This window comes from Ruegeria sp. YTSC003, assembly GCF_059609785.1.
The window spans coordinates 1-55334 of the sequence record NZ_JBXWMK010000002.1; the positions used below are offsets into that span (position 1 = coordinate 1).

The window sequence follows — 55334 nt, forward strand, 5'->3', positions numbered from 1 at the left end:
TGGCTCCGGCGGTAGGGATCGAACCTACGACCAATTGATTAACAGTCAACTGCTCTACCGCTGAGCTACGCCGGAACTGAGGGGCGTATAACAACCCGTTTTTTGCCCGTCCAGAGGAGAACTGCATCAATCGGAAAAAAATTTGGACAAGTCACGCGGTTCTGAAATAATTGGCATTTCCCGATAGCGCATCAGGTGTGGAGACTTTTGATTTGCCATATAGATCAATTAGATGCGCAAACACGTTACGCTCGGCGGCTGGCAGCAGCGCGATAGGTGTATCGGTGTAAATGCGCTCGGCAAGTTGGCGGGCGGTTCCGGGCTGATCCGCAAGCGCCGCCAGTATCTGAGCTTCGCGCGTGAGGCGGTGTTTGATCAGCCAGTCCAAACGTTCGCCAGGATCGGTGATCGGTGCACCATGGCCGGCGTGAAACACGGTCCAGTCCCGGGCGCGCAACCTTTGGCAGGCTTGCATGAAATCCGTCAGATCCCCGTCCGGAGGGGAGACCAGCGAACTTGCCCAGCCCATGACGTGATCGGCTGTAAAGCAGACATTGCCCCATCCCAGGGCGATATGGTTTCCCAGATGACCGGGTGTATGGATGATCTCAAGCTGCCAGTCTTCACCCTCGATCATCTCACCATCCGCCACTTCGATGTCCGGCCGGAACGCGGTATCTATCCCTTCACCGCCGCCGACCAGACCTTGTTGCGCCAATTCGGTCATGACTGCGCTGCGTCCGGCTTGTGGCCCGCCAAAGGCCAAAATCGGCGCTCCGGTCCGTTCTGCCAAAGGTGCCGCAAGCGGCGAGTGGTCGAGATGGCTGTGGGTGACGATGATGTGGCTTATCCGTTGACCCGGCTGCATGGCGTTCAGAATCGCCTCAAGATGCGCGTCGCTCAGGGGGCCGGGGTCGATGACCGCCAGATCGAGCTCTCCCAATAGATACGTATTCGTACCGCGATAAGTCATCGGAGACGGGTTTGGTGCCAGAATCCGCCGCAGGCCAGTTTGTATTTCGGTTGCTTGACCTGGTGGCGGGTTGAAATCGTCGGGCACCTGCATTCTGAGCTCTTTCTCTTGGAGGATCAGCCCGTTAGGTTTAGCGCATGTCCAGTCGATGGCTCAAACACTATATGCCGCGCAGCCTTTATGCCCGAGCAGCACTGATTCTGGTTCTTCCGGTTATCGTTCTGCTGTTGGTGGTTGGGATTGCCTTTTTGCAAAAACATCTTGAGGACGTCACCGCACAGATGACTCGATCCGCGGCGCGCGAAGTGACTCTGGTGCTTGAAACAATGCAGGGGGCCGAGACCCGGCAGCAGGCATTGGCAGCCATTCGCCCGGATTTGGTTGCGCTTGAGATGAAGGCCCGCTTTGTCGACCCCGATCAGGATCCTTTGACCGACAAGCGGCGGTGGTACGACTTCATCGCACCTCAGGTCGAGGCAAATTTGCAGATGCGACTGCCCGATCTGGTTTCTGTGGCCTTGCCTTCGGGTGACGAGGCACGGTTGTATCTGGAAACCGATCTGGGGCTTCTGCAGTTGACGATAGATCGCCGCCGCTTGTCACCCACGGCGCCGCATCAGTTGATTGTGACTATGGTGTTTTTTGCCGTGGTCATGACCACGATCTCATTCCTCTATATGCGCAATCAACTGCGGCCCATCACCCGGCTTGCTGACGCCGCGCAGGCCTTTGGCCGGGGCAGGGTGGTACCCTATTCGCCGGGCGGTGCAATAGAAGTGCGTGCAGCCGGTAGTGCGTTTCTGGAAATGCGGGCAAGAATCGAGCGCCAGATGGAACAGCGCACGATGATGCTGTCGGGGGTCAGTCACGACCTGAGAACACCGCTGACGCGCCTGAAACTGGGCCTGTCCATGTTGCCTGAGGATGAGGCAGCACCGATGCAGCAGGACGTAGACGAGATGCAATTGCTGTTGGATGCGTTCCTCGATTTCTCTCGCGGCGCCGCTGAGGGCCCTGCCGAGGCAATCGAGCCCGCGGCGTTGTTGCGCCAGATTGTCGAAGACGCGCGACGGGCAGGTCATCAGGCCGAATTGGTCTCAGTCGAAGGTGACGGCACGGCGATGCTGCGCCCGATGGCCATGCGCCGCGCGGTCGAGAACCTGATTGGCAATGCGGTGCGATATGGCAACCAGGCCGAAGTCAGCCTGTCCCTGACGCCCAAAACCACGCGCATCCGGGTCGAAGATGACGGACCGGGCATTCCGGTAGAGCAGCGCACTGAGGCTGTAAAACCGTTCTCGCGTCTTGATCCCGCACGCAACCAGAATCAGGGTAGTGGCGTTGGTCTTGGGTTGGCGATTGTTGCGGATATTGCCCGCGCACATGGCGGTGTCCTGCGGCTTGGCAAAAGTGAAAGGCTGGGTGGCCTTTGCGCAGATATCATTGTTGGGAGGTGATTTTGGTGGGATCGGAATTTACGTTTTGTGTCGCTGCCATAAGCGGCGCGCAATATTTTTCTTTGGTCTAAAGCACCGATCACCCCGTACAACCTTTAGAATGGGAGGAAGTCATGACCAATAGTTTCGACGTGAAATCATCGTGGGTATCGGTAATGGATGAAACAAAAAACCCACTAAAAAAATACTCTCTATCCACAGCACACATGCTGATGCAGATGTTGGCATGGATGTGGAGCGCAATCTTCTCGCTGATGGTTGGCAGCTATTTTGTTTTCGGTGTAACCGCATTGGGCCATTTGCTGCTGATCGGCGGGTTGTTTGTCACCTTGGCAGTTTTCCAAAAGGCTGAAGCGACAGATCCTGAAGCGTAAAGTTGCTGCCTCGTATTAGACCGAACGGCTTTACCCGGGGTTTTTTGGTCCAATTCTTGACCCGCTCCGTATCGCCTTCACTACCCCAACTGCCTCCCGCGTTGTTTGTAACGGTTTCCCTCCGAACAACGCGGGTTTTTTTGGAGCGGGAACGAGTGGCTACCCTGGTGTTTAACGGGGTGTATCTCCCCCATTAGACTTGAGGCGCATTTCTATCGTAACGTTGCAGAACGTCTTTTGAGGCATAGGTTTAGGTATGGACAACACTGTATTGTATTTCTTGGTTGGTATATTTGTCGTCGGGCTTTTGACGCTTGGATATTACTCAAAAAGCAGTGGTGCATTAATCTCGATTGTCATCGTAGTTGGCGTATTGGGTGCGATGGTTGGATACTTTGGTGGATACTTCGGTGAACCTCCAAGGTAGGCCTGAACTTCAATTGGAGGTTTGCCGGTGCGCTTTGTATTTGGAAGCTTTTTTTCAAACTAAAAAGGGCACAAAAAAAACCAGCTTCGCGGTCCGAGTGAGCGGAGGGGTCGCGAAGCCGGTCAATTTCCTCCTACTGGGTGCTAGTCGGAGGCTGGGATGCACATGTATGGGACGTGCAAGATCATGAAAACATGAATTTACAAGTTTCGCTAAATGGAAATGGGATAGCCAAAAACCCATTCGAATAGGTGATGTATCCAAAAGTATAGTATGCGTATGTGTCATATTGTCTTGAATGTACCAAATGGCACTTCCGCTTGAGCGGGACTCCGAACTCTAGGGGCTTGAATAAGGCTCAGAGTTACTGGGCAACCCTGCAGATTTAGAAGAATGAATCTTATGTTTGAACTGGACAGCAGAAACACCGTGCATTGCTGGTCTGGCAAGCATCTGTAACTGATAACAATGAACAAGTAGACGGTGGTAGGCCCGGCAGGACTTGAACCCGCAACCAAAGCGTTATGAGCGCTCTGCTCTAACCAATTGAGCTACAGGCCCGCCTGAGCGCTTTGAGTACCACGGTGAACAGCCGCGTCAAGCCTGACCGTTGCAACAAGTCGCACAATCGAATAACCCGCGCGGGAACCATTCATAAGGGGCTGGCCATGACCACGGGCAAGAACGGAATCACCTATGCCGATGCAGGCGTTGATATTGATGCGGGGAATGCCCTAGTCGACCGGATCAAGCCGGCCGCAAAACGCACCAACCGCTCTGGTGTGATGAGCGGGCTGGGCGGATTTGGCGCTCTGTTCGATCTAAAGGATGCCGGATATCAGGACCCGATTCTGGTTGGGGCCACCGATGGGGTGGGCACCAAGCTGCGCATCGCCATTGATACCGGCGTTGTCGACGGCGTGGGCATCGATCTTGTGGCCATGTGCGTCAATGACCTGATCTGCCAGGGCGCTGAGCCGCTGTTTTTCCTGGATTATTTTGCGACCGGCAAGCTGGATACGGATACGGCGGCGCGGATCATCGAAGGCATTGCCGAAGGCTGTGTCCAATCCGGATGCGCCTTGATCGGCGGTGAAACCGCGGAAATGCCCGGCATGTACCCGGATGGCGATTTCGATCTGGCCGGGTTCTCGGTTGGCGCGATGGAACGTGGGGCTCATCTGCCGGCCGGCGTTCAGGCGGGCGACGTGCTGTTGGGGTTGGCCTCGAACGGTGTGCATTCCAACGGGTACTCCCTTGTGCGCAAACTGGTAGAGATTTCGGGTCTGGGCTGGGATGCCGCCTCACCGTTCAGTGAAGGATCGCTGGGCGAAGCTCTGCTGACACCCACACGTCTGTATGTGAAGCCAGCTCTGCAGGCGATCCGAGCAGGGGGCGTGCATGCGCTGGCCCATATCACCGGCGGCGGCCTTACAGAAAACCTGCCCCGTGTGCTGCCCGAGGGGTTGGGTGCCGAGATTGACCTGAATGCATGGGATTTGCCGCCTGTATTCCGCTGGATGGCGGAAACCGGTGGGATTGTTGAGGCTGAGATGTTGAAGACCTTCAACTGCGGCATTGGCATGATCGTCGCGTGTGAAGCGGATCGCGCGGATGATTTGGCGGCGTTGCTGGCCGATGCGGGCGAAACGGTTGCGCGGATTGGCACTGTGACCGGGACAGCGGGCATGGCCTATTCGGGCACCCTGTTGTGAGCCATAAGCGCGTCGCAATTCTGATCTCGGGGGGTGGCTCGAACATGGTGTCGCTGGTCGACAGCATGACCGACGATCACCCTGCGCGGCCTTGTCTGGTTCTGTCCAATGATGCGAATGCGGGTGGCCTGACAAAGGCGGCAGAGCGGAGCATTCCGACGGCTTCGGTGGATCACCGCCCGTTCAAGGGCGACCGTGCCGCGTTTGAGGCCGAGTTGCTGAAACCGCTGGAAGAAGCGCAACCCGATATCGTTTGTCTGGCTGGCTTCATGCGTGTTCTGACAGGCGATTTCGTGTCACGCTTTCAGGGACGGATGCTGAATATCCACCCTTCGCTTCTGCCGAAATACAAGGGTCTCAACACCCATGCGCGCGCTATTGAAGCCGGGGATGCTGAACATGGATGTTCGGTTCACGAAGTCACCGCAGCCTTGGATGACGGTCCGATCCTTGGGCAAGCGCGAGTAGATATTGAACCGGGTGATACGTCCGAGGCATTGGCCGCCCGGGTGCTGGTGTGGGAACACAAACTCTACCCCGCAGTGTTGCGCCGTTACGCCAGTGGGGATCGGACTCCGGTGTTGCTGCCCTGAACGTCTCGGGATGATTTACACGCGCGTCAAATTCATCCTATGGTCCGCAATACGGCTGGGTACGGAATGAAACAGACAATCAGCCGCACAGAACAAGAGCAAGAACAGCACCGCGCATGAAAACCCTGACGACGACGCAAGAGCTGGCCGAATTCTGCAAGGCCGCGGCGGAATATGACTATGTCACCGTAGATACCGAGTTTCTGCGCGAACGGACTTACTATTCGAAACTCTGTTTGGTGCAGCTTGCAGTTCCATCCGACAATGAGGACAGCGCCGTTCTCGTCGACCCATTAGCCGACGGCTTGTCGCTGGACCCGCTTTACGACCTGTTTCGCGACGAAAGCGTGGTCAAAGTGTTTCACGCCGCGCGACAGGATCTTGAGATTTTCTGGGTCGAGGCGTCCGTATTCCCGCAACCTCTGTTCGACACTCAGGTCGCCGCGATGGTCTGTGGCTTTGGAGAGCAGGTGGGATACGAGACTTTGGTGCGCAAAATCTGCAAGGAAGGGGTCGACAAAACCTCGCGTTTTACCGATTGGTCACGTCGGCCACTGACAGATTCGCAAAAGACCTATGCCTTGGCGGATGTCACGCATTTGCGGCAGATCTACGAATATCTGGCGGCCCAGTTGAACAAGTCGCAGCGCAGCCATTGGGTGTCCGAAGAGTTGCGCACCCTGACCCAGCCCGGAACCTACGATATCCGTCCGGAAGATGCATGGAAGCGGGTGAAGACCCGCACAAATTCGGCCAAGTTCCTGGCTGTCGTGCGCGAGTTGGCGCAGTTTCGCGAAGCTTATGCGCAAGAGAACAACGTTCCGCGCAGCCGGGTGTTCAAGGATGACGCCCTGATCGAGCTTGCCTCGACCAAGCCCAAATCTCCGTCGGACCTTGGTGGTTCTCGCCTGCTGCTGCGCGAGGCGCGCAAAGGCGTGATTGCCGATGGTATTCTGGCGGCGGTGAAACAGGGGGTGAATTGCCCTGCCGATCAAATGCCGCGCGTTGATAACAGCCGTGATAAGCTAAAGATCAACCCGGCGCTCGCCGATTTGCTGCGCGTTTTGCTCAAATCCAAAACCGAAAGCTCGGGCGTGGCGGCCAAGCTGATCGCCACCAGTTCCGAACTGGACCAGTTGGCTGCGGGCGAGCGTAAGCTGCCTTCGATGTCAGGCTGGCGATTTGAGGTGTTTGGCGAGGATGCCCTGAAACTGTGTGACGGCAAGATCGCTCTGGCCGCCAAGGGGCAATCCGTACAAGTCGTGTCGCTTTAGCGGCGGTTAACGCCGCCGGGACTCTAGTGCATTCTGTTCGCCACGAACGCGAACCAGACGGGTGTTTCGCAGCTCGGCCCGGCCTAGCGTCGTAGCACCATTGACCTCACGCGATTTTTCAGAGCCTTGATTGGTCGCGTAGCTTGGGTAGCTGACTTCGAACGTGTATTCCAGAATGCCGTTCTTTTCGTTTTCTTCGCTTTCCACGGGGACAAGGCGCGCATTATAGGCGCCCTGTCTTGCGGCCGTACCTTTGACATAGACGATTGCCCCGGTAGACGTGGGATCGATGCGCAGCTCATCTACCTTGGTTATGGCAAAGCCGATCACTTCCTTTTCGGGTCGCGAAAACAGGCCCGGGCCGTCGCGCCCTTCGGGCACCAGAGCATCAGCTTCGTTTACGGATACTTCAGTAGGGGCGGGTGTACTGGACCCGAACCAATTGGTCGGGTTCACGCGCGACTCGCTCCAGCCGCTGCAGGCGGCCAGTGTAAGCGTGCCGACCAATAAAAGAGGTGTTGATTTTTTCATGGTCCCAAAGCCCAGAGAAGTATTTTCAGCAATGGGTTATCGTAAATTCCAAAGATTGAAAACCCACACCGGGGCTGGACAGGTGCCCAACAGAGGCATAGGTCACAAATGTGATCGCAACAAAAAGGACCGCTGCGAAATGGCAACGCCCGCCTTTGAGGAAATCGTCGAGGATTTTGAGTTTCTGGATGACTGGGAAGACCGGTATCGCCATGTCATAGATCAGGGCAAAGCGATGGAGCCTCTGGACGATGCGTTCAAAGTGCCCGCCACAAAGGTGCACGGTTGTGCCAGTCAGGTGTGGCTGCAGCCCACGATCGAGGGTGGCGTTTTCCGGTTCGACGGCGATAGCGACGCGTTGATTGTGCGCGGGCTGATCGCGGTGTTGCGGTCTTTGTATAATGGCTTGCCTGTTGGCGAAGTCCCAAAGGTCGACGCGGGCGGCGAGTTGGCACGCCTTGGGTTGAATGATCATCTGTCCGCACAGCGGTCAAATGGCTTGCGGTCGATGATCGAGCGTATCCGCGAAGTCGCGCACGAGAACGCCTGACGATCAGGCGGTCGGCTTGCGGGCGGCCCACTCGGTCAGGGTGGTTTCCAGATCGCCATAGCCGGTGAACCGGCGTTCAAACGTCAAACCCATGCGTTCGGCGCATTCCTGAGCGCGGGCCGTGAGGTCCGGATCGTCTGTCTGCGCTTGATAGACAAGCTTGGTATAGTTCCCGAAATACATGTCCCGCAGTTGGGGGTGACGGTCCAGGCCAAGCGGTTTCCACACAAAGGCATCGAACTGGCGGGCCAGAAAATCCGTCAGGTAGAAGGCTGTTGTTTCATCATCGCCATGGTCTTCAAAGGCTTGATTTCCTTCGAAAAAGGAATAGCAGTGCGGGCCTTTGATCATCTCAATGCCCATCTCCTTGCAGGCTTTCTGCAATAGGCCGCCGGTGCCACAGTCGGCATAGACGACGAAGATCTGGTCAAAGTTACCGCGGTGCTTGGCAACAGCTTCTTCGACAGCCTGTGTAATCCGTTCGGGGTGAACGTGCAGTATGGCGGGCAGGCAGGTCAGGGTCATATGATCCCAGCCGTTGCGCTTTTTCAGATGCAGGATTTCGCGCGCCAGCGCACCGCATGCCAATAGCAGTATGCCGCCTTGCCGAGTGTCTTCGGTATAGCCTTTTGTCGTCAGGCTTGCGTCATCCGGTGTGGTGTTCTGCTGCATCGTCAATTCCCTGAAGGATTGCAGCATCAAAGAATGAATGCCGGATCAAGGCAAGTCCGCTTCCGACATCCCGTGTCAGGCCACCGACGCACGCGTTTCAAAAGATTGAAGCGATGGGCGGGCAGGGGGACCATAGGCGGTGATCCCGTGGCTGGCCAGTTCCGGAAACAGCGACAGGATCTCTTGCTGTGTGTCATCCTCAAAACTGTTCCACGCCTGGATTCCAGGGTGAAAGCTCTCGCTTAGGCACCCTTCGGCCCAGATCAGTTCGTGCTGATCGAACATCAGGTGATAATAGGTCACAAGACCGCCGGGCTTCATCACGATATCGCGGCCATTCACCAAATGCTTGGCAGGCGCCAGCGCCTCAGCGTGGCCCGTATGCAGTTCAACACGCCAGTCGCTGATCAGCATCCTGTGCTGCTGCGAGAGCAAGAGATCGCGATCATTGCCAAGCGCACCCGCCTTGATCAGCACAGGCGTGAACACGCCTGCGGCACGCGCGGTCTGAGAGCCAATCCAACGCAGCGTTTGCAACCCATGATCCAGCGTCGTAATTTTGTCACCCACGCGCAAATTCTCGACCTCGACCAGGCCACGTTCCGTTTCGATCAGAGTGCCGGTTGCGAAACATCTGGCGATGTCCCAGGATTCACGGTCAGCGTTCAAACCCGTAGTTGTGGCGGTGTTTATACTGTTGAGCGTTAGTGACCTGATGCCCGCAAATTCCAATGCGGCCTGATCGCTGTTGGCTGAGAATTCTGGAACCAGAAAAGTGTTCCCGAGCGTGTCTTGCGCGATGACTGCCGTTATGTCTGCCGTTGTGCCGTCGACATACGTAATTGTCGCATTGTAGGCGACAGCTGCATCGAAAATGGTCGCAGCGCCATCAATTGCAAAAAAATCCACGTCAGAGTTGGCGTTGTTTTCGTAGGTTCCACCAGGGTTTCCTACCGGTGTCCAAACGACAGCGTCGTCAAGTAATGGATCACCCGGACCACCAAAAGTTTGTCCAACCAAAGCGCCCGCGTTTTCAGCAGTGTTGTTACCCTCAGTCGGGTCGATGATTGCAAGATTACCAAGAAAAATAGCATTAAACGTCGTAGGCATAACCCACCCTATATGTACTCGTTAACAACACGTGCGTCACAACAGATTCGCACTATCACAATTGACAGGTAATAAAACCTGTACTGCTTATCAAGCAGTTGAAGACAAAAAAGCCGCCCCGGAAAGGGCGGCCTTGATCATTTTCGTGTCACCTGAATTAGCTGGCCAGTTGGTTATGCTTGCGGGACACAAAGTCTTTGGCAGTTTCCACCGCAACCGCCGCGTCACGGCAATAAGCGTCTGCGCCGATGGCCTTGCCGAATTCCTCGTTCAGAGGGGCGCCGCCAACGAGTACGATGTAATCTTCACGCCGTCCCTGTTCGATCAGCGTGTCGATGACCACTTTCATGTAGGGCATCGTAGTGGTCAGCAAGGCAGACATGCCCAGAATGTCAGGCTGTTCGGAATCCAGGGCTTCCAGGTAGTTTTCGACCGGGTTGTTGATGCCGATATCGACAACTTCGAAACCAGCGCCTTCCATCATCATCGACACCAGGTTCTTGCCGATGTCGTGGATGTCGCCTTTAACGGTCCCGATCACCATCTTGCCAACGCGCGGCGCGCCGGTTTCGGCCAGCAGTGGTTTAAGGATCGTCATGCCACCTTTCATCGCGTTAGCGGCCAGCAAAACTTCGGGAACGAACAGGATGCCGTCCCGGAAATCGTGGCCCACGATGGTCATGCCACCGACCAGAGCTTTGGTCAGGATGTCATATGGTGTCCATCCGCGTTCAAGCAGGATGTTCACACCTTCTTCGATCTCTTCTTTCAGGCCGTCATAAAGATCGTCGAACATCTGTTCGACAAGTTCGTCGTCGTTGAGTTCGGACAGGACGATGTCTTCTTCATCGGACATGGGGCATTTCCCTGTGCTGGGCGGGCCATCGGCCCGTGGTGGCATTTTTTCCGTTTTGGCCATTTCGTCGCAGTTAGACTGTTACGATTGCGACCTTGGCGGTTCCGGGACCGACCTATACGTCAAATTGTTTGCGATCACGATGGAATTATCTGCAACAACATCCTGCATTCTGTTCACAAACGGGGAAAACCTAGGCGCCCAAGATCGGGGGCTAAAAGGGCGGTTCGCGCAGTTTTCCTTGTCGCATGGCGATACAGGGTTTATTGATTCCCGAAAGAGAACATAACAGGAACAAATATGCCTGCACTCAACATAAAGGCCCGCGGCGTGGCCAGCAATGAATCAGGCAGATTCGAACGCTTTGCGACCGAAGCCTGCGATGACGGCTGGGAGATGGAAGAGGAGCTTCCGACGCTCAGAACTGAAGTCCGAGAAGAGGTAGCGCGCAGTGTGGTCACCTACAACCGATCGCCCGATCTGCCGTTCGACCGCTCGATTAATCCGTATCGCGGGTGCGAGCATGGGTGCGTGTACTGTTTTGCCCGTCCGACCCATGCCTATCTAGGGTTGTCGCCGGGATTGGATTTTGAAACCCGGTTGATCGCCCGGCCAAACGCGGCCGAGGTTCTGAGGAAAGAACTGTCCTCGGCCCGGTACAAAGTAGCGACCATTGCGATGGGAACGAATACCGACCCGTATCAACCGATCGAGAAACAGCACAAGATAACGCGGGCTTGCCTTCAGGTCTTGCGAGAGTTCCAGCATCCTGTCGCGATCGTGACCAAAGGCGCGATGATCGAACGGGATTTGGATATTCTTGCCCCCATGGCGGAACTTGGGCTGGTTCGGGTCGGTGTTTCGTTGACTACTTTGGACCCTGGCCTATCTCGGCGGATTGAACCGCGCGCGCCATCCCCTGTAAGACGGCTGGCGACGATCCGACGACTGGCCGATGCAGGTGTGCCTGTGCGCGTCATGACATCGCCTTTGATACCGGGTCTGACGGATCATGAATTGGAATCCATGCTGGACGCCGGGGCCGATGCCGGGGCAGATGCAGCAAGCTGGATTATGCTGCGCCTTCCGCGCGAAGTATCTGAGCTGTGGCAATCCTGGTTGCAGCAGCATGAGCCGGCGCGGGCCGAAAAGGTCATGTCCAAGCTACGCGAGATGCACGGTGGTCGTGACTATGATCCGCGCTGGGGGCACCGCATGCGGGGTGAAGGTGAGTATGCTGGTATAGTTGCCAAGCGGTTTGCATTGGCAGTCAAACGATTGGGGTTGGCCACAAAAACAGCACCGTTACGGTGTGACCTGTTTTCCAGGCCAGCGCAGGCAGGGGACCAATTGGCCCTTTTCTGAAACAAAAAAAGCCCCGGACAGAGGTCCGAGGCGTTTCGAATTTGTAACCGGCAATCAGCGGTTTTCGATATCCACGTAATCGCGGGTCGTTTCGCCGAGATACAGCTGACGTGGACGACCGATCTTGTTCTGAGGATCTGCGATCATCTCTTTCCACTGGCTGACCCAGCCAACAGTGCGCGACAGTGCGAAGATCGGTGTGAACATTGAAGTGGGGAAACCCATCGCCTCGAGGATGATGCCCGAGTAGAAGTCCACGTTCGGGAACAGTTTTTTCTCGGCGAAATACGGATCTTCCAGCGCCTGCTTTTCCAGTGCTTTGGCAACCTGCAGCTTCGGATTGTTCTCGACGCCAAGCAGTTCCAGCACTTCGTCGGCTGATTGCTTCATTACAGTCGCGCGCGGGTCGAAGTTCTTGTAGACGCGGTGGCCAAAGCCCATCAGGCGGAACGGGTCGTTCTTGTCCTTGGCACGGTCGATGTATTCCGGAATACGATCGACGGAACCGATCTCTTCCAACATCTCCAAACAGGCCTGGTTTGCGCCACCATGGGCAGGACCCCAAAGGCAAGCCACACCCGCCGCGATACACGCAAACGGGTTGGCGCCTGACGAAGACGCCAGACGCACGGTCGAGGTTGACGCGTTTTGTTCGTGATCCGCGTGCAAAGTCAGGATCCGGTCCATCGCACGGCTGAGGATCGGGTTCACCTCATATTCTTCGGCGGGAACGGCAAAGCACATGCGTAGGAAGTTGGACGCGTAGTCCAGATCGTTGCGCGGATAAACGAAGGGCTGGCCGATGTGATACTTATAGGCCCATGCGGCGATCGTCGGCATCTTGGCGATCAGACGGTGCGAGGCGACCTCGCGCTGATGCGGATCAGATACGTCGGTTGAGTCGTGATAGAACGCCGACATTGCGCCAACGACACCCACCATGATCGCCATCGGATGCGCATCCCGACGGAAGCCGCGATAGAAATACTGCATCTGTTCGTGCAGCATGGTGTGGCGCGTGATGGTGGTTTCGAACTTCTCAAGATCCTTGGCGACCGGCAGCTCTCCGTACAGCAGCAGGTAGCACACTTCTAGGAAATGCGATTTGCCGGCCAGTTGATCGATTGGGTAACCACGGTGCAGCAGCTCACCTTTTTCGCCGTCGATATAAGTAATGGTGCTGTCACAGCTTGCGGTCGACGTAAAACCGGGGTCGTAGGTGAACACTCCGGCATCGCTGTACAGCTTACGGATGTCGATGACGTCAGGTCCAGCGGTCGGAGAATGAACCGGCAACTCGTACGTTTCACCATGGACTGTCAGAGTGGCTGTTTTATTGCTGTCGGTCATAGTGTCCCTTCCTCATTCTTACGCATGTCGAATCGCTGTCCGACCTTGCGGGCAACGGCTGCGCGCGGGCGCGCAGTCCGGGTGTTAGCGGAGCAGCGTTACCCAAATATGAAGATTGGGTTTACGTCGCTGCGTCAGAAAGCCGGGCCAGGGTTTCTTCCTTCCCCAGCACAAGCATCATGTCAAAAACTGAAGGCGTCACTGCCCGACCTGCCAACACCGCCCGCAACGGGCCCGCCAGTTTGCCGAACTTAACCTCTTTCGCTTCTGCAAACGAATTTAGGGTTTGCTCCAGTTCGTTTCGCGTCCAGCTAGCATTTTGCACGTGCGGCGTCAATTCACTCAGTATACCATCGGATACTGAGGCCAGCGCTTTCGCAGCCTTTTCATCGGGGTCAATTGGCCGAGATGTCAACACAAAGTGAGCTTTTTCAAGAAGTTCCGGGAACATCCGTGCGCGATCCTTGAGGCAATACATCGCACGTTCCAGATCACCGGATTGTGTTTCCGTGAGGTTAGGTAAATTTGCCGCTGCCAGATAGGCTTCGATCTCTTGCCGCAATGCAGCATCATCCGCAATGGCGATATGCTGTCCACACAGATTTTCCAGCTTTTTCAGGTCGAAACGGGCAGGGCTTTTGCCGATTCCATCCAGATCGAACCATTCCTTGGCCTGTTCGTCAGTAAAGAATTCATCATCGCCGTGGCTCCAGCCCAAACGTGCCAGATAGTTGCGCATACCTGCGGCGGGATAGCCCATCGCCTGATATTCTTGAGCGCCCAAAGCGCCGTGGCGTTTGGACAGCTTTTTTCCATCCGGCCCATGGATCAACGGAATATGCGCCCAGACCGGGACGTTCCAACCCATCGCCTCGTAGATCATCATCTGTCGTGCAGCGTTGTTCAGGTGGTCGTCGCCTCGGATCACGTGGGTCACGCCCATGTCGTGATCGTCGACCACGACCGCCAGCATATAGACCGGAGTTCCGTCGGAACGCAGCAGGATCATGTCATCCAGTTGATCATTGCGAATGGTGACGTCGCCCTGAACCTGATCGCGGATCACGGTTGTACCATCCTGAGGCGCTTTGATGCGGATCGCGAATGGGGCGTCTGGATGAGAGGACTCGTCAGCATCCCGCCAAGGGCTTCGGAACAGAGTCGACTTCCCTTCGGCCCGGGCTTGTTCGCGGAAGGCCGTTATCTCGTCCTGAGTTGAAAAGCACTTGTACGCCTTGCCCTCAGCCAGCAACTGATGTGCTACCTCGGCGTGACGTGCGGCACCGTCGAACTGGCTGATCACATCGCCGTCGTGATCCAGCCCCAGCCATTCCATGCCTTGCAGGATCGCAGCCGTTGCTTCTGGGGTAGAACGCTCGCGGTCGGTGTCTTCGATCCGCAACAGGAACTTGCCGCCACGGCCGCGGGCATAGAGCCAATTGAACAGTGCGGTGCGTGCCCCGCCGATATGCAAAAAGCCGGTTGGGGACGGAGCGAAACGAGTGACGACCTGATCGGACATTGTGTGGATTAACCTTTTGGTAACCGTGTCGGGCATAGATTGGCGCCTGTCTAACGAGCCGGAAGGACGGGGGCAACCATGCGTGTTCTGGCACGGGTCGAGGCCGCATTGCTGAACCAGACAGGGTATTTGTTTCAGTGGTCTCCGGTGTGTGTGGCAGTCGGTATAGGTCTGTATTTCAGTCTTCGGTTCGAACCGGACTGGAAGGCTTATGTTGGCCTTGTTGCCGCGATTGCCATTTGCCTGGGGATGGCGCGCAGGCTGCCGTCTGGCTGGGCGGCGTTGACAACAGGGGGGGCGCTAATCGCTGCCGGGTTCATCCTGGCGGGCGTGCGCGCCCATACGGTGGCAGAGCCGGTCCTGTCATGGCGTTACTATGGCCCGGTCGAGGGGCGGGTCGTTGCCATGGATCGCTCTGCGTCGGATGCGCTGCGGATTACGCTGGATCGGGTGCGTATAGGGGATGTGCCCGGTGACCGGCGGCCGCAGCGCGTTCGGCTTTCCTTGCACGGCGACGCACGCTCACTAGTGCCCGGCCAAAGGATCATGACCACTGCCCATTTGTCGCCCCCTCAAGGTCCGGTGGAACCGGGTGGGTTCGACTTTCAGCGACACGCGTGGTTTCAACGGCTGGGGGCCGTGGGATACACCCGTGTCCCGGTGCTGATCGCTGCGCCCCCGCAGCCCAAAGGCATCCGCATTACAGCATGGCGAATGGCGATTTCCAACCATGTCCGCACGATCCTGCCGGGTGAGATTGGCGGGTTTGCGGCCGCCGTCACAACGGGTGATCGCAGCGGTATGGGGCAAGAAACGCTAAAGTCACTGCGCGCTTCCAACCTGGCGCATCTGTTGGCGATTTCGGGCCTCCACATGGGCTTGCTGACCGGGTTCGTCTACTTGATGTGCAGGCTTTTTTTCTCAACCATTCCTGCGCTGGCTCTCAGATTGCCTGTGCGCAAACTGGCGGCTGTCTGTGCGATGGTCTCGGCCACGATCTACTTGTTGCTGTCTGGGGGAAATGTCGCCACGGAACGCGCTTTTGTCATGGCAAGTGTCATGCTGATGGCCATCCTGATTGACAGACGCGCGATTTCCCTACGGGCCGTTGCGGTCGCCGCACTTATCGTACTCAGTCTGCGCCCCGAATCCTTGCTTAGCCCGGGGTTTCAAATGTCTTTTGCCGCAACGACAGCGCTTGTGGCGGTGTTCGGAGCGTTGCGTGACATTGGACCGATGCCGGGGCCAAAGTGGCTGAAACCTGTTGCGGGCCTACTGATGTCCTCAGCTATCGCGGGATTTGCAACCGCGCCAATTGGTGCGGCGCATTTCAACACATTGTCTCACTATGGTCTTCTGGCAAACATGCTTTCAGTGCCGGTCATGGGCATGGTTGTCGTCCCCTCGGCCGTGGTGGCAGCACTGCTGTCGCCATTCGGCCTTGAGATGGTGCCGCTAGCAGTGATGGGGCTGGGTTTAGAGTGGATTCTTGCGGTTTCTCAATGGGTATCGGGATTTGACGGCGCGCAAGGATATGTTGTCAGCCCGCCGACCCCTGTCCTGCCGCTAACTGCGCTTGGCGGCCTGTGGCTTGCGCTGTGGCAAGGACGGGCCCGATGGGTTGGGGTGGCACCAATGGTCGTGGCGTTGATGTTATGGGGGCAGGGAAATCGCCCTGAAATACTGGTTGCGGATAGTGGCGGTCTTGTTGGCGTGATGACCGAACAAGGACGCGCCTTGAGTAAGAAAAAGGGAAGCGGGTTTGTCGCAACCGTCTGGCTGGAAAATGATGGGGACGGGGCAGATCAGTTGCAGGCGGCCAGCCGTTGGCCGCATAATTCCGGCACCATTCAACGGTATGACTGGCAGGGCAAAGAGGTGTTGCACGTTACAGGCAAACGCGCGGCGCGCGGGATCAGTGCCTGCAATGCCGATCAGATCGTGATTTCTGCCGTGGCGCTGCAACTGTCCGGCGGCTGTGAAGTCTTTGATCCGAAACGGCTGCTGGCAACGGGAAGCCTGTCCCTGTCGGGCGGCAAGATCACAACGTCTAAAGAGGTGATGGGCGACAGGCTCTGGTCCCCGAACACATCCGGGAACCGGGATACCAAGCAGTTTTAGTAGCTGCGGATCAGTCCAACCAGACGACCCTGCACCTTGACCTTATCTTCTGGCAGAACGCGGGTTTCATAGGCAGAGTTCGCGGCCTCAAGCGCAATCGCCTGACCTCGGCGGAAGAACCGCTTCAAGGTGGCTTCCTGATCTTCGACAAGAGCAACAACGATATCGCCGTTATCGGCAACCGAGGTTTCCCGGATTACCACTACATCTCCATCGTTGATCCCTGCGTCAATCATCGAGTCGCCGCGCACTTCCAGTGCGTAATGCTCACCCTTGCCGGATACCATTGAACCGGGCACGGCGACGCGGTGCGAGACATGGCTGATCGCTTCGATCGGGACGCCGGCAGCGATGCGGCCCATCACTGGCAATTCCATCGCATCCACGGTCACCGGCTCAAAATTCGCGGGGCGGGGGCCGGACGGCTTGTCGCCTTCGATCACACGCGGCTTGAAGGCCACTGTGGGTTCTCCACCCAGGCTTTCCGGCAGTTTGACGATTTCGATGGCCCGCGCGCGGTGCGCCAGACGCCGAATGAACCCACGTTCTTCTAACGCCGTAATCAATCTGTGGATGCCAGATTTGGACCGAAGGTCCAGCGCGGCCTTCATTTCATCGAAACTGGGCGGAACACCGTCCGCCTGAACGCGTTTGTGAATGAATTCCAACAAATCCAACTGCTTCTTGGTCAACATTGCTCACACCTCATCGGTCATGCGTTTTCTTTTGTTCTACGCATGTTCACGTTTTGTGTCAACGGATTTGAGCGGGATTTAGATCGGCAGGTATTGAACCTCATCCCCGGCAGGTCGGGCGGGGTCATGCGGAATCCTCACCAACAGAGCGTTTGCCTGCGCCAAAACGCTGAGCAGCGAACTGTCCTGATCGGAACACGCGCGAATACCGGTTTCGTCCAGCATAGCCCGCATATAGTGTTCACGCGGACCGTTTTCGCCCAATGGTTCAGCAAGCCTTGCGGTTCGCAATGGGGGCAGAACCTGTTCGACACCCAACATCCGGCGTACCATCGGCAACAGGAAGAGATAACCGCAAACCATTGCACTGACAGGATTTCCGGGCAAACCGACCATTGCCGTTTGTCCCAATCGACCCGCCATCAGAGGTTTGCCGGGGCGCATTCGGATCTTGTAGAAAGATTGCTCCATTCCCAGTCCGGTTGAGACATCTGACACCAGATCGTAGTCTCCAACCGATGCGCCGCCGATGGTCACAACCAGATCCGCTCCTTCGGCCAGTCCGAAGGCAGTCTCAAGCGATGAGACCGTATCGCGCGCGACCGGAAGGATGCGGACGTGCGCGCCAGCGCCCTCCAGCAGTGCTTTCAAGCCAAACGTATTGGATGCGATGATCTGATCGGGGCCCGGGGTTTCGCCCGGCATCACCAATTCATCACCGGTGGAGATCAGCGCAATAACAGGCTTTCGAGTCACTGGTACGGTCGCAATATTCATCGCCGCCATCAGCGCGATGTCCTCGGCGCGCAACTGACGTGGGGCCGAGATCTTTGTGCCTGCTTTGAAATCGACGCCTGCAGGTCTGATATTCGATTTTGGGCCGGGCAGGTCCGAGATTGTGATCAGGTCGCCGCGACGTTCGGTATCTTCCTGTATGACAATGAAATCAGCACCTTCGGGAACCGGGGCACCAGTGAATATGCGCACCGCCTGTCCGGGCCCGACGCGACCGGTGTAGCGGTTGCCAGCTGCCGACTCGCCGATGACCTTGAACATGGCGTGCAGCTCGACCTCGGTCGATTTCAGTGCGTAGCCGTCCATCGAGGACGCTTCAAATGGTGGCTGGTCACGGGTGGCCTCGACATCTTGTGCGAGAATACGACCCGCCGCGTCCGACAAAGCAACGGTCTCGCTTGTCAGTGGCGAGACCAGATCAAACAACAGCGCGCGGGCCTCTTCGACGGTGATCATTTTGCTTCGTAACGTCCTGACTTACCGCCATCTTTTAGCAATACGCGGATACCGCCAATTTCCATCGCCTTATCCACGGCCTTGGTCATGTCATAGACCGTCAAGGCAGCGGTAGAAACGGCGGTCAGCGCCTCCATCTCGACCCCAGTCTGGCCGGAGGTTTTGACTGTGGCCTGGACCTGCACACCGGGCAAGTCCGGATCCAGCGTCAGCTCGACAGCGACCTTGGTGACTGGCAGCGGGTGACACAAAGGGATCAGATCAGGCGTTTTCTTTGCGCCCATGATGCCCGCAAGACGTGCCACGCCCAGAACATCACCTTTCTTGGCGCGGCCTTCGGAAATCAGATCAAAGGTGTCCTGCGCCATTTTGATGTGACCAGCCGCCACGGCGACGCGGTCGGTGACTTCCTTGTCCGAGACATCGACCATATGGGCCTGTCCCTGAGCATCAAAATGGGTCAAGGGCATCACATGACTCCGGGGATCAGAGGGCTTGCGAGAAGGTGGCGGGTGGCTGCTGCCACGTCGTCCTGACGCATCAGGCTTTCACCGATCAGGAAGCTGCGCGCGCCGTAACGTGCGATGTCGGCCAAATCTTCAGGCGTGCTCAGACCGCTTTCGCAGACGATCGTCCGGCCCGCTGGCACAAGCTTGGACAGATGCCGTGTGGTATCAAGAGATGTCTCGAAGGTCTTGAGATTACGATTGTTTATCCCAATCAGTGAGCTTTTCAGCTCGGCTGCACGTTCCAACTCGTTCTGGTCGTGAACTTCGATTAGGACATCCATACCCCAGTCGAATGCAGTCTGTTCCAGTTCAGCGGCTTGCGCGTCGTCGACCGATGCCATGATGATCAAGATGCAATCCGCACCCAAAGCACGCGCCTCGACCACTTGATAGGGGTCGTACATGAAATCCTTGCGCAGCGCCGGAAGCTCCGTGGCAGCCCGGGCTTCGGTCAGGTATTCCTTTGCCCCCTGAAAACTGGGTGTGTCTGTCAGCACCGAGAGACATGCGGCTCCACCTTCTTCGTAGGCTTTGGCCAGCGCGGGCGGGTCGAAATCCGGGCGGATCAAACCTTTGGATGGGCTGGCTTTCTTGACTTCGGCTATCAGGCCATACCCCCGACGCGCCGCTGTTCGAAGCGCATCGGCAAAGCCGCGGACCTCGGGCGCATTGCGGGCCTCGTTTTCCAGCGTTTCCAGCGACTTCTGCGCTTTGTCTGCCGCAATTTCCTCAAGTTTATAGGCTTTGATCTTATCCAGAACCGTCTCGGTCATGCGGCCTCCTGCGTAATTCGGGCCAGCGCCGCGATTTTGTCTTTGGCTTTTCCGCTGTCGATGCTTTCCCGCGCCTTTGCGGCGCCGTCTTTCAGGTCATCGGCAGCGCCCGCAACCACAAGGGCTGCGGCAGAGTTTAATAGCACCGCGTCCCGGTAGGCCGAGGGCGCGCCGTCCAGCAAGGCGCGGAACGCAACGGCGTTTTCTTCGGGCGTTCCGCCAATGATGTCTTCGAAGGGATGAACTGGCAGACCTGCGTCTTCGGGATGCAGTTCAACCTCTTTCACAACGCTGTCTTCCAGCGCAGCGACCCAGCTTACACCGGTGATCGTCAACTCATCTGTGCCATCCGATCCGTGCACCAACCAGGCGTGTTCAGCGCCGAGCAGTCCCAACGTTTCCGCCATTGGGCGGATCAAGTCGCGACTGAACGCACCGGTCAGTTGACGCCGAACACCAGCGGGGTTGGTCAACGGGCCAAGAATGTTGAAAATCGTACGCGTCCCAAGCTCTTGCCGGCTGGGCATGACATGCGCAATCGCAGGATGGTGCATGGGGGCCATCATAAAGCCAATGCCGACTTCTTGCAGAGCCTTTTCAACGGTTTGCGGGCCAACCATAACGTTGATTCCCAATTGTCCCAGCGCATCTGCAGCGCCTGATTTGGAGCTCAGGTTTCGGTTGCCGTGTTTGGCGACAGTTACGCCCGCGCCGGCAACGACAAACGCCGTGGCGGTCGAAATGTTCAGTGTGCCTTTGCCGTCGCCACCGGTGCCGACGATATCCATCGCGCCCGCCGGGGCCTTGACCGCATTGCATTTCGCGCGCATCACGGCGGCAGCGGCTGCATATTCGTCTACCGTTTCACCACGTGTGCGCATCGCCATCAGCAGGCCGCCAATCTGGCTGGGCGTGGCTTCGCCGTCAAACAGAATACCAAAGGCCTGTTCAGCCTCGGCACGCGTCAGGGGCCGATCGGCTGCGGCTCCGATCAGTGGTTTCAGAGCGTCGCTCATGCAGGAACTTTCATCTCGGACAGGAAATTCTTGAGCAGAGCGTGGCCATGCTCGGAGGCGATTGATTCCGGGTGGAACTGGACGCCGTGAATGGGCAATTCTTTGTGTTGCAGGCCCATGATGGTGCCGTCTTCCAGTTCTGCTGTGATCTCAAGCGTGTCGGGCAGGGTGTCACGATTCACAATCAGCGAGTGATAACGGGTCGCCTCAAACGGGGTGGGCAGGCCCGCGAAAACACCTTTCCCAGTGTGATGCATCATTCCCATCTTGCCATGAACGATTTCGTGGCAGCGGACAACGTTGCCGCCAAACACCTGTCCAATCGTCTGATGGCCAAGACAGACGCCCAACAGCGGCGTCTTTGTTTCAGCTGCCGCTTCAGTCAACGCCAGGCAAATCCCTGCCTGATCCGGGTCACATGGACCGGGGCTGAGAAGGATCCCCGCCGGGTTCATCGCCATGGCTTCTTGCACATCCAAGGCGTCATTCCGCCGAATGACCATTTCGGCGCCAAGTTCGCCTAAATAATGTACCAGGTTGTAGGTAAACGAGTCGTAGTTGTCGATCAGCAGCAGCATTTGGGCACTTGTCTCGGCTTGGGCATTTCGGACTGGCGATACAGCCCCTGGCCACGGTATAATGTCGGGACATACATGCTCAGGCTTGCGGGGCAGCGTCAAGAGGACATCCTGTTCAGGGCGCAATCGCAGGCCAAAGGCGCGGTAAACGGCGTTGAGGCGATCGAAGCAGGATGAAGGCGAGAGGCAGTTAAGATGGGCGGATTTCTAGGCGGGATGATCGCAGGGGCGGTCGTTGTTGGTCTGCTTGGTGCGGTACTATCCCTGAATACCCCGTTGACCCGAAAACCGGTTGTGAACGCCGAGGCGCCCGAGCCTGCACCGGCGGCGGCCCCCGAGGTCAGCACCGAAGCGGCCGAGACGGTGGCAGATGCCGATCTGGTGACCGCGCCGCCGGTGGCATCCGATGCTTCCAGGGATCAAACGGACAATCTTGCCGGACTGGCGGACGTGGAGACTGTGCCAGACTCTGAGCCGACGATCAGTGAGGCTGTCACGCAGGTCGAAGGGGTCGAAATACCTGACACGGCTGAGGTAACCATATCAAACGAGGCACCGGTTGTGCCGCAGTCGCCTGCGCAATTGCAGCCATTGCCCAGTACCGAAGGTGAGCCGATCATCTCGGAAACCGCGCCCGAGCCGCCGGTTGCACTCAAGGAAGAAGAAACCATCGTTGAGGTTGAGCCGCAGCCTGCGCCGGAGGTTCTGGAAATACTGCCCGAGCCGGAAGTAGAACAGGTGCAGCCCGAAGTTGCTGAGACCCAGCCTGAAGTCGCAGAGGCATTGCCGGCAATCATCGAAACAGAAAATGAACCCGAGCCGAAGCCCGAACCCACGGCAATCGAACCGCAGACGCCTGAGGTCGATCCACTTGAGAACAACCCGATTGCCGTAGAAGGGGAAGAAGACCTGCAGCTTAAGAAGCTGCCCCGGATCGCGGCGGTCCCGCAGATCGGCGGTGAAGAAACGGATACCGACGGTTTGACCGTTGGCAAACGAGTCGTCCCGCTGACTGAACGCGATGACGCGCCGGTCTCCGAAGATGAGCAACCCGCGATACTTCTGCCCGGTAAGCCAATTGATGCCTATGCCGCCAAGTTCGAAAACCCCGAAGCCAAACCGCTAATGTCGATCATTCTGATTGATGATGAAGGGGCCTTTGGAGCCGAGGCGTTGAAGGATTTCCCGTATCCGCTCAGCTTTGCTGTCAGCCCGTCTGACCCTGATGCGGCCGAAAAAATGGCCCGCCATCGCGCAGCGGGTTTCGAGGTTCTGGCCCTTGCCGATTTGCCCAAGGCGGCCAGCGCACAAGATGCTGAGGTTTCGATGGCTGTGTGGCTGGACACTCTGCCGGAAACCGTTGGTATTCTGGAAGGCGTGGGAACTGGAATTCAGGGTAATCGCAAACTGGCCGATCAGGTGGCTGCAATTGCCGGTGATACCGGGCGCGGGCTTATCACCCAGGACAATGGCCTGAACACCGTCCAGAAACTGGCCGCTCGCAATGGCATCCCTTCCGGGGTCATCTTTCGCGACATCGACGGTGCCCGTCAGGACCCAACGATCATGCGACGTTTCTTGGATCAGGCGGCGTTCCGGGCTGGTCAGCAGGGAACTGTCGTCATGTTGGGACGGCTGCGCCCGGACACGATCTCGGCCCTGTTGCTATGGGGACTGGAAGATCGCGGTGGCCGCGTGGCCATGGCCCCGATTTCAGCGGTCATGACGCAAGAAGCTCAGTAAGGCTGATAATGAAAAACGGCTGACCATGAGGTCAGCCGCTATTCTTTAAGAGTTGCCAGAGCCAGTAAACCGGGCCGCGTCTGCAGCCGCACGCCGAATGGCGTTCGATTTGTGAACGGTTTCCATGAATTCGGCCTCGGGGTCGCTGTCATAGACCACGCCTCCGCCTGCCTGAATATAGAGCTTCTGGTCTTTCACGATGGCCGTACGCAGGGCGATACACATATCCATGTCGCCGCCAGCACTGAAATACCCCACACCACCGCCATAAACGCCGCGCTTTTCGGGCTCGAGCTCGTCAATGATCTCCATAGCGCGAACCTTTGGCGCGCCTGAAACGGTGCCCGCAGGCATTCCCGCAAAGAAGGCATCCAGCGCGTCTTTGTCCTCGGCCAACTCACCAACCACGTTGGATACGATGTGCATCACGTGGCTGTAGCGTTCGATGATGAACTCTTCGGTAGGGCGCACAGTGCCGATCTTTGCCACGCGCCCGGTGTCGTTACGGCCCAGATCCAGCAGCATCAGATGTTCTGCCAACTCTTTCTTGTCGGCCAGCAGATCAACCTCGTTGGCCTTGTCCTCTTCGGGGGTCGCGCCGCGTGGCCGAGTGCCGGCGATGGGGCGGATCGTGACCTCATCTCCGAAAACGCGGACCAGAATCTCGGGGCTGGCGCCCACGACCTGAAAGCCGCCAAAGTTGAAATAGAACATGAAGGGCGACGGGTTCGTGCGCCGAAGCGAACGATAGAGCGCGAAGGGAGGTTGCGGAAAGTCCTGAGTCCAGCGCTGTGCCGGAACAACCTGAAAGATGTCGCCCGCGCGGATGTATTCCTTGGCCTTTTCGACCGCTTCTAAATAGCCGGATTTGGTGAAATTCGACACCGGTGCCGCGACCTCGGACGCATCGCCAAGATCGCGCGTCTCGGCGGGCATGGCGCGTTCCAGATCGCGCACCGCGTCCATGACACGTTCTGCGGCCTGTGCATAAGCAGCCTTGGCCGATTGCCCCTCGCTAACCCATGCAGGCGACACAACCGTGACCTCGCCCTTGACGCCGTCCAGTACCGCGATGACCGAGGGTCTGAGCATGATGGCATCAGGCAGGCCAAGCGGATCGGGGTTCACATCGGGCAGGTATTCCACCAGCCGCACCATGTCATAGCCGAGATAGCCAAACAGCCCGGCTGCGGCTTGGGGTAGGTCGTCCGGCAGGTCGATCTTACTTTCCGCCAGCAGCGCCCGCAGGTTATCCATCGGGTTGCCCGTTTCGGGCGAGAACGCGTCAGGGTCGAACCGGGCCGAACGGTTCAGCGCAGACGTCTCGCCTTGGCACCGCCAGATCAGGTCCGGCTTCATCCCGATGATCGAATAGCGGCCACGAACCTCACCACCGGTAACCGATTCCAACATGAACGCGTCTTTCTGCGCGCCTGTCAGCTTGAGCATCAAGGAAACCGGCGTGTCCAGATCAGCGGCTAAGCGTGTGTAGACAACCTGATTCTCGCCTGCCTCATAGGCGCGGGCGAAGCTGTCAAAGTCGGGGGTCAGCGCCATATTCAGTCTCTTTTAATAGCTCGCCTGAACAGCATTCAGGGCCTGCTGATCTACGACGGGACGGGCACGGACCTGTGCATCGCGGACAAACGCATCAAAGATGTTTTGTGCCAAAGCCTGATCCAGCTGCGCGGTAAGGGCCGCTTGGACCTGACGCAGCTCATCTGTTTCGGCAGGTGGCAACAGTTCATCCAGACGCACGATAAACGCGGTTCCGGCACCGGGAATGACGCGCAGGTCACCTTGCTCCATTTCAAAGACCTGAGTCATGAAGTCTGCAGGTACATCTTCCAAAAAGGCCGTGCGGGTCAGGGCGTTTTCGACGCGGAACGGCAATCCGGTAGCCGTAAACTCACCATCGGTCTGCACCTGCTCCAGAACAGCATTTGCCTGTTCTTCCAACGCCTTGTTGGTTTCGGCCTGGGTCCAGGCGGCAACAACGCGGTCACGCGCAGAATCAATCGGTTCCGGCCGGGGTTCAAGAACCTCATTCAGACGCAGGGCAAAGATCGAGCCATCTTCAAGAAACGCGACCTCGGGAAAGTCGCCATCCTGCACGGCTTCGGCTGCGCTGCGGAACCCGTCATAGGCGGCGACGCCTTCACCGGTTTGCGCGCTCCAGTCGATTTGGCCCAACTCCATTTCGGTCTCGGACGCCAGTTCTTCCAAAGTCGCGCCACCGGCCAGCAGGTCATTGATATCCTCGGCCTGCGCCTCAATCTGGCGGCGGGCACGATCGGCTGCCAATTCCTCGCGCAGGGCAGGGGCGGCATCTTCAAACGACGTGTTGTTTTCGGCAAGCGAGCCATTGATGCGGAACAGCGCCGGTCCGAAGGTGGAAGGCAGCGGGCCGATAACAGCGTCCAGATCGGCAGCAAAGACACCATCGGCTGCTTCGCCCAGATCCTCGCGGGTGACGTCGCCAAGGTCGATATCGCTGAGCTCAAGTTGGCGATCCCGAACCAGTTGTTCGAAGGTTGCACCGCCGACCTCTAGCTGAGCCATGGCAGTTTGTGCTGCTTCTTGATCCGGAAAGGTCAGGCGTTCAACTAGGCGACGCTCGGGCTGTTGGAATTCAGCTGCGCGCTGTTCGTACAAACGCTTTACCGAATCCTCGTCGACTTCCACGTCGTCGAGCAGCATTTCGGGTGACAGGATCGCATACGTCAGCTTTTTGGTGCGCGGCAGGGCGAACAGCTCGGTGTTCTCATCATAAAACGTTTGGACCTGCTCGTCGGTCGGGGCGGCAACAGGTGCGGGCAGGGCGTCAGGCGCCAAAGTTGCGACGGTAAAGCTGCGGCGGGCACCAACGTAGTCGGTCAACACCTGCGTGAGGGTTTCGGGCATCTTCACACCGCTAACCACGGCACTCTGCACGATTGTGCGGGATGTTTCCTTGCGCAGGTCCGATTCGAACTCGGTGTCTGACATGCCGACCTGTTCCAGTTGGAACTGATACGCGTCGCGGTCAAATGTGCCGTTGACGCCCTGAAAAGCCGGAATCGCAACAATTTCTTCCTGCAGGTTCTCATCGCCGATCGAGATGCCCAGCATACCGACCTCATTGTCCAGCGCTGCTAAAGCCGTCAGGCGCGACAAGGCAAGACGATCCAGACCAAACTCAATGGCCTGCGACATTTGCAAAGGCTGGCCTGTCTGTTGTTCAACCGCGCGAATTTCGCGCTGCAGCTCGCGGACATAGTCATCAACCGAGATATCCTCATTCCCGACCTGGGCCACCGAACGCACGGTGCCAGAGAGGCTGGTTGCGCCAAACCCTGCAAGTCCGAGCATCAAAAGGCCCATGAGAATCCAGACAAAGGTCTTTGATAACTTTTTTACGCCTGCGGCCATTGTGCCCTCTTCGTGCTTTTGTCGGCAGGTAACTGCCCTGTCGGTTGCGGCCCTGAATACGACGCGCACCGTCGGGGAGCAAGCTCAGAAGGACAGAGCAGCCAGCCGTTCGAACAATTGCCCCAATCCGGCGCGGTCCAGATTGGCAAATGCGATACGAACCTGACGTTTTCCGGCCGCATCATTTTCGGGCATGAACATTGTGCCGGGCAGCAGCAGGATACCGGCCTCGGGGACCAGTCGTTGGGCCAGTTCGTCCGATGGGATATCGAACGGGTGTTCGAAATAGGCGAAATAAGCGCCCAGACCCAGCAGCCGCCAACCCTTGTCCGTCAGGCTTGGCAACAGCTCGGCAATTGCGGCGCGGCGGTCGAGGATCTCATCCCGTTCTCCTGCCAGCCATTGCGACAGGTTCTGCATTCCCCAAAGGGCTGCGTGCTGGCCGATCTGGCTTGGGCAGATGGCGACTGTGTCCAAAAACTTTTCAATCTCGGATAGCAGGTCAGTGCCGGTCGCAATCGCGCCGACACGGTGGCCGGTCAGCCTGTATGCTTTGGAAAAGGAATAGAGGTGGATCAGGGTTTGATCCCAGTCAGGCTGGGCGAACAGGTCATGCGGTGGGCCGCTGCGGCTGTCGAAGTCCCGATATGTTTCGTCCACGATCAGCCGGATGCCGACCTCCTGCGCAAGATCAAAGAATGCGCGCACCAAAGGGGCAGGGTATTCCACTCCGCCGGGATTGTTCGGGGTCACCAGAACGATGGCGCGGGTTTTGTCGGTGATCAGAGCACAGGCTGCGTCCGGATCGGGCAGCAGGGCGTCATCGGTTGGCAGATCCACCGTCCGAACCCCGGCCATGTCCAGCCACATCTTGTGATTAAAGTACCAGGGCGTCGGAACAATCACCTCGGCATCCTGATCGGTGATCGCTGTGATCGCAGCCGCAAATGCCTGATTGCAGCCCGAGGTGATTGCCACCTGATCGCTGGACACCTGCGCGTCATAGTGTGACCCGATCTGAAAGGCGAGTTCAGTTCGCAGGGCTGGATTGCCCAGAACCGGCCCGTAAAGATGGGCGCTGTCTTCGGTCACGGCAAAGCTGGCAATCGCTTCGCGCAGCGCCAGCGGCGGTGGATCGACTGGGGCCGCTTGGCTGACGTTGATCAGGGGACGGTCATCCGGAAACTCCACCCCGTCCAACCAGCGCCGCGCCTCCATGACCGGAGGAGCAAATGTCGCGGTGGTGCGGGACTGGGTCATGACGGGCCTGTCCTTTGTAAGGCTTTGCCTCACTCTTTGTGGGTTGAGAGGGTCCTTTTAGTCGGTCCCGCGGTAGGGCTCGACATATTGCAGGGCCATATCCCACGGGAAAAAGATCCAGGTGTCCTGGCTGACCTCGGTGATGAACGTGTCGACCATCGGTCGCCCCTTGGGTTTGGCGTAAACCGTCGCGAAATGCGCCTTGGGGTACATTGCGCGCACCAGTTCCAGCGTTTTGCCGCTGTCGACCAGATCGTCGATGATCAGAATACCTTCGCCGTCGCCCATCAGCTGGGCATCGGGGGCTTTCAACACCTCGGCTTCGCCTTGGTCCTGATGGTGGTACGAGCGCACGCTGACTGTGTCGACGGTGCGAATGTCCAGCTCGCGGCTGACGATCATCGCAGGTGCCATACCACCACGGGTGATGGCCACAACTGCGCGCCATGCGCCGTCATCCGGGCCTTGCCCGTCCAAACGCCAGGCCAAGGCGCGGGAATCACGGTGAATCTGATCCCAGCTGATGTGAAACCCTTTTTCGTGGGGCAGGCGATCCTTGGCGCTCATGTCTTTATCCCTTTTCGACGTCAGGTGCGTCGACGGCTTTCATGCCGACAATGTGATAACCCGAATCCACATGCAGGTTTTCACCGGTCACGCCGCTGCTGAGGTCAGACAGAAGATACAGAGCTGATTTGCCGACATCGTCGATGGTCACGTTGCGACGCAGGGGCGAGTTATACTCGTTCCATTTCATAATATAGCGGAAGTCGCCGATACCGCTGGCGGCCAGCGTCTTGATCGGACCGGCCGAGATCGAATTCACGCGGATACCGTCCTTGCCCAGATCCTCGGCCAGGTATTTGACCGAAGCCTCAAGCGCGGCTTTGGCGACACCCATCACGTTATAGTGCGGCATCACCTGCTCAGCACCATAATAGGTCAGAGTAATTGCGCTGCCGCCCTCGGACATCATCTTCTCGGCCCGTTGCATCACGGCGGTGAAGGAATAGACCGACACGTCCATGGTCAGTTTGAAGTTCGCACGCGACGTGTCGACGTAGCGGCCCCGCAGTTCGTTCTTGTCCGAAAAACCGATGGCGTGAACAACAAAGTCCAGCTTGCCCCATTTCGCTTCCAAAGATGTGAAGAGCGCATCAATCGATTCTTCGTCACTGACGTCGCAGGGCAGAACAATTTCGCTGCCAAGCTGTGCCGCCAGTGGATCAACGCGTTTCTTAAGTGCGTCGCCTTGATATGAAAAAGCCAGCTCCGCTCCGGATTCGGACAAAGCACGGGCTATTCCCCATGCGATTGATTTATCATTGGCCAGTCCCATGATGAGGCCGCGTTTGCCGGCCATCAACTGATTTGACATGTTTGGTTCTCCGCCTGTCTTCGCGTTATGTTGGGATGGTTTATGCCATTGGGTGCGCTGCATCAAGGCCGCGCGCTCTTGCCCGTGGCGGGTTCTCGCCCTAGGGTGGACTTTATTAGTTTCCAGGGGATGGGAATGAGCGAACGTAGCGGCATATTTGCCGGCACCGATCCGTTTGAAATAGCGGGGCGGTGGCTGGCTGAGGCCAAAGAGAATGAACCGAACGATCCGGATGCGATCGCTTTGGCGACCGTCGATTCGAACGGCATGCCGAATGTTCGCATGGTTCTTCTGAAAGAGATCGAACCGGCAGCTTTTGTGTTCTACACCAACTACGAAAGTGCCAAGGCGGCCGAGTTAGACAGCGCCGGAAAAGCTGCTTTTGTGATGCATTGGAAATCTCTGCGGCGGCAAATCCGAGTTCGTGGTACAATAACCAGAGAAAGCGGGCCGCAGGCAGATGAGTATTATGCGTCCCGCTCGCTAAAAAGCCGATTGGGGGCCTGGGCGTCCAAGCAGTCTCAGCCTCTCAGCAGTCGCTCGGTTCTGATGGCCGAGGTGGCCAAGGTAACAGCCAAGTTGGGCCCGAACCCGCCACGCCCGCCGTTCTGGGGCGGCTATCGGCTGGTGCCAACCGAAATCGAATTCTGGGCCGATGGGGCCTTTCGGTTGCACGACAGGTTCCGATGGCAGCGGGATCAAGTGGGTTCCGACTGGCAGATACAGAGGTTGAATCCATGACGTTCGCGTATCGTGAAATGCAAGAGGCCGAAAACAAAAGGTTTTTTCAGCTTGAATTTGCGCGCCATTCCCATACACATCGGACCCTTAACGAAATGACAATTTTCGCGATGGGAACGCCGTGCCAGAAGATCTGAACAACATGTACCGCGTCCGTGGACACGTGAAATGGTTCGACCCTGCAAAGGGATTCGGATTTGTTGTGTCTGATGAGGGCGGTCCGGATATTTTGTTGCACGTCAATGTGTTGCGCAATTTCGGCCAAAGTTCGGTCGCGGATGGTGCGGGCATAGAAATCATGACCCATCGCACGGACCGTGGTGTTCAGGCGGTTGAGGTCATCAGTGTCGATCCGCCCGCCCGGACGGACACGATGATGCTGGCTGATTTTGCCGAGCTTGATCCTGTTGAGATCGCCGCTGCCCCGCTAGAGGCCGCGCGAGTCAAATGGTTCGACAAAGGCAAAGGCTTTGGGTTTGCCAATGTTTTTGGCCGCGGTGAAGACGTGTTCCTGCATATCGAAGTGCTGCGCCGCTCCGGCCTGTCGGATCTGCAGCCGGGCGAGGCCCTCGCGATGCGTGTCATTAGTGGCAAGCGTGGACGTATGGCGGCTCAGGTATTGGCCTGGGAAGCTGCTTTGGACGACTGAGTGATTCATGCCAAAGTTTCTTCCGGGTCTATTAGCGATTTTGTTGCTTTGGTCCGGAATGACCTGGGCTGCGTGCAAGCCTGATCAGATCGACATCAAGAACGACTCGGCGCAGATCCGATTCAATATCGAATTGGCGATTAGCCCGCAGGATCGGTCGCGTGGACTGATGTTCCGCGAGTCGCTGCCAAACCGTTCGGGCATGCTGTTCGTTTTTGACCCGCCGCAACCGGTGGTGTTCTGGATGAAGAACACACTGATTCCCTTGGACATCATTTTCATCGATAGGGCTGGGACCGTGACGCATGTTCATCAAGGTGCGATTCCCGGTGATCTGACACCAATCGAAGGTGGCGATTCCGTCTTTGCGGTTCTCGAAATCAACGCGGGACTCGCCGCGCGCTACTCAATTAAGCCCGGAACCGTCATGCGGCACGAAATTTTTTCGCAAGGTCCTGCAATTTGGTCCTGTTAGGGCTTTTCAAATCAGATTGGCATGGTTAGGAAGGCGCACGGTTCGGGGCGTGGCGCAGTCTGGTAGCGCACCTGTTTTGGGTACAGGGGGTCGTAGGTTCGAATCCTGCCGCCCCGACCACTTCTTCCACTTATGTTGGCGATCCACCCAACGCTTGGTAAAGCGCGCCAAGCGCCTTATCCAGCGTTTCGCTTTCCACTGGTACTTTGACCGACGGGCCGCTTTTGCGTGGGACGTTGAAATACAGCTCGGCATCGACACGGTAGCCCGAGTTGTTCTTGGTCGTTGTCAGCCGCATCACGCTTTTGGGCAGGTCCTGAGGGTATCCGTCATAGTTGAGAATCAGAAACGCGGTTGTGTCCGGGGGCAGAAACTCGGTGCATTCAAATACCCGATTCCCGGTTTTTTCAAAGCGCTCGCCCGGGCCGTCGCAACTGATCTCGAACGTGTCGAACAGTTTTTTGGGGTAGCTGTCGAATTGAGCGCTGCGCGCCGGTGGGGGCACATCTTGTGGTGTACAGGCCACGATCAGGGCCAGAATCGGAATTAAACGTAACAACGACATCTGTCCGCTCCCCTTTGAGTGATCGCGCCCGGCGGTTTACCCAGCGCCGCGGTTCAAAATGACCGCTTCGTGATTCTCATTCAACGTAGACACCTTAGCGTTAGATTATCAAATTCCGATAACTGTGCCGGGAAACACAGTTAATTTACCCGCAGGTTTTGGGAATCGACGTGCGCACGTGGTGGATGAACCTGTGGAGGAATCAGAACAGGGTGTCCCGAAGCAAGTTGTCAGAAATGGGTCAACACAAAAGATATCAAAAATGACTTAAAAATGGCGTTGACGATCTATGGGTCGATACGTCAAGTTGTATGGGCCGGAAGGGATGCCACAAAATCTGGTACCAAAACCAGTATAAGGCACAGGGCGAGGGTCGGAAAGCACATCATAGTAACGTGCAACCGTTTGATCGGTTTTGCGCTGCGGAATGCAGCGGCTGGTCAATTGCGCCCAATTTTATACGGCATGGCGATCGGTCCGCGTCTGAGGACCTGACGCTGAAAGACAAGTTGATTGAATCTAGGGCGTGCGGACATGAAGATTGACAGGAAATTTACGAAACCGGGGCAGGACGCTTATGCGGAACTGGACTTTGTCTCAGCAACGTCTGAGATCCGAAACCCGGATGGCACCATCGTTTTTCGCCTGGACAACATCGAAGTGCCCACGCGCTGGAGCCAGGTTGCCAGCGACGTCATTGCGCAAAAGTATTTCCGCAAAGCAGGCGTCCCGTCCAAGCTGAAGAAAGTTAAGGAAAAAGACGTCCCCGAATTCCTGTGGCGTTCGGTCCCCGCCGATGGCGCAGAATTTGATGGCGAGACGTCTTCGAAGCAGGTTTTTGACCGCCTTGCAGGAGCCTGGGCTTATTGGGGCTGGAAAGGTGGCTATTTCTCGACCGAGGAAGATGCGCGCGCTTACTTTGACGAGATGCGTTATATGCTGGCGACACAGCGCGCCGCGCCGAACAGCCCGCAGTGGTTCAACACCGGTCTGCACTGGGCTTACGGAATCGACGGTCCTGCGCAGGGTCACCACTATGTCGACTACAAAACCGGCAAGCTGACCAAGTCGAAATCCGCTTACGAACATCCGCAGCCGCACGCATGCTTCATCCAGTCCGTTGATGATGATCTAGTGAACGAAGGCGGCATCATGGATCTATGGGTGCGCGAGGCGCGCCTGTTTAAATACGGCTCGGGTACCGGGACCAATTTCAGCCACTTGCGCGCAGAAGGCGAAGCACTGTCAGGTGGCGGCAAGTCCTCGGGCCTCATGGGCTTTCTCAAGATCGGCGACCGCGCCGCTGGCGCGATCAAATCAGGCGGGACAACCCGTCGAGCAGCAAAGATGGTAATCGTCGATGCCGATCACCCGGACATCGAGAAATTCATCGAATGGAAGGTGATCGAAGAGCAGAAGGTGGCCTCGATCGTTGCCGGATCGAAGATGCACGAGAAGATGCTGAACGGCATTTTCGAGGCCATCCGCTCATGGGATGGTGCGCAGGACGATGCGTATGATCCCAACAAGAATGACAGCTTGAAGAAAGCGGTTCGCGAGGCCAAAAAGGTTGCGATCCCCGAGACTTATATCAAGCGCGTGCTTGATTATGCAAAGCAGGGCCACGACAGCATCGAGTTCCCGACCTACGATACGGATTGGGATTCGGAAGCCTACAGCTCGGTCTCGGGCCAGAACTCGAACAACTCGATCCGTGTGACCAACGCATTCCTGACCGCAGTTGAAAAAGATGCGGATTGGGAACTGATCAACCGGACGGATGGCAAGGTTTCCAAGACCGTCAAGGCGCGCTATCTGTGGGAGAAAGTCGGCCATGCGGCATGGGCCTGTGCTGATCCGGGTATCCAGTTCCATGACACCGTTAATGAATGGCACACTTGCCCCGAAGACGGGGCAATCCGCGGCTCGAACCCTTGCTCGGAATACATGTTCCTCGATGACACGGCCTGTAACCTGGCGTCGATGAACCTGCTGACCTTCCTCAAGGATGGTGAGTTCCAGGCGGAAGACTACATGCACGCCTCGCGCCTGTGGACCCTGACGCTGGAAATCTCAGTCACGATGGCGCAGTTCCCATCCAAAGAAATCGCGCAACTGTCCTATGATTTCCGCACCTTGGGTCTGGGCTATGCCAACATCGGCGGTCTGCTGATGAACATGGGTTACAGCTACGACTCGGATGAGGGTCGGGCGATCTGTGGCGCACTGACCGCGATCATGACCGGTGTGGCCTATGCCACCTCGGCCGAGATTGCCGGAGAGCTTGGACCCTTCAAGGGCTATGAGCGCAACGCAGACAACATGCTGCGCGTCATCCGCAACCACCGCCGTGCCTCGCAAGGTGTGACCGATGGGTATGAGAAACTGGCCGTGAAGCCGGTGCCTCTGGACCATGGCAACTGCCCGGACAAGCGTCTGGTCGATCTGGCGATGTCGGCTTGGGACGAGGCGCTGAGCCTTGGCGAGAAAAACGGCTATCGTAACGCGCAAGCCACGGTAATCGCGCCCACCGGCACCATTGGTCTGGTGATGGATTGCGACACGACCGGGATCGAGCCCGACTTTGCTCTGGTGAAGTTCAAAAAGCTCGCGGGTGGCGGTTACTTTAAGATCATCAACCGCTCGGTGCCGTCGGCGCTGGAAAAGCAGGGCTATTCCTCGTCTCAGATTGAAGAGATCGTGGGTTACGCGGTTGGTCACGGCACCATCGGCAACGCGCCGGGGATTAACCACACCTCGCTGACGGGTCACGGGTTTGGCCCAAATGAGCTGGCCAAGGTGGATGCCGCACTGGAAAGCGCCTTTGATATCCGGTTCGTCTTCAACCAGTGGACACTGGGCGAGGATTTCTGCACCGGCGTTCTGGGCATCCCGGCGACCAAGCTAAATGATCCGACCTTCGATCTGCTGCGCCATCTGGGCTTTACCAAGGCGGATATCGACGCGGCCAACGACCATGTCTGCGGAACCATGACGCTGGAAGGCGCGCCGCACTTGAAGGAAGAGCATTATTCGATCTTCGACTGCGCCAACCCGTGCGGCAAGAAAGGTAAGCGTTTCCTTGGGGTTGATAGCCACATCACCATGATGGCCGCGGCCCAAAGCTTCATCTCGGGTGCGATCAGCAAAACGATCAACATGCCGAATGACGCAACCATCGAGGATTGCCAGAAGGCTTATGAGCTCAGCTGGTCGCTCGGTGTGAAGGCCAATGCACTGTATCGTGACGGTTCGAAACTGTCGCAGCCGCTGGCAGCCGCACTGGTCGAGGATGACGACGAGGCGGCAGAGGTGCTGGAGAGCGGCACGGCCCATGAAAAAGCCGTCGTTCTCGCCGAAAAGGTTATTGAGAAGGTCGTCGTCAAGGAAATCATCCGCAGCCATCGTGAGAAACTGCCGCATCGCCGCAAGGGTTACACCCAGAAAGCGATCGTCGGTGGCCACAAGGTCTATCTGCGGACAGGTGAGTTCGAAGACGGCAAGCTGGGCGAAATCTTCATCGACATGCATAAGGAGGGCGCTGGCTTCCGGGCGATGATGAACAACTTTGCCATAGCAGTGTCGGTTGGCCTGCAATACGGTGTGCCGCTGGAAGAATTCGTCGACGCCTTTACCTTCACCAAGTTTGAACCGGCGGGAATGGTGCAGGGCAACGACTCGATCAAGAACGCGACCTCGATCCTGGATTACATCTTCCGCGAATTGGCCGTGTCCTATCTGGATCGCACCGATCTGGCCCATGTGAAACCCGAAGGTGCCACATTTGATGATCTGGGCCGCGGCGAGGAAGATGGTCTGTCCAACGTATCTGAGATCAGCGACAGCGCCGCGTCCAAGTCCTTGGAGGTGTTGAAACAAATCAGCTCGACCGGTTATCTGCGCAAGCGTCTGCCGCAGGATCTGGTGGTGTTCAACGGCGGCCAACCCGAAGTGAACGGCATGGCAGAACCGGCAGCGCAATTTGAAGCTCCGGTTGCGGAAACTGCCGTTGCCACGGGCATGGACGCACGGACCAAGGCCAAGATGCAAGGGTACGAGGGCGATCCTTGCGGCGAATGCGGAAACTACACGCTGGTGCGCAATGGCACCTGCATGAAGTGCAATACCTGCGGGGCGACCAGCGGGTGTAGCTAAGGAAAACGCCCCGTCAGGCGGGGTGTAGGGATCAGGGTTTCCCCTCGGATGTCCGATCCCGACGAACACGGAGCAAGGCGTTGAGACTTACCAAATACGCCTTGGTCCACTCGGTCGACATGCCCGTGTCGACCGGGAACAGGGTGGGGCGGAATATTTGCTCTTTCCCACTCTCTCACGGGACGGGTGCGCTCGTCCCATGCGACGTCCAGGCCGCAGGCAAACAAAACACCGGGCGGTCAACGAATGGAGCCTGGATGGCGAAACTGACAGGGGGCTTCGGCCCCCTTTCTTTTTGCCCCTCCGAGTCGGTGATTTAGGCAGGGCCTTGCCGGAACGGCACAGGCGCATCGGGCAAGAACCGCCGAAACGTGGATTGGACGTTTCGCCCAGCGGTTGATTGCAGACGCGACTCGGACAAACACGCGGAGAATGGCGCGAAACAGGACGTGTTGCCGGGTTGGGGTGACGACGTTCATTGATTTGGTGTCTGTGGTGCCTGTCCGGACGAAAACACACACAAATACCACTTAGGAGGCATCACAATGAAACCGCAAAACCTGGCAATCATTTCCGCATTCGTATTGGGCCTGCCGGCGATGGCTGCCGCGCAGTCCTCGGCGGACACCAATGGCGACGGAGTTCTGACCATAGAAGAAGTTCAGGCCGTTCTGCCCGAAGTTGACGCCGATGGTTTCTCGGCGATGGACGCCAACGGCGACGGGTCGCTGGACGCAGATGAAATTGCCATCGCGCAGGAAGCAGGGTTGCTACCGCCCAGCAACGGTTAATCCCGCGAAGGCATCGGCGGCCCGTACCCCCACGGGCCGCCATATTTCAATGGGTTACGCCGGCAAGTAAATGTTAAACCTGCCGCGCAGTTCGGCATCCAAAAGCGGATCGAATCTGGCCGGAGACGGCGTCGAGAGAATCTCTTCCTTCCGCTTCACCGCCTTTTCGATCAAATCGGGCTTGCCAATTTCGACCCATTCCTTCGGAGACGACCGGTCGCCAAAAGTCGGGTAGACATAGTCCGCCTGCATCCGGCTCAGCGTTGCATCGGTTCCCAGATAGTGACCGGGTCCTCCGATACAGACTTCGGCCATCTGATCCAGTGCCAGCGTTTCGTCCGTCACTTCGATGCCGCGTACACAGCGTTGTGCTTGCCCGATTAAATCATCGCTGAGGATCAGGCTTTCATGGCAGAATCCCAGCAGCGAGGCATGCATGCCCGCGGACTCATACACCATGTTCAAACCCGAAAGCCCGGCCATGACGTTCGAGCACATCTGCTCCCACCCGGCTTGCATGTCGGGCAGTTTCGCATCCGATGCACCGGCGGCCGCGCCGCCCGGCAAGTCGTAGAAGTGGTGCATTTGGGCGCAGCCCGCTGTCAGGAGTGCTTGTTCGCCAGACCCGATGGACATCGCACCTGTGCGCAGATCAAGGCCAAAGGGCCAGGTGCCAAAAATCGCGGGTGCGCCGGGACTTACGGCGTTTACATAAACCAACCCGGCCAGGCATTCGGCGGTGGCCTGCGCAATAGCACCGGCGATTGTCGAAGGCGCGGTGGCGCCGGCCATTCCGGCCGATAGCAGCAGAACGGGCATTCCTGCCTTGATGCATTCTTCCATCACCTCGCAGCTTTCGGTCGCGAACTTCATCGGCGGAACAACAAAGCAGTTCGAGTTCGACATAAAGGGCCGTTCTCGCCACTTATCCTCGCCACCAGCGATCATGTGCAGCATCTCAATCGCAGGGGCCACATGGCTGGGTTCGGTGAAGGACGTGCCGATATGTTTGAACGTTCCGGACGTGGTGGCGTAGACGGTGTTCAAATCCATCTCGAGGTTGTCGGCGATGTCGCGGCACACCATTGGGCGCTGAACAAAGTGAATGTTTTCAAGTTGTTCACAGATTCGGGACGCGTCGTGCAGGTCTTGAAGGGTCGAATCCCGGTATTCCTGGCCGTGCACGTCAACCATGCTGACAGCTGCGCCGGCAGTGCCAAAGTGGACGCGGTTGCCCGACAGTTCCAGATCGGAATTGCCATCCCTTGAATGCAAGGTGACCGAGCGATTGGCCTTGGCGATTGTGTCTTCCACCAAAGCGCGGGGGAAGCGGATACGCCCGTCGTCACCCAAGATACAGCCAGCGCCGACAAGATAGTCGATCCCGCTTTGTGGAGCGTCCGCCAGACCAATTGTTTCCAGCGCGGTCAGCGCGGCCTGGTGAATACGCTCGATCTGCGCCGGGGTCAGCACCTTCAGCGTGCCGCCCTCCATGCCGGGGCGGATCGGGCGCAGATGTTCGGGTAGCGCTGTGGCACGGGCTGCACGGCGCGCGGCACGACCGCCGCTGCGCGATGTATTTCGGGATTGTTCGTTCATAATTTTAGGTCCGGTCGAGAAAGTACGTTCAGGGTGAGTGTACTCAGACCACAACCGGCCGCCCACGCGCGGCACGCCCACGATCCGCACCAATGGTACGGCTGATCAGGCGAATCTTCCAAACGTCACTTTGCATGCGGGTCCTCATTTGGTGATGTGAACTCTCTCAATACGAGGGTGCACAATCTGTCCTGTTTGCGACCTGAGGGGCCAAAAACGAAGTGTTGTGCCCTGTCGGCATCACGTTCTTGCCGTGGGGTAAAGTTTTTTCCCGAATGTGGGAAATTCTGTTAAGCTTCTATCACTTATTTAAGAGTGGTCCGTGATCTCAATGGATTTTTAACGATTGCAGACCAAGTTTTATGTGATGAAGCCTATCGTTTGGTGGGCGCGCTACAAGGAATTTTGGAGAGGTTGATGAAAGCCCTGATGGCCCTCATGACCACTTGCCTGACAATCGGCATTGCACCGGTATATGCAGAGGATTGGACAGGGGCGTATGCGGGCTTCAGCTTTGGCTATGCGGATGTTGATGGCCCAAATAGCTCTGGCGGAAACGACACGACTTTTGGCCCGCTTGTCGGTTATGATCATGACTTCGGTAATTTCGTTCTTGGCGGTGAGTTGGAGTACAACCGGCTCTCGCTTGATCTGGGGCAGGGTGAAGGCAGCGTGGACAGTCTGACCCGCCTTAAGTTGCGCGGTGGTTATGATTTCGGACCGGCCTTGGGCTATGTCGTCGTGGGCGCGGCCCGATTGGATGCGTCACCGGAAAATGACACCGCTGCAGTGTACGGCATCGGAATTGCCTATCCCATCGGCGACAATTTCGTCATCAGTGGTGAGGCCTTGCGACAGAATTTTAACGACGTCACACGAAGCCAGGGCGATATTGACGCCAACGTGTTCAACCTGCGTACAACCTTCCGGTTTTAAGGCCGTCTATTCCGCCGCGTGACTTTCCGCCAAGCCGGTTGCGAATTCGCAGATCGTTCTGAGTGCTGCGGCAAAGCGGTCGTCGTCAATTGTCATAGCAACGCGCACGTGACCTGCCGCCGCCTCGCCAAAACTTTCACCCGGCATGACAGCAATTGCGTGAGTGTCCAGCAGCGCGTTGGCAAAGTCCTCGCCGCTCATCCCGGTGGCCCGAATGTCCAGCATCAGGTACATCGCACCCTGCGCGGGCACCAGGCCGACGATGTTTTGTTGAGCCATAATGTCGACCGCCAATGCGCGACGACGCCGGAACGGGGCAGCGATTTCCTCTTCAAGATCATGACCCGCGCTCAAAGCAAAACTGGCGGCGTCCTGAATGAACCCGGGCACGCCGTAAGTTGTGTGCGTTGCCAGATTGATGAGATGGGTGATCACCTCTTCAGGGCCGACCACCCAACCGCATCGGGACCCGGTCATCGCGTGTGACTTGGACATCGAACCAACGACCAAGGTACGCTCGGCCATTCCGGGCAGGGTACGTGGTGAGATATGCTCACCTTCCCAGACCTGCGTGTCGTAAACTTCATCTGAGATCAGCCACAGGTCGCGGTCACGGCAGACACCTGCGATACCGTTCAGTGTCTCGCGCGAATATACGACGCCAGTGGGGTTGTTCGGGCTGTTGATCAATAGCGAAACCGCACCATCTGCCGCCGCATCGATCTGCTGCGCGCGCGGCTGGAATGCATCCTCGGCGGTGGTCTGGATGGCCCGGGCTGTCGCACCGGCGCCCCGGATCGTGCCGGGGTATGTCGCGTAATAGGGATCGAGATACAGACCGACATCACCGGGATCGCACACCGCCACGTGGGCAGCAAAAAGGGCAGATTGGCCGCCCGGGGTGATCAACACGTTGTTTCGGCTTGTCTTCTGACCAGTGCGGCCCTGAATGCGCGCGGCAACAGTATCGCGCAGCAAATCAGACCCGGGCACCACAGCGTAGCCGGTGTTTCCCTGACGTGCCGATAGATCCATGGCATCCAGAATGGTCGGGTGCGTGCGAATGTCATGCTCACCAATGGTGAGTTCAGTAATGACGTGCCCTTCGCTGATCATCCGGCGCGCGCGGTAAAATACATCCCACCCATCACTGCCACCTCCGGTCAGATGAGTGATACGCTGCGACAGTTTCATGGCACGCTCCGATCTTGTCTTCAGCGCAGAATGGGCCAGAGGCATTGGAAAATGTCAATCAGCTTCGTGGGGGTAAAGTGGACTGCACTTTTTTCGTCAGGGAAGACCGCACCAGATCGTAGGATGTGGCCAGCCGATGACGCATCTCATCCTCGTCACAGCCAAACGGCAGGCGGATCCAGCTGTGATGAAAATAGGGGGCTTTGGTACCGACGCCTGCTTCGATCAGCATCTGAGCTGTCTCGATATCAGGCGTTTTGACGGACACGCCATCGTTGGCGGTGCCGATGCAGGCAAACATCTTGCCGCCAACCTTCCAGGCATCATGGCCTCCGCCCCAAGGGTCGGAAAGGTCAGCGCCTGGAAACGTGCGGCAGATGGAATTGACAAATTCTCGGCTCATGGCCGAAAGGGTGCGCCACCTTGAGATTGAACTCAAGTCTTGGCTGAACGCGTTGTCCATGCTAGGGGGAGGACATGAACCGTATGACCTGCATCATTATCTGCTGCATTACCTGCTGATTTATCAAGCGGGCCGGTTTCTTTCGTTTTCATCCCTGAGACAAGTTGCTAAGCCCGCGCCAAGCGCAAGCATTTGCTGTCTTTAGGAGCCGACCGATGACGACAATCAAACTGCACAACACACGGACACGGGCGAAAGAAGATTTCGTTCCGATCAGTGCCGATAACGTGCGGATGTATGTCTGCGGACCTACGGTCTATGATCGCGCCCATCTGGGCAACGCGCGGCCCGTGGTGGTTTTTGACGTGCTCTATCGATTGCTGCGCCATGTCTACGGCGCGGATCACGTGACCTATGTGCGCAATTTCACCGACGTGGATGATAAGATTAACGCAACCGCGCTGGCACGCCAGAAGGCGGGTGCTGAGGGCACGCTGGAGCAGTTGGTGCAGGAGCGGTCGGATGAAACCATCGGCTGGTATCTGCACGACATGGGTGCGTTGGGCGCGCTTGAGCCCGACGAGATGCCGCGTGCGACTCAGTACATCGCGCAAATGGTTGCGATGATTGAGGATTTGATCGCGAAGGGTCACGCCTACGCAGCCGAAGGGCACGTTTTGTTCGCGGTTGACCGCTGGAAGGAACACTATGGCGCTTTGTCTGGTCGGTCGGTGGATGACATGATCGCTGGTGCCCGGGTTGAGGTTGCGCCGTACAAGCGGAACCCGATGGATTTCGTGCTGTGGAAGCCCTCAACCGATGAGTTGCCGGGGTGGGACTCGCCTTGGGGCCGTGGTCGTCCGGGCTGGCACATCGAATGCTCGGCCATGAGCTATGAACTGCTGGGTGAGAGCTTTGATATTCACGGCGGCGGAAACGACCTGATGTTCCCGCATCATGAAAATGAGATCGCGCAGAGCAAATGCGCCCATCCGCACGGTGAGTTCGCGCGGTACTGGTTGCATAATGAGATGTTGCAGGTGGAAGGCAAGAAGATGTCCAAATCGCTGGGCAACTTCTTCACCGTACATGACTTGCTGGAGCAGGGCGTGCCGGGCGAGGTGATCCGGTTTGTCTTCCTGCAGACGCATTATCGCAAGCCGATGGATTGGACCGAGAAAAAGGCGCGTGAGGCTGAGGCGACGCTGCGCAAATGGCGGGCGCTGACAGCGGGCATGGAGCCCGCCGCCAGCGCTGCGCCTGCTGTGGTCGCTGCACTCAGCGATGACCTGAACACTGCGGGCGCGCTCACAGAGTTGCACCGTTTGGCTGCAGATGGTGATGCGGCGGGATTGTTGGCGAGCGCACAGGTGCTGGGCCTATTGTTGTCAGAAATGGGAGCATGGGCTGACACAGCGTCGGTGGACCTGTCGTCTCACGCAGATCGGTTGGCCGATGCCCGCGCGAGTGCAATGCAGAACAAGGACTTCTCGGAGGTTGACCGTCTGAAAGCGGCCTATGTTGCAGCAGGGCTGGAAGTACGCATGAGTAAGGACGGGGTCGAACTGGTTCCGGGCACCGGGTTCGATGCGGCCAAGCTGGAGGGCGTATGATGACTAAAGAACGCCTCTACCTCTACGACACTACTCTGCGCGACGGGCAGCAGACACAGGGTGTGCAGTTCTCGACCGCTGAGAAGGTGCAGATCGCGCAGGCTCTGGACGAGTTAGGCGTAGACTATATCGAGGGCGGCTGGCCGGGGGCGAACCCGACGGATAGTGCGTTTTTCGATGCAGCTCCCAAAACGTCGGCCTGTTTGACCGCCTTTGGGATGACCAAACGGTCGGGCCGGTCGGCAGAGAATGACGATGTTCTGGCGGCGGTGATGAACGCGGGTACGCGGGCTGTGTGTCTGGTTGGTAAGTCGCACGATTACCACGTGACCCATGCGCTTGGCATCTCATTGGATGTGAATGTCGAGAACGTACGCGCCTCGATTGCACATATCGTAGCGCAGGGGCGCGAGGCGCTGTTTGATGCCGAGCATTTCTTTGACGGCTACAAGGACAATCCGGCCTATGCGCTTGAGGTCTGTCGGGCCGCGATGGATGCCGGTGCGCGCTGGGTTGTTTTGTGTGACACCAATGGGGGCGCTTTGCCCGCAGAAGTGTCGCAGATCGTGTCCGAGATGGTCGCGGCGGGCCTGCCGGGGGACCGGCTGGGTATCCATACCCACAACGATACGGAAAACGCGGTGGCCTGTTCTTTGGCGGCTGTCGATGCGGGCGCGCGGCAGGTTCAGGGAACCTTGAACGGATTGGGAGAGCGTTGCGGAAATGCGAACCTGACCTCATTGATCCCGACGCTGCTGCTGAAGGAACCTTATGCATCGAACTTTGACATCGGCGTCAGTGTCGAAGCGCTGGCGGGTCTGACCCGCGTCAGCCGCATGCTGGACGAGATCCTGAATCGGGTGCCCAGCAAGCAATCGGCCTATGTCGGGGCGTCCGCATTTGCGCACAAGGCAGGGCTGCATGCCAGCGCGATCCTCAAGGACCCGACGACCTATGAACATGTGGATCCGGCGTCGGTTGGGAACACACGGATCATTCCGATGTCGAACCAGGCGGGGCAGTCGAACCTGCGCCAGCGCTTGATCGAGGCCGGTTTGTCGGTCGAACCCGGTGACCCGTCCCTGGGCCGTATCCTCGAACGGATCAAGTTGCGTGAGGCGGAAGGTTATTCCTACGACACCGCGCAGGCCAGCTTTGAGCTGCTGGCGCGGGACGAACTGGGTCAACTGCCTCAATTCTTTGAGGTAAAGCGGTACAAGGTCACCGTTGAACGGCGCAAGAACAAGTACAACAAGATGGTCAGTTTGTCTGAGGCCGTTGTTGTGGTGAAGGTCGATGGTGAAAAGAAACTGTCGGTCAGCGAGTCTCTGGATGGGTCCGGCGGTGACCGGGGTCCGGTGAACGCGCTGGCCAAGGCGCTGGCCAAGGATCTGGGGCAGTATTCGCGGATATTGGATGATATGCACTTGGTCGACTTCAAGGTACGTATCACGCAGGGCGGCACCGAGGCCGTGACCCGCGTCATCATCGATAGTGAAGACGGGCAGGGGCGCCGGTGGTCCACCGTCGGCGTCAGCGCGAACATAGTCGACGCCTCGTTCGAGGCGTTGCTGGATGCGATCCAATGGAAACTCGTGCGCGATTGCGGCCCACAGTCGGCAGTCGCCGAGTGAGTGCGCCTTTTGACGATGACGTCAAGGCCTGTGCCGCGCTGTTGCATCGGGCCGATCCCGACCGGTTCATGGCGGCCATGGCGGCACCAGTGTCCGCCAGGGCGGTGTTGTTTCCGATCTATGCGTTAAATATCGAGGTCGCCCGGGCACCTTGGGTGACGCAAGAACCGATGATTGCCGAGATGCGCCTGCAATGGTGGCGCGATGCTTTACAAGAGATTGCCGAAGGTCCAACCGTGCGTCGGCATGAGATCGTTACGCCGCTGTCGCGTGTCTTGTCCCCTCATCTTGCGTCGATGATGGATGAATATGTGGCCGTAAGGCGTTGGGATATCTATCGCGACCCGTTCGAGGACGAAGATCATTTCGACGCGTACATAAACCACAGCGCGGGCACGCTCACGGTGGTAGCGGCACAAGCGCTTGGGTCGGCGGATGAGGATGTCGTGCGGGACTTTGGCTATGCCGTTGGGGTCGCCAATTGGTTGCGCGCCATTCCGGATCTGGAAGCGCGTGGGCGAATTCCGCTGCTGGATGGAACGCCTGCGGGTGTTCAACGTCTGGCTGAAAAAGCGTACGGGCGTTTGAAACAGGCACGTACTCAACGACACTCGGTTTCGGCAAAAGCTGCTGCCGCGTTTCATGCCGGTTGGCAAACTGAATTGGTTCTAAAACAGGTCATTGCGCGCCCGGACAGGGTCGCCTCTGGAGCCCTTGGGCCGGGTGAAATCCGCCGCCGCCTGTCGCTGATGGTCCAGGCGGCAACGGGGCGCTGGTAGTTATTCCCAGCCGCCGGCGCGCATTTCGGCCGAGATTTTCAGCTTCACCAAGTCTGACGTTCCCGGGGCAAACATCCCGACGCCGTATTCGCTGCGTAAAAGCTGGCCAGCAGCTTCGACGCCAACCCAGTCACCTTTGTAATAATCGAAAAATCCGGCCAGGGGATGTTCGCCCATGAAGGTCAGGTCGATCTCAAGCGTTGCGGGCTTGGTCTGATCCTTGATTGTCAAATCACCGATCATTTGCAGGGTGCTTGCACCGGTTTGCACCGCCGAGGTCGAGACGAATTTGATGTTTGGGTAAGCTTCGACATCGAAGAAGTCACCGCTTTTGAGGTGATCGTTGAGCGGCCCCCAACCGGTTTCGACACTTGAGGCGTCGATTGTGATATCCGCGCTGGTTGCGGTGACATTTTCAGGGTCAAACTCGACCGTGCCGGATACGGCGGTCCATTCGCCGGATTGTTCGGTCAGTCCCGCGTGGTTGTAGTAGAACCGGATTTCGGTGTGACTTTGATCAAAGTGATAGGTTTCGGCAAGGACTGGTGTGGCCAGTGCCAAGACGAGGGCAGATGCGGTAAACAGCTTCATGACATTTCTCTGATTTGCAGGGTTGATAATTAACATGTAAATGCATCTAAATTGATGAGCAAAGGAAAACCACAATCCTCGCGGAGGCGTGATGGGCGGATTTGAAGAACGAGAGGCGGCCTGGATCGCTCTGAACCAGACACGCACCCGGATCTTTTCCCGGGCTGAGCGCGCGCTGGTGGCAGCGGGATATCCACGGCTGCACTGGTATGACGTGTTGTGGGAGTTGGAACGAGCACCAGACGGCCTGCGACCTAAACAGCTGGAGCAACAGCTGCTGTTTGATCAGTCCAGCTTTTCCCGTCAGGTCGCACGGATGGCGGAGGACGGATTGTTGACGCGCCATGCTGCAGCGGGGGACGGACGGGGAAAAATCCTGCGCATTACCGAAAAAGGCCGTACCCTGAGACGGCAGATGTGGGATATCTACCGCATGCACATTGATGAGGGGATCGCCGAGGCACAGAGATTAGGTGCCTTTGCACCGATACTGAACATTAACGATTAGGCCGTTCGGGGCCGCATCGTCAGCCACAAAAGCGCGCCGCCCGCCAAAGTCAGAAGGGGGATCATCGCGACGTTCACCGCGGTCCAACCTTCAATCGGAGAGCCGCCAGAACAGTTCATCAGCCCACCGGAAGCCAGTGAGGCAAACGTGACGCCACCAAACACCAGCAAGTCGTTCAACCCCTGCATGCGTCCGCGCTCGCTGACGTCATGAGATTCAGCCAACATGGTGGTTGCGCCGATAAAACCAAAGTTCCAGCCGATGCCCAGCAGGATCAGCGCGACAAAGAAATTACCCAGCTCAACGCCCTGTAAAGCAACCACTCCGGCCGCGGCAAGAATGAGTAGGCCCAGTGCCACGATCCGTTCGACCCCAAAACGTGCGATCAACTGTCCGGTGAAAAAGCTGGGAATGTACATCGCCAACACGTGGCTGGTGACGACATCCGCCGCGTCATTGGCGCTGAACCCGCAGCCCACGACGGCCAGCGGTGTCGACGTCATCACAAGGTTCATCAGCGCGTAGGACACCATGGCGCAGATGATTGCAACCGCAATACGCGGCGTTTTCAGAAGCTCGATCCGGGACCGACCTTTGGGGGCATCAGCGGCAGGTTTGGGCGGGGTCGGGATGTCGAGAAAAAAGAACAGGGCCGAGCCAATGACGTTCACTGCGATGACAGCGATATACGTACCGAGAAAAGGGATGACATACGCGGTCGAGGTCAGTTTGACGATCTGAGGCCCGATGATTGCCGCTGCCAGACCGCCCGCCATGACATAGGAAATCGCTTTGGGACGGAAATCGTCCGATGCGGTGTCAGCGGCGGCAAAGCGGTAGAAACCGTGCGCGCTCATGTAGATGCCGGTCAGCAGGCTGCCAGCAAGAAACACAGGGAATGATCCCAGAAACAAGCCATAAGCGCCGACAAGCCCGCCGCAAGCACCTGCCGTCGCGCCGACCAGAAATCCAGCCCGGCGACCCCACCGTTGCATGATGGCCGAGATCGGCGTCGCCGCCAGCATTGAGCCAAGCACGATCAAAGATATGGGCAGAGTCGCCAGGCAGGGATTGGTCGCCAATGACTGCCCGGCCAACCCACCGACGATAAAGATCATCGGCATCTGTGCGCCCAGCAGGGCCTGCGCAGCCACCAGAACGGCGACATTGCGTTTGGCCAGACTGTTGTCCGGGGTTGTGGCGGTCATGGTCATGAGCACATGCGTAATGGCGAAAACGATTGTGCACAAGCGGGTTGCATCTGCGGCAAAGCGGCCTAACGTGCAGTCGATCATCGAGGCCGGAGAGCACATGTCCGTTGGACGGATCATAGAAACACCCGACTGTGTGGAAGAAGGCGCGACATGGCTGGCCGAAAGCTGCCCGCGCATGGCCTATGCGATGGAACAGACCGGTCCGTTGCCCTTGCGCCGTCGCCCGGACGGGTTTGCGCAACTGCTTAGCGCCATAGTCAGCCAGCAGGTGAGTGTGGCCTCGGCCAATGCGATCTGGAACCGGTTGAAGGATGCGAAACTGACCGGCCCGCGCAAAATCATGTGGGCCACCGACGATGATCTGCGTGCAGTTGGGTTGAGCCGCCAAAAAATCCGGTATGCCCGCGCTTTGGCTGAGGCGCGCATTGACTACAAAGCCTTGCGGGACGTTTCAAACGAAGACGTGGTGGCGATCCTGACCGAGGTGTCGGGTATTGGCGTCTGGACGGCCGAGATTTATGCGATGTTCTCTTTGGGTCGTGCCGACGTGATCGCGCCGGGCGATCTGGCGCTGCAAGAGGCCGCGCGCATCTTATATGATTTGCCCGACCGGCCTACCGACAAACAGCTGCGCCAGATGGCCGAGGCATGGTCGCCCTGGCGGTCGGTTGCGGCGCGGGTTTTGTGGGCCTATTACCGGGTGGCAAAAGAACGAGAAGGGATCAGATGACACGGGTTTTGAATGCGCTCCGAAAAGAGCCGGTTTCGGGCGATACACGCTCGGTCGTGGTGTTCGTGCACGGCTATGGCGCCAATGGGGCCGATTTGTTGGGGTTGGCCGATCCGTTGGGTGAGCATCTGCCTGACACGTTGTTCGTGTCACCCGATGCGCCGGAACAGATCCCCGGAATGCCTAACGGATATCAGTGGTTTCCGATCCCGTGGATTGATGGCTCATCCGAAGAAGAAGCACGCCGTGGCATGGAAATGGCCGTTGAGGATTTCAACGCCTTCCTTGATGCCCTGATGGTGGATGAAGATGTGCTGCCCGAACAGGTGGTTCTGTTTGGGTTCTCGCAAGGTACGATGATGAGCCTGTACGTCGCCCCGCGCCGCGAAGACCCGGTGGCTGGGGTCGTTGCCTTCTCGGGCCGGTTGTTGGAACCGGATCTGCTGCCCGACGAAACCGTCAGCCGGATGCCCATCCTTCTGGTGCATGGCGATGCCGACGACGTCGTTCCGCCACAGTCGTTGCCCGAAGCTGCCGAAGCGTTGCAGGCCGCAGATTTCAAAGAAGTTTACGCGCATGTCATGAAGGGCACCGGCCACGGGATTGCCCCCGACGGTCTTAGTGTCGCGCTTGCCTTCATGCGCGACAAGCTGAGCCTGTAGCCATGATCGCGGTTCGTCCCATGATGCCTGAGGACGTGGCAGTTGCCTGCCGAATTCTCAACGAAATCATTGCTATCGGCGGGACGACCGCGTTTGAAACACCGTTTTCCGAGGCGCTGTTTGCTCAAGTCTACCTGAATGGCGCAGACAAAATCTGTTGCCACGTTGCCCTTGATGAACAGGGTGAGGTGGCCGGGTTTCAATGGTTAGGTACCAATGAGGACTTGCCGGAAGATTGCGCGGATATAGCGACTTTCACCCGGCGAGAGCCGGTGTTGAAAGGGGCAGGGCGGGCGTTGTTCTCTGAAACCGCGACCTATGCCGCGGCCCTTGGGTTCAGCGCGCTCAACGCGACGATCCGGGCCGACAACCGGCAGGGGCTTAGCTATTACGACAAGATGGGTTTCCGCGACTACTCGGTCACTTATGCTGTTTCTCTGCAAGACGGAACGCCAGTCGACAGGATTTCGAAACGGTTTGAATTGAAGAAGGGAACGACATGCTGATAGTCACCGGAACGGTTGAAGTGTCGACAGATGGCGTCGACAAAGCCCTTGAGGCCGCACAGAAAATGGTCGCCGAGACTGTGAAAGAGGCCGGCTGCCTGATCTATGAATTCAGCCAGATACTCGGGCAATCCAACAAGTTCCGTGTTTATGAAGAATGGCAGGATCAGGCCGCGCTCGAGGCGCATTTCGCTGCCCCGCATATGGCCGAGTTTCAAGCTGTTCTGGGCGAAGTGGGCGTTGTTTCGAGCGACATCTACCGGATTGTCGGGGGAGAAAAACAACCGCTGCGCTAGGGTCTCAATCCCACAGGTGACCTTCAGCGAATTCCACCGAGTTTCCGGCGGGATCCCGAATATACAGCGATCGTGCCCCGCTTGGCCAATCAAACTCGGCGTCTATGGGGATGTTCCACTCCAGCAGATGCTTGCGCATTTCGTCTATCTCTGTCCGCGATAAAGTCATGCAGACGTGACCGGGACCGCGTGCGCCATGTGGCGGGACGGGAAGCTTCGGATTCTCCGGCGGCTTTGCCGTCTCATCTGCGTTGAACAGCAACAACACCGATCCGCCGACGCGGAAAAATACATGTCGGTTCGCGACGCGTTGAATACATTCTAACGCCAGTATTTCACCATAGAATCGTTCGGCCGCGTCCAGATCGCCAACATAAAGCGCGGCCTCAAGGATCCCCTCTGGGGATGGTGTGCTTCGGGTGACTTTCATGCCTTAACCCTATCACAAAAGGACGTTTTTGTCACCTGCGCGGTCGGCGGTCCCGTTTGCGCTTCGGTGCGGAATCCAATACAGGAGCTGTCAGGCTGTCCCATTGGCCGGGCGCCAACCCCTCTAGCGTATAGTCCCCGATCCGGGCGCGGATCAGGCGCAGGGTGGGATGACCGACCGCTGCCGTCATGCGTCGAACCTGCCGGTTGCGGCCTTCGCGCAAGGTCAGCTCAATCCAGCTGTCTGGTACTGTTTGGCGTACGCGGATAGGTGGGTTTCGTGGCCATAGATCTTCGGGCTCATCCATCAACCGGGCCTTGGCCGGGCGCGTCGGTCCGTCCTTCAGATCAATCCCGTCGCGCAGAGCCTTCAGGGTGGCAGCATCGGGTGAACCTTCCACCTGAACCCAATAGGTTTTGGGCATCTTGTGCTTGGGGTCCGATATTTGCGCCTGCAGCCGGCCGTTGTCAGTCAGCAGCATCAGGCCCTCGCTGTCGCGATCCAGCCTCCCAGCCGGATACACACCGGGCAGGTCGATGAAATCCGACAAAGTACTGCGCGGCGTCTCTGCATTTGCCCGGTCGGTAAACTGCGGCAACACATCGAAGGGTTTGTTGAATCGTATGAACCAGCTCATGATCCCGCCATAGCCTGCCAGAGGCAGAGAACGCAACCTGTGGATAACTGTCACGTCTTTGTTACGGAGCAGGCATACTCAATACCCGAGATGTTGTGGAAACTCAGGGCTTGTCAGAGTTTTAACACGATATATAGTTAAGTTAAGGCCGGGGCGGGTGTTCCCCGCTCTGGTGTCAATAACGGGCAGAGCAGAGCGAGGAGCGATTCCGATATGGACGGAGAATTCAGGACCGAATTTGTCAGGGAACCGGGTGCCCTAAAGCACCATCCGGCATTGGTTTTGAACGCCGATTATCGCCCCTTGTCCTATTACCCCTTATCCCTGTGGCCCTGGCAAGAAGCGATCAAGGCGGCCTGGCTGGACAGGGTGGACATCGTGGCCGAATACGACGAGGTCGTCCGAAGCCCCAGTACCGAGATCCGAATACCATCGGTCGTTGTCCTGAAAGACTATGTAAAACCCAGAAAGCGCGTGGCCTTCACGCGCTTTAATTTATTTTTAAGGGACGAGTTCCGCTGCCAGTATTGTGGAAGCCGGGACAACCTGACCTTTGACCATGTTGTTCCGCGGGCTGCCGGGGGTGTGACCAGTTGGCAGAACGTTGTGGCGGCGTGCAGCCCCTGCAACCTGAGGAAGGGATCGAAGTCGCTGCGGCAGGCGGGCATGTCGCTGCGCAAGCCGCCGCGTCAGCCAGATGCCGAGGCACTGCGGAACATCGGACGCAAGTTCCCCCCGAACCACCTGCATGACAGCTGGATCGACTTTCTGTATTGGGATGCCGAACTGGACGCGTAGTACGCTTATTTCGCACGGAACGCGGCCAGCCAGACCAAAACCAGACCAGCAGATAGCAGAGCGTTCCAGCCGGCCATCGACAGGCCGAACATCTCCCACGGGATATCATCACAGCGCACAAGCGGCGCGGACATGATCTGATCCATCAGTTCCTCAGCGGACAACCCGCCAATATCGCCCGACGTGCAGCTGGTTGGACCTTCCCACCATTTCTGTTCGACACCTGCGTGGTACATGCCAATCCCGGCAGTCACCATCGCGGCAACCGCACCCAAAAGCGGCAGGGGGCGAATGCCTGGAAAGGCAAAGGCCAACACGCCAATCAGAACAGCCGCGGCGTGGGGATAGCGTTGCCAGATGCACATTTTGCACGGGGCCATACCGCCCAGGTGTTGAAACGCCCATGCGCCTAACAACAGTGCGGCCGAACCGCCTGCCGCAATCAGGATCAACAGTTTTTTGCGTGTCATAAGAACTTCACCGCTAAGAACCCACCGAACAGCAGGATGACAAACAGAGTGAACATAAGCCCCAGACGCTTTTCGATGAAGTTGCGAATGGGTTCACCAAAACCCCAAAGCAGCCCGGCAACAACAAAGAACCTGAGCGCGCGGGCCAGAATCGACGTGGCGATGAATGTGCCCAGCGGCATGCCTGTCCACCCGGACATGATGGTGATGACTTTGTACGGGAATGGGGTAATCCCTGCGCCCAGCACGGCCCAGAATCCGAAGTCGTTGAACTTGGTGTTGAACTCTTCCATGGCATGCGCTTTGCCCATGGATTCGAGGATGGGTTGGCCGATGCTTTCATAGAAGAACGCGCCGATCGCATATCCCAGCATGCCCCCCAACACCGAGGCCACCAGGGCAACCGTCGCGATCAGCCAGGCGCGCGACGGGCGCGCAAGAATCATGGGAATCATCAGAACGTCCGGGGGAATCGGAAAGAACGAGCTTTCGACAAATGCCACAATGGCCAGAGCCCAAAGCGCGTGCGGGTGTTCGGCCAGACGAATGGTCCAGTCATAGAGCGATCGCAACATCAGATGCTAAAATCCCGTTCCTTTGTTGCGTCAGCCAAACCATGCGCCTGATGGGCCGTCAACCGTGCCTGAAGAAAACAAACTGAATATCGGTTGTTTTTTGCCTCTGGACCTTCCCGATTATGAGCGCTAATCCAGTGTTCGTGGCCCAAGTGGCGGAATGGTAGACGCAGGGGATTCAAAATCCCCCGTCCTGACGGACGTGCCGGTTCGAGTCCGGCCTTGGGTACCAAGGTAAAAACAGAGGGTAAGGGGAACCTGCTCTCTGTTTTTTCTTTTCTGACGTTTCGAATGTTCATGTTGCCACTTTTGACCGGGGTATCGAAAATGTCGGGGTTTTGACGGTCGTTGGAAAGCTTGGCGACAATCTGAGTTCCGGATTGCGCGTGCAGTTTCATCGGGCAAGTTTCCCGGCAAACTCAGGAAAAAGCGAACAGACTTGGGATGTTCAGGGCGAATCTGTTCCCAGTTTCTGCGCTCACTTACTGCGTCGCAGGATCAGCCACGCCAGGAACCCGATATAGGCGAAAACGCTTAGGTTCAGTGCGGTGTCGATCAGTTGGCCACTCATGATCGGTCCTCCTGCGCCAGACGTTTGAACAGGCAGACAACAAGAACGGGCACGATAAACACGAAAGCGATGGCTGACAGCGCTATGATGGACCGAACCAGAGAGATATCGCCCACCAAAATCATCGCCATCCCTAACGCGCCAAGGATAATGCCCCAGATTGTACGAATTCGGGGGGAGGGGTTGTCGTCGCCTCCGGTCCCTATCATCGCAAGGGTGAACCCGGCGCTTACGACGCTGGTAACCACGAACAGGAACGCGGCCAGGATTGTTGCTATTCTTGTGATGCCATCTAGCGGGAAGCGCTCAAGCAATGCAAATGTGGTTGCGTCAAGGTTCTCTGCATTGACGGCTGATAAGGCTCCGTCCTGACGCAAAGCATCGAAAAAACCCAAGCCGCCAAAAACGCCGAACCACAGGATAGAGAAAAGTGTGGGAGTGACGACGACTCCGATCAGAAACTCTCGGATCGTGCGTCCGCGGGAAATCCGGGCGATGAAAATGCCCACGAAGGGTGACCAAGCCAGCCACCAGATCATATAGTTCAGCGTCCAGCCGTGGAACCAGTCGACCAACAGGTCGTCGAAGAACTCAGCCGTAGAGAACCCTGCTGGCAGGACACCGAACAGATAGCGTCCGAATCCCGAAACGATGCCATCCATCAGATAAGATGTGGGACCCAGCACTAGAAGATAGACCATCATCCCGACGGCGATCAGCATTGCTGCGTTGGACAGCAGGGCCATTCCGTCTCCCAGATCGCGACGCAACGGTATGATGAATGCAATACAAAGCGCGGCAAAAACGGGCAGCGTCAGCACGCCTGGGGTTTCTATACCCAACAGGCCTGCCAGTCCGGTCTGGATCTGAAATACCCCCATTGCCATAGAGCCCGCCAAACCGACGGCAATTGCGACGATCGAGAGCAGATCGAAAACCCACCCCAGCGCTTTTGTCCATCCTGCTTCGCCAAGTGCGTCGGTGACTGGGGCACTCAGCAACAAAGTGCGATTTCGGCGATAGGCAAAATAGGCGATGACCAATCCGACGATTCCGTAAATCGCCCAGGCGTGGAACCCCCAGTTCAAGTAGGTCACGAACATCGCATAACTGGCCGCTTCTGCGTCGCTATTATATTGACGCAGCACTTCGTAGTGGGTCAGCGGCTCGGCTGCGCCATAGAACAGTAGACCGACACCCATTCCTGCGGCGAATAACATCGCGATCCATGCGGTCGTTGAAAACTCTGGTTCGGCTGTGTCAGCGCCAAGGCGGATATCTCCAAATCGTGACAGGGCCAGAAAGAGGACCACAAACAAAAGCCCGCTGACCTCAAGCATGATGAACCAGCCGCGGCTGTTGAATTGCGTCTCAACCGCCGATGCAGCAATGCGACCCAGGCCTTGCGGGTCAGCAATGCCCCAGATTGCGATGGCCGCACTAAGGGCTAGGGCGATCACAAGCATCGGACTGGGTGATTTGCCGTCCACTGTCCAGAACCCTTTCGCGTAAATTCATGAAACATCGGGTCGTTTGGCCAAGCCTAGGTTGCGGAATCCAAACTTTCAAAGTGTTTTTGGATATTTAGCTGGCGCAGTTTCTCATGATCCGGCCCAGTGATGCCGATCTGTGCGAAACCGCCCCGTTAAAGGGGGAAACTTTCGGAAATCTCCTCACATCTGCGGATCGGGGCCTTCATACCCCGCGCAGGGGTTGACAAGCGGAGTGTCTGAATGAAACGTCAAAGGCGTTGGGAGACTTTTAAATTTCAGATGCTTGACCCGTTGCAAGACGGGTTCGCTTGCCGTACCGGCAAGGTCCCTGGATGGGGGCCGCTGAACTGTCTCTCATCCACAATAAGAGTTGGGAGTTCTCAAAAATGAAAAATAGCAGCAAGCTTAGCCTGGGCGCGGTCGTTACCGCAGCTCTTATGGCTCCGGCCGCTTATGCAGAAGAGTTTATCACCATTGGTACCGGCGGTGTGACCGGCGTGTACTATCCGACTGGTGGCGCGATCTGCCGTCTGGTGAACAAAGGCCGCAAAGAGCACGGCGTGCGTTGCTCGGTCGAGTCGACCGGTGGTTCGGTCTACAACATCAACACCATTCGCGAAGGTGAACTGGAGTTTGGTGTTGCCCAGTCCGACTGGCAGTACCACGCCTATAACGGCAGCTCGAAATTCGAAGAGGCTGGCCCCTTCGAAAACCTGCGCGCCGTCTTCTCGGTACACCCCGAACCGTTCACCGTTGTCGCACGTGCCGATTCCGGCATCACCAACTTCGAAGACCTGAAGGGCAAGCGCGTCAAC

At 57.6% G+C, this 55334-nt stretch carries 54 protein-coding genes and 4 tRNA genes (1 of these 58 running past the window's edge); 27 read left to right on the top strand and 31 right to left on the bottom strand.

Annotation, left to right across the window (positions count from 1 at the left end):
* Nucleotides 1-75: transfer RNA gene (locus AC2FFH_RS03730), tRNA-Asn, on the bottom strand.
* A 76-nt stretch (nt 76-151) separates the two neighbouring features.
* On the bottom strand, nt 152-1066 hold the full coding sequence (locus AC2FFH_RS03735; protein WP_496780097.1) for an MBL fold metallo-hydrolase: 915 nt from the start codon (nt 1064-1066) through the stop codon (nt 152-154).
* Between the two features lie 44 nt (nt 1067-1110).
* On the opposite strand from AC2FFH_RS03735, the gene AC2FFH_RS03740 reads away from it, so the two are divergent.
* Together AC2FFH_RS03740 and AC2FFH_RS03745 are read left to right on the top strand one after the other, a co-directional pair.
* Nucleotides 1111-2430: an ATP-binding protein gene (locus AC2FFH_RS03740; protein ID WP_496843782.1), complete on the top strand. Its 1320-nt coding sequence runs from the start codon at nt 1111-1113 to the stop codon at nt 2428-2430.
* Between the two features lie 113 nt (nt 2431-2543).
* The gene (locus tag AC2FFH_RS03745) at nt 2544-2804 is read left to right on the top strand and encodes a hypothetical protein (protein WP_058271760.1); all 261 of its coding nucleotides are present in this window, start codon (nt 2544-2546) and stop codon (nt 2802-2804) included.
* Between the two features lie 911 nt (nt 2805-3715).
* On the opposite strand, the gene AC2FFH_RS03750 is transcribed toward AC2FFH_RS03745, so the two are convergent.
* Nucleotides 3716-3792 (bottom strand) — tRNA-Ile (locus AC2FFH_RS03750).
* Nucleotides 3793-3899: 107 nt separating this feature from the next.
* On the opposite strand from AC2FFH_RS03750, the gene purM reads away from it, so the two are divergent.
* From purM to rnd, 3 genes are all read left to right on the top strand, one after another.
* On the top strand, nt 3900-4946 hold the full coding sequence (gene purM, locus AC2FFH_RS03755; RefSeq protein WP_496764668.1) for a phosphoribosylformylglycinamidine cyclo-ligase: 1047 nt from the start codon (nt 3900-3902) through the stop codon (nt 4944-4946).
* Nucleotides 4943-5539, top strand: a complete 597-nt coding sequence (gene purN / locus AC2FFH_RS03760; RefSeq protein ID WP_496727177.1) for a phosphoribosylglycinamide formyltransferase — start codon at nt 4943-4945, stop codon at nt 5537-5539. The genes purM and purN overlap by 4 nt, the downstream gene beginning before the upstream one ends.
* Before the next feature lie 116 nt (nt 5540-5655).
* The gene (rnd, locus tag AC2FFH_RS03765; protein ID WP_496843783.1) at nt 5656-6813 is read left to right on the top strand and encodes a ribonuclease D; all 1158 of its coding nucleotides are present in this window, start codon (nt 5656-5658) and stop codon (nt 6811-6813) included.
* A 6-nt stretch (nt 6814-6819) separates the two neighbouring features.
* Here rnd and AC2FFH_RS03770 read toward each other — a convergent pair whose 3' ends face one another.
* The gene (locus tag AC2FFH_RS03770; RefSeq protein ID WP_496738497.1) at nt 6820-7344 is read right to left on the bottom strand and encodes a hypothetical protein; all 525 of its coding nucleotides are present in this window, start codon (nt 7342-7344) and stop codon (nt 6820-6822) included.
* A 139-nt stretch (nt 7345-7483) separates the two neighbouring features.
* Between AC2FFH_RS03770 and AC2FFH_RS03775 the strand changes: the two genes are divergently transcribed.
* Nucleotides 7484-7894, top strand: a complete 411-nt coding sequence (locus AC2FFH_RS03775) for a SufE family protein (RefSeq protein ID WP_496764672.1) — start codon at nt 7484-7486, stop codon at nt 7892-7894.
* Between the two features lie 3 nt (nt 7895-7897).
* Here the strand turns inward: AC2FFH_RS03775 and AC2FFH_RS03780 are convergent, their stop codons facing one another.
* The 3 genes from AC2FFH_RS03780 to AC2FFH_RS03790 all read right to left on the bottom strand — a co-directional run bounded on the left by AC2FFH_RS03780 (nt 7898) and on the right by AC2FFH_RS03790 (nt 10532).
* Nucleotides 7898-8566 carry a DUF1638 domain-containing protein gene (locus AC2FFH_RS03780; protein WP_496764674.1) on the bottom strand — a complete coding sequence of 223 codons (669 nt, stop codon included), beginning with the start codon at nt 8564-8566 and terminating at the stop codon, nt 7898-7900.
* 75 nt (nt 8567-8641) lie between these two features.
* The gene (locus AC2FFH_RS03785; RefSeq protein WP_496764676.1) at nt 8642-9676 is read right to left on the bottom strand and encodes a Hint domain-containing protein; all 1035 of its coding nucleotides are present in this window, start codon (nt 9674-9676) and stop codon (nt 8642-8644) included.
* A gap of 157 nt (nt 9677-9833) precedes the next feature.
* Nucleotides 9834-10532, bottom strand: coding sequence for a corrinoid protein (locus AC2FFH_RS03790; protein ID WP_496738501.1), 699 nt, complete (start codon nt 10530-10532; stop codon nt 9834-9836).
* A 300-nt stretch (nt 10533-10832) separates the two neighbouring features.
* Here AC2FFH_RS03790 and AC2FFH_RS03795 point away from each other — a divergent pair, with 300 nt between their 5' ends.
* A complete protein-coding gene (locus AC2FFH_RS03795; RefSeq protein WP_496843784.1) occupies nt 10833-11897 on the top strand; it encodes a PA0069 family radical SAM protein in 1065 nt (354 codons plus the stop codon).
* A gap of 54 nt (nt 11898-11951) precedes the next feature.
* On the opposite strand, the gene gltA is transcribed toward AC2FFH_RS03795, so the two are convergent.
* Entirely contained in the window at nt 11952-13247 is a 1296-nt protein-coding gene (gltA, locus tag AC2FFH_RS03800) for a citrate synthase (protein ID WP_282118350.1), read from the bottom strand.
* 121 nt (nt 13248-13368) lie between these two features.
* A complete protein-coding gene (gene gltX / locus AC2FFH_RS03805; RefSeq protein WP_496844040.1) occupies nt 13369-14769 on the bottom strand; it encodes a glutamate--tRNA ligase in 1401 nt (466 codons plus the stop codon).
* A gap of 78 nt (nt 14770-14847) precedes the next feature.
* Here gltX and AC2FFH_RS03810 point away from each other — a divergent pair, with 78 nt between their 5' ends.
* Complete coding sequence (locus AC2FFH_RS03810) at nt 14848-16890, top strand: ComEC/Rec2 family competence protein (RefSeq protein ID WP_496843785.1); 2043 nt, start codon at nt 14848-14850, stop codon at nt 16888-16890.
* Here AC2FFH_RS03810 and lexA read toward each other — a convergent pair.
* The 6 genes from lexA to AC2FFH_RS03840 all read right to left on the bottom strand — a co-directional run bounded on the left by lexA (nt 16887) and on the right by AC2FFH_RS03840 (nt 21712).
* On the bottom strand, nt 16887-17585 hold the full coding sequence (gene lexA, locus AC2FFH_RS03815) for a transcriptional repressor LexA (protein WP_496738505.1): 699 nt from the start codon (nt 17583-17585) through the stop codon (nt 16887-16889). The two genes, AC2FFH_RS03810 and lexA, sit on opposite strands and share 4 nt — an antisense overlap.
* A 78-nt stretch (nt 17586-17663) precedes the next feature.
* Complete coding sequence (locus AC2FFH_RS03820; RefSeq protein WP_496764683.1) at nt 17664-18836, bottom strand: molybdopterin molybdotransferase MoeA; 1173 nt, start codon at nt 18834-18836, stop codon at nt 17664-17666.
* On the bottom strand, nt 18833-19306 hold the full coding sequence (gene moaC / locus AC2FFH_RS03825) for a cyclic pyranopterin monophosphate synthase MoaC (RefSeq protein ID WP_282151297.1): 474 nt from the start codon (nt 19304-19306) through the stop codon (nt 18833-18835). Before moaC ends, AC2FFH_RS03820 begins: the two co-directional genes overlap by 4 nt.
* The gene (trpC, locus tag AC2FFH_RS03830; RefSeq protein ID WP_496764686.1) at nt 19306-20118 is read right to left on the bottom strand and encodes an indole-3-glycerol phosphate synthase TrpC; all 813 of its coding nucleotides are present in this window, start codon (nt 20116-20118) and stop codon (nt 19306-19308) included. The genes moaC and trpC overlap by 1 nt, the downstream gene beginning before the upstream one ends.
* Complete coding sequence (trpD, locus tag AC2FFH_RS03835; RefSeq protein ID WP_496764688.1) at nt 20115-21134, bottom strand: anthranilate phosphoribosyltransferase; 1020 nt, start codon at nt 21132-21134, stop codon at nt 20115-20117. Before trpD ends, trpC begins: the two co-directional genes overlap by 4 nt.
* Nucleotides 21131-21712, bottom strand: a complete 582-nt coding sequence (locus AC2FFH_RS03840; protein ID WP_496764690.1) for an anthranilate synthase component II — start codon at nt 21710-21712, stop codon at nt 21131-21133. Before AC2FFH_RS03840 ends, trpD begins: the two co-directional genes overlap by 4 nt.
* A gap of 195 nt (nt 21713-21907) precedes the next feature.
* On the opposite strand from AC2FFH_RS03840, the gene AC2FFH_RS03845 reads away from it, so the two are divergent.
* Nucleotides 21908-23455, top strand: coding sequence for a divergent polysaccharide deacetylase family protein (locus AC2FFH_RS03845; protein WP_496764692.1), 1548 nt, complete (start codon nt 21908-21910; stop codon nt 23453-23455).
* Between the two features lie 45 nt (nt 23456-23500).
* Here AC2FFH_RS03845 and trpE read toward each other — a convergent pair whose 3' ends face one another.
* From trpE to fabI, 5 genes are all read right to left on the bottom strand, one after another.
* Nucleotides 23501-25012, bottom strand: a complete 1512-nt coding sequence (gene trpE / locus AC2FFH_RS03850) for an anthranilate synthase component I (protein WP_496738509.1) — start codon at nt 25010-25012, stop codon at nt 23501-23503.
* Nucleotides 25013-25024: 12 nt separating this feature from the next.
* Nucleotides 25025-26866 (bottom strand): peptidyl-prolyl cis-trans isomerase, encoded by a 1842-nt coding sequence (locus AC2FFH_RS03855; protein WP_282168234.1) that lies wholly within the window; start codon nt 26864-26866, stop codon nt 25025-25027.
* An 84-nt stretch (nt 26867-26950) separates the two neighbouring features.
* Complete coding sequence (locus AC2FFH_RS03860; protein ID WP_496843786.1) at nt 26951-28126, bottom strand: aminotransferase; 1176 nt, start codon at nt 28124-28126, stop codon at nt 26951-26953.
* Between the two features lie 57 nt (nt 28127-28183).
* The gene (gene gpt / locus AC2FFH_RS03865) at nt 28184-28693 is read right to left on the bottom strand and encodes a xanthine phosphoribosyltransferase (protein ID WP_113790194.1); all 510 of its coding nucleotides are present in this window, start codon (nt 28691-28693) and stop codon (nt 28184-28186) included.
* 4 nt (nt 28694-28697) lie between these two features.
* Nucleotides 28698-29504 carry an enoyl-ACP reductase FabI gene (gene fabI, locus AC2FFH_RS03870; RefSeq protein ID WP_496764700.1) on the bottom strand — a complete coding sequence of 269 codons (807 nt, stop codon included), beginning with the start codon at nt 29502-29504 and terminating at the stop codon, nt 28698-28700.
* Nucleotides 29505-29639: 135 nt separating this feature from the next.
* Between fabI and pdxH the strand changes: the two genes are divergently transcribed.
* From pdxH to AC2FFH_RS03890, 4 genes are all read left to right on the top strand, one after another.
* Nucleotides 29640-30245: a pyridoxamine 5'-phosphate oxidase gene (gene pdxH / locus AC2FFH_RS03875; RefSeq protein WP_496843787.1), complete on the top strand. Its 606-nt coding sequence runs from the start codon at nt 29640-29642 to the stop codon at nt 30243-30245.
* Nucleotides 30246-30387: 142 nt separating this feature from the next.
* Nucleotides 30388-30894 (top strand): cold-shock protein, encoded by a 507-nt coding sequence (locus AC2FFH_RS03880; protein WP_369934646.1) that lies wholly within the window; start codon nt 30388-30390, stop codon nt 30892-30894.
* Nucleotides 30895-30901: 7 nt separating this feature from the next.
* The gene (locus tag AC2FFH_RS03885; RefSeq protein WP_496727157.1) at nt 30902-31369 is read left to right on the top strand and encodes a DUF192 domain-containing protein; all 468 of its coding nucleotides are present in this window, start codon (nt 30902-30904) and stop codon (nt 31367-31369) included.
* 43 nt (nt 31370-31412) lie between these two features.
* Nucleotides 31413-31489 (top strand) — tRNA-Pro (locus tag AC2FFH_RS03890).
* Nucleotides 31490-31499: 10 nt separating this feature from the next.
* Here AC2FFH_RS03890 and AC2FFH_RS03895 read toward each other — a convergent pair.
* Nucleotides 31500-31934 (bottom strand): hypothetical protein, encoded by a 435-nt coding sequence (locus AC2FFH_RS03895; protein WP_496727156.1) that lies wholly within the window; start codon nt 31932-31934, stop codon nt 31500-31502.
* A gap of 534 nt (nt 31935-32468) precedes the next feature.
* On the opposite strand from AC2FFH_RS03895, the gene AC2FFH_RS03900 reads away from it, so the two are divergent.
* Nucleotides 32469-36089, top strand: a complete 3621-nt coding sequence (locus AC2FFH_RS03900; RefSeq protein ID WP_496843788.1) for a vitamin B12-dependent ribonucleotide reductase — start codon at nt 32469-32471, stop codon at nt 36087-36089.
* A 545-nt stretch (nt 36090-36634) separates the two neighbouring features.
* Entirely contained in the window at nt 36635-36880 is a 246-nt protein-coding gene (locus AC2FFH_RS03905) for an EF-hand domain-containing protein (RefSeq protein ID WP_108859061.1), read from the top strand.
* Nucleotides 36881-36934: 54 nt separating this feature from the next.
* On the opposite strand, the gene AC2FFH_RS03910 is transcribed toward AC2FFH_RS03905, so the two are convergent.
* Nucleotides 36935-38479, bottom strand: a complete 1545-nt coding sequence (locus AC2FFH_RS03910) for a trimethylamine methyltransferase family protein (protein ID WP_496764705.1) — start codon at nt 38477-38479, stop codon at nt 36935-36937.
* 417 nt (nt 38480-38896) lie between these two features.
* On the opposite strand from AC2FFH_RS03910, the gene AC2FFH_RS03915 reads away from it, so the two are divergent.
* On the top strand, nt 38897-39415 hold the full coding sequence (locus AC2FFH_RS03915; protein WP_496727152.1) for an outer membrane protein: 519 nt from the start codon (nt 38897-38899) through the stop codon (nt 39413-39415).
* Between the two features lie 6 nt (nt 39416-39421).
* Here AC2FFH_RS03915 and AC2FFH_RS03920 read toward each other — a convergent pair whose 3' ends face one another.
* On the bottom strand, nt 39422-40609 hold the full coding sequence (locus AC2FFH_RS03920; protein WP_496764707.1) for a pyridoxal phosphate-dependent aminotransferase: 1188 nt from the start codon (nt 40607-40609) through the stop codon (nt 39422-39424).
* 58 nt (nt 40610-40667) lie between these two features.
* A complete protein-coding gene (locus AC2FFH_RS03925) occupies nt 40668-41012 on the bottom strand; it encodes an MmcQ/YjbR family DNA-binding protein (protein ID WP_496727150.1) in 345 nt (114 codons plus the stop codon).
* A gap of 215 nt (nt 41013-41227) precedes the next feature.
* On the opposite strand from AC2FFH_RS03925, the gene cysS reads away from it, so the two are divergent.
* The 3 genes from cysS to AC2FFH_RS03940 are packed head-to-tail and all read left to right on the top strand — an operon-like array spanning nt 41228 to nt 45038.
* On the top strand, nt 41228-42625 hold the full coding sequence (cysS, locus tag AC2FFH_RS03930; RefSeq protein ID WP_496843789.1) for a cysteine--tRNA ligase: 1398 nt from the start codon (nt 41228-41230) through the stop codon (nt 42623-42625).
* Entirely contained in the window at nt 42625-44259 is a 1635-nt protein-coding gene (gene cimA / locus AC2FFH_RS03935; protein ID WP_496764711.1) for a citramalate synthase, read from the top strand. Before cysS ends, cimA begins: the two co-directional genes overlap by 1 nt.
* A complete protein-coding gene (locus AC2FFH_RS03940) occupies nt 44256-45038 on the top strand; it encodes a squalene/phytoene synthase family protein (protein ID WP_496727146.1) in 783 nt (260 codons plus the stop codon). The genes cimA and AC2FFH_RS03940 overlap by 4 nt, the downstream gene beginning before the upstream one ends.
* Here AC2FFH_RS03940 and AC2FFH_RS03945 read toward each other — a convergent pair whose 3' ends face one another.
* Nucleotides 45039-45629, bottom strand: a complete 591-nt coding sequence (locus AC2FFH_RS03945; protein ID WP_496843790.1) for a YceI family protein — start codon at nt 45627-45629, stop codon at nt 45039-45041.
* Between the two features lie 91 nt (nt 45630-45720).
* Here AC2FFH_RS03945 and AC2FFH_RS03950 point away from each other — a divergent pair, with 91 nt between their 5' ends.
* Nucleotides 45721-46137, top strand: coding sequence for a MarR family winged helix-turn-helix transcriptional regulator (locus tag AC2FFH_RS03950; protein WP_496727144.1), 417 nt, complete (start codon nt 45721-45723; stop codon nt 46135-46137).
* On the opposite strand, the gene AC2FFH_RS03955 is transcribed toward AC2FFH_RS03950, so the two are convergent.
* The gene (locus AC2FFH_RS03955; protein ID WP_496727185.1) at nt 46134-47351 is read right to left on the bottom strand and encodes an MFS transporter; all 1218 of its coding nucleotides are present in this window, start codon (nt 47349-47351) and stop codon (nt 46134-46136) included. The genes AC2FFH_RS03950 and AC2FFH_RS03955 overlap by 4 nt on opposite strands.
* Nucleotides 47352-47448: 97 nt before the next feature.
* Between AC2FFH_RS03955 and AC2FFH_RS03960 the strand changes: the two genes are divergently transcribed.
* Genes AC2FFH_RS03960 through AC2FFH_RS03975 form a run of 4 tightly spaced genes read left to right on the top strand, consistent with a single transcriptional unit; the run spans nt 47449 to nt 49545 of the window.
* Complete coding sequence (locus AC2FFH_RS03960; protein ID WP_496727143.1) at nt 47449-48081, top strand: DNA-3-methyladenine glycosylase family protein; 633 nt, start codon at nt 47449-47451, stop codon at nt 48079-48081.
* On the top strand, nt 48078-48743 hold the full coding sequence (locus AC2FFH_RS03965; protein WP_496727142.1) for an alpha/beta hydrolase: 666 nt from the start codon (nt 48078-48080) through the stop codon (nt 48741-48743). The genes AC2FFH_RS03960 and AC2FFH_RS03965 overlap by 4 nt, the downstream gene beginning before the upstream one ends.
* A 2-nt stretch (nt 48744-48745) precedes the next feature.
* Nucleotides 48746-49249, top strand: coding sequence for a GNAT family N-acetyltransferase (locus AC2FFH_RS03970; protein WP_496764720.1), 504 nt, complete (start codon nt 48746-48748; stop codon nt 49247-49249).
* Complete coding sequence (locus AC2FFH_RS03975) at nt 49243-49545, top strand: putative quinol monooxygenase (protein ID WP_496764734.1); 303 nt, start codon at nt 49243-49245, stop codon at nt 49543-49545. The genes AC2FFH_RS03970 and AC2FFH_RS03975 overlap by 7 nt, the downstream gene beginning before the upstream one ends.
* 4 nt (nt 49546-49549) lie before the next feature.
* Here AC2FFH_RS03975 and AC2FFH_RS03980 read toward each other — a convergent pair whose 3' ends face one another.
* Together AC2FFH_RS03980 and AC2FFH_RS03985 are read right to left on the bottom strand one after the other, a co-directional pair.
* Nucleotides 49550-49975: a VOC family protein gene (locus tag AC2FFH_RS03980; RefSeq protein WP_496764737.1), complete on the bottom strand. Its 426-nt coding sequence runs from the start codon at nt 49973-49975 to the stop codon at nt 49550-49552.
* 31 nt (nt 49976-50006) lie between these two features.
* A complete protein-coding gene (locus AC2FFH_RS03985; RefSeq protein ID WP_496843791.1) occupies nt 50007-50612 on the bottom strand; it encodes a pseudouridine synthase in 606 nt (201 codons plus the stop codon).
* A 213-nt stretch (nt 50613-50825) separates the two neighbouring features.
* Between AC2FFH_RS03985 and AC2FFH_RS03990 the strand changes: the two genes are divergently transcribed.
* On the top strand, nt 50826-51410 hold the full coding sequence (locus tag AC2FFH_RS03990; RefSeq protein WP_058278012.1) for an HNH endonuclease: 585 nt from the start codon (nt 50826-50828) through the stop codon (nt 51408-51410).
* A 5-nt stretch (nt 51411-51415) separates the two neighbouring features.
* On the opposite strand, the gene AC2FFH_RS03995 is transcribed toward AC2FFH_RS03990, so the two are convergent.
* Together AC2FFH_RS03995 and AC2FFH_RS04000 are read right to left on the bottom strand one after the other, a co-directional pair.
* Nucleotides 51416-51880 (bottom strand): disulfide bond formation protein B, encoded by a 465-nt coding sequence (locus AC2FFH_RS03995; protein ID WP_496764745.1) that lies wholly within the window; start codon nt 51878-51880, stop codon nt 51416-51418.
* Nucleotides 51877-52455 (bottom strand): YqaA family protein, encoded by a 579-nt coding sequence (locus tag AC2FFH_RS04000; protein WP_058278010.1) that lies wholly within the window; start codon nt 52453-52455, stop codon nt 51877-51879. The genes AC2FFH_RS03995 and AC2FFH_RS04000 overlap by 4 nt, the downstream gene beginning before the upstream one ends.
* 146 nt (nt 52456-52601) lie before the next feature.
* Here AC2FFH_RS04000 and AC2FFH_RS04005 point away from each other — a divergent pair.
* Nucleotides 52602-52687, top strand: a tRNA-Leu gene (locus AC2FFH_RS04005).
* A gap of 335 nt (nt 52688-53022) precedes the next feature.
* Here the strand turns inward: AC2FFH_RS04005 and AC2FFH_RS04010 are convergent.
* Nucleotides 53023-54492, bottom strand: coding sequence for a BCCT family transporter (locus AC2FFH_RS04010; RefSeq protein ID WP_496764748.1), 1470 nt, complete (start codon nt 54490-54492; stop codon nt 53023-53025).
* A 413-nt stretch (nt 54493-54905) separates the two neighbouring features.
* Between AC2FFH_RS04010 and AC2FFH_RS04015 the strand changes: the two genes are divergently transcribed.
* Nucleotides 54906-55334, top strand: partial view of a TAXI family TRAP transporter solute-binding subunit gene (locus tag AC2FFH_RS04015; protein WP_058271718.1) — the beginning only. Its footprint extends 540 nt past the window's final position; 429 of the gene's 969 nt are visible here — the first part of the coding sequence; the start codon lies at nt 54906-54908; its stop codon lies beyond the right edge, outside the window.

Coding starts and splice junctions, on each gene's coding strand:
- AC2FFH_RS03735 (WP_496780097.1), bottom strand. CDS start 1,066: ATGCAGGTGCCCGACGATTTCAACCCGCCACCAGGTCAAGCAACCGAA.
- AC2FFH_RS03740 (WP_496843782.1), top strand. CDS start 1,111: ATGTCCAGTCGATGGCTCAAACACTATATGCCGCGCAGCCTTTATGCC.
- AC2FFH_RS03745 (WP_058271760.1), top strand. CDS start 2,544: ATGACCAATAGTTTCGACGTGAAATCATCGTGGGTATCGGTAATGGAT.
- purM (WP_496764668.1), top strand. CDS start 3,900: ATGACCACGGGCAAGAACGGAATCACCTATGCCGATGCAGGCGTTGAT.
- rnd (WP_496843783.1), top strand. CDS start 5,656: ATGAAAACCCTGACGACGACGCAAGAGCTGGCCGAATTCTGCAAGGCC.
- AC2FFH_RS03770 (WP_496738497.1), bottom strand. CDS start 7,344: ATGAAAAAATCAACACCTCTTTTATTGGTCGGCACGCTTACACTGGCC.
- AC2FFH_RS03775 (WP_496764672.1), top strand. CDS start 7,484: ATGGCAACGCCCGCCTTTGAGGAAATCGTCGAGGATTTTGAGTTTCTG.
- AC2FFH_RS03780 (WP_496764674.1), bottom strand. CDS start 8,566: ATGCAGCAGAACACCACACCGGATGACGCAAGCCTGACGACAAAAGGC.
- AC2FFH_RS03785 (WP_496764676.1), bottom strand. CDS start 9,676: ATGCCTACGACGTTTAATGCTATTTTTCTTGGTAATCTTGCAATCATC.
- AC2FFH_RS03790 (WP_496738501.1), bottom strand. CDS start 10,532: ATGTCCGATGAAGAAGACATCGTCCTGTCCGAACTCAACGACGACGAA.
- AC2FFH_RS03795 (WP_496843784.1), top strand. CDS start 10,833: ATGCCTGCACTCAACATAAAGGCCCGCGGCGTGGCCAGCAATGAATCA.
- gltA (WP_282118350.1), bottom strand. CDS start 13,247: ATGACCGACAGCAATAAAACAGCCACTCTGACAGTCCATGGTGAAACG.
- gltX (WP_496844040.1), bottom strand. CDS start 14,769: ATGTCCGATCAGGTCGTCACTCGTTTCGCTCCGTCCCCAACCGGCTTT.
- AC2FFH_RS03810 (WP_496843785.1), top strand. CDS start 14,848: ATGCGTGTTCTGGCACGGGTCGAGGCCGCATTGCTGAACCAGACAGGG.
- lexA (WP_496738505.1), bottom strand. CDS start 17,585: ATGTTGACCAAGAAGCAGTTGGATTTGTTGGAATTCATTCACAAACGC.
- AC2FFH_RS03820 (WP_496764683.1), bottom strand. CDS start 18,836: ATGATCACCGTCGAAGAGGCCCGCGCGCTGTTGTTTGATCTGGTCTCG.
- moaC (WP_282151297.1), bottom strand. CDS start 19,306: ATGCCCTTGACCCATTTTGATGCTCAGGGACAGGCCCATATGGTCGAT.
- trpC (WP_496764686.1), bottom strand. CDS start 20,118: ATGACCGAGACGGTTCTGGATAAGATCAAAGCCTATAAACTTGAGGAA.
- trpD (WP_496764688.1), bottom strand. CDS start 21,134: ATGAGCGACGCTCTGAAACCACTGATCGGAGCCGCAGCCGATCGGCCC.
- AC2FFH_RS03840 (WP_496764690.1), bottom strand. CDS start 21,712: ATGCTGCTGCTGATCGACAACTACGACTCGTTTACCTACAACCTGGTA.
- AC2FFH_RS03845 (WP_496764692.1), top strand. CDS start 21,908: ATGGGCGGATTTCTAGGCGGGATGATCGCAGGGGCGGTCGTTGTTGGT.
- trpE (WP_496738509.1), bottom strand. CDS start 25,012: ATGGCGCTGACCCCCGACTTTGACAGCTTCGCCCGCGCCTATGAGGCA.
- AC2FFH_RS03855 (WP_282168234.1), bottom strand. CDS start 26,866: ATGGCCGCAGGCGTAAAAAAGTTATCAAAGACCTTTGTCTGGATTCTC.
- AC2FFH_RS03860 (WP_496843786.1), bottom strand. CDS start 28,126: ATGACCCAGTCCCGCACCACCGCGACATTTGCTCCTCCGGTCATGGAG.
- gpt (WP_113790194.1), bottom strand. CDS start 28,693: ATGAGCGCCAAGGATCGCCTGCCCCACGAAAAAGGGTTTCACATCAGC.
- fabI (WP_496764700.1), bottom strand. CDS start 29,504: ATGTCAAATCAGTTGATGGCCGGCAAACGCGGCCTCATCATGGGACTG.
- pdxH (WP_496843787.1), top strand. CDS start 29,640: ATGAGCGAACGTAGCGGCATATTTGCCGGCACCGATCCGTTTGAAATA.
- AC2FFH_RS03880 (WP_369934646.1), top strand. CDS start 30,388: ATGTACCGCGTCCGTGGACACGTGAAATGGTTCGACCCTGCAAAGGGA.
- AC2FFH_RS03885 (WP_496727157.1), top strand. CDS start 30,902: ATGCCAAAGTTTCTTCCGGGTCTATTAGCGATTTTGTTGCTTTGGTCC.
- AC2FFH_RS03895 (WP_496727156.1), bottom strand. CDS start 31,934: ATGTCGTTGTTACGTTTAATTCCGATTCTGGCCCTGATCGTGGCCTGT.
- AC2FFH_RS03900 (WP_496843788.1), top strand. CDS start 32,469: ATGAAGATTGACAGGAAATTTACGAAACCGGGGCAGGACGCTTATGCG.
- AC2FFH_RS03905 (WP_108859061.1), top strand. CDS start 36,635: ATGAAACCGCAAAACCTGGCAATCATTTCCGCATTCGTATTGGGCCTG.
- AC2FFH_RS03910 (WP_496764705.1), bottom strand. CDS start 38,479: ATGAACGAACAATCCCGAAATACATCGCGCAGCGGCGGTCGTGCCGCG.
- AC2FFH_RS03915 (WP_496727152.1), top strand. CDS start 38,897: ATGAAAGCCCTGATGGCCCTCATGACCACTTGCCTGACAATCGGCATT.
- AC2FFH_RS03920 (WP_496764707.1), bottom strand. CDS start 40,609: ATGAAACTGTCGCAGCGTATCACTCATCTGACCGGAGGTGGCAGTGAT.
- AC2FFH_RS03925 (WP_496727150.1), bottom strand. CDS start 41,012: ATGAGCCGAGAATTTGTCAATTCCATCTGCCGCACGTTTCCAGGCGCT.
- cysS (WP_496843789.1), top strand. CDS start 41,228: ATGACGACAATCAAACTGCACAACACACGGACACGGGCGAAAGAAGAT.
- cimA (WP_496764711.1), top strand. CDS start 42,625: ATGACTAAAGAACGCCTCTACCTCTACGACACTACTCTGCGCGACGGG.
- AC2FFH_RS03945 (WP_496843790.1), bottom strand. CDS start 45,629: ATGAAGCTGTTTACCGCATCTGCCCTCGTCTTGGCACTGGCCACACCA.
- AC2FFH_RS03950 (WP_496727144.1), top strand. CDS start 45,721: ATGGGCGGATTTGAAGAACGAGAGGCGGCCTGGATCGCTCTGAACCAG.
- AC2FFH_RS03955 (WP_496727185.1), bottom strand. CDS start 47,351: ATGACCATGACCGCCACAACCCCGGACAACAGTCTGGCCAAACGCAAT.
- AC2FFH_RS03960 (WP_496727143.1), top strand. CDS start 47,449: ATGTCCGTTGGACGGATCATAGAAACACCCGACTGTGTGGAAGAAGGC.
- AC2FFH_RS03965 (WP_496727142.1), top strand. CDS start 48,078: ATGACACGGGTTTTGAATGCGCTCCGAAAAGAGCCGGTTTCGGGCGAT.
- AC2FFH_RS03970 (WP_496764720.1), top strand. CDS start 48,746: ATGATCGCGGTTCGTCCCATGATGCCTGAGGACGTGGCAGTTGCCTGC.
- AC2FFH_RS03975 (WP_496764734.1), top strand. CDS start 49,243: ATGCTGATAGTCACCGGAACGGTTGAAGTGTCGACAGATGGCGTCGAC.
- AC2FFH_RS03980 (WP_496764737.1), bottom strand. CDS start 49,975: ATGAAAGTCACCCGAAGCACACCATCCCCAGAGGGGATCCTTGAGGCC.
- AC2FFH_RS03985 (WP_496843791.1), bottom strand. CDS start 50,612: ATGAGCTGGTTCATACGATTCAACAAACCCTTCGATGTGTTGCCGCAG.
- AC2FFH_RS03990 (WP_058278012.1), top strand. CDS start 50,826: ATGGACGGAGAATTCAGGACCGAATTTGTCAGGGAACCGGGTGCCCTA.
- AC2FFH_RS03995 (WP_496764745.1), bottom strand. CDS start 51,880: ATGACACGCAAAAAACTGTTGATCCTGATTGCGGCAGGCGGTTCGGCC.
- AC2FFH_RS04000 (WP_058278010.1), bottom strand. CDS start 52,455: ATGTTGCGATCGCTCTATGACTGGACCATTCGTCTGGCCGAACACCCG.
- AC2FFH_RS04010 (WP_496764748.1), bottom strand. CDS start 54,492: ATGCTTGTGATCGCCCTAGCCCTTAGTGCGGCCATCGCAATCTGGGGC.